This is a genomic window from Exiguobacterium sp. s7 (genome assembly GCF_018618195.1).
In the GTDB taxonomy this organism is placed as follows: Bacteria; Bacillota; Bacilli; order Exiguobacteriales; family Exiguobacteriaceae; genus Exiguobacterium; species Exiguobacterium mexicanum_A.
The window spans coordinates 171261-222772 of record NZ_JACSLO010000005.1 but is presented as its reverse complement, the minus strand read 5'-3'; the positions used below and the strand labels follow the sequence as shown (position 1 = coordinate 222772).

The window sequence follows — 51512 nt, the reverse complement described above, 5'->3', positions numbered from 1 at the left end:
TCACGGCGGACCTGCCGAGCGCCGTCAAGAACCAGGCCATCCAGGACGCGAAGAGCATGTTCAAGAGGGCGAAGAAGAAGGACTTCCAGGTCGTCCCGGTCCTCAAGAAGCCATACTGCACCTGGAACAACCAGAACTACTCGTTCGACTTCGAGTCGGTCTCCCTCCCGATCATCATCGACGGGAAGGTGAAGAAGACGGCCATCCGCGCCGACATGGTCGACCCGGACAACCGGAACGCGACCCTCCTCGCCAACAAGCTCGGGACGCTCCGCATCACGAAGAAGTCGACCAAGTGGATCGCCCAGATCGCCGTCACGATTCGCACGACAGAAAAAACAGAAACGAAGGTGCTCGGGGTGGACCTCGGTCTGAAAGTCCCTGCCGTCGCATCGACCGATTGCGAAAAGGCGCGGTTCTTCGGGAACGGGCGCGAGAACAAGTACATGAAACGCAAGTTCCGGACGAAGCGGAAAGAGCTCGGTCAAAAGAAGAAACTGAATGCGATCAAGAAACTGGACAACAAAGAACAGCGCTGGATGCGAGACAAGGATCACAAGGTGAGCCGTGGGATCGTCGACTTCGCGAAAGAGAACCATATCTCTGTCATCCGCCTCGAAAGACTGGCGAACATCCGACAGACGGCAAGCACAAGCCGTAAAAACGCCAAGAACCTGCACACCTGGTCGTTCTATCGCTTAGCCACATTCATCGAATACAAGGCGAAGTTAGAAGGAATCAAGGTCGAATATGTCAACCCTGCATACACATCTCAGACATGTCCTTCTTGCGGAAGCCGAAATAAAGCGAAAGATCGAACCTATTCGTGTTCATGCGGATTCAACAAGCATAGAGATTTAGTCGGTGCGATGAACATCCGATACGCACCTGTGGTTGATGGTGACAGTCAACCAGCCTGAGAACCTATAGGGTCTGTCTCAGGAGGGGTGATGGCAAACCCTTATCTGAAGGCTCGGACAAAACAGAAATGGCCTGCGTCCGCACGGGCACTTCAGAATCCCACCCATCCTGAAGAGATGGGCTTGCGGCTTTAGCCGTGGGAGTGTCAAATGAGAATCGAGTCGGAACTGACCGAACGAGGGGACGTGCTCACGTTCGTTGATGATGCCGTTCGAATTCAACACGCGACATATTCGCTCGGCAACGGACTCTTCTTCAACAAGAACGGGCAGACGATGTTCAATCCGTGGAAGCTGATTCATGAGGATGAACTGTTTGAGTCATGGGGAAATTACGGATACCATACTTATCGAAAACAGCAATAAGGTCAGGGACAACTGTCCCTGACCTTATTTTAGCGATGGGCTTCTGTCCAAATGATGGCAGGATAGGCCCGATTGGCGAGTTCCGGGAACGGCCGCGGCGTGTCGGCGCCGAGCCAGATAGCCGTGATTGTCTCATCGGTCAAGCCGACGTACCACATGTCCTTATGCGAGTTCGTCGTACCGGTCTTGCCGCCGACATAAGGACGTTTGATTTGACCGGCATACCGTCCGGTCCCGTACGTCGTAACGGAAGACAACGCCTCGCGCATCGTCGCGACGGTCGATTTCGACCAGACGGCTTGTTGCGTCACACTTGGCGTGAGCGTTGGGACTCCCGACTCGAAACGAATCTGTTTGATGGTTTGACCTGACACATAAACCCCTTGATTTAAGAACGGCGTATAGGCGGCGGCGAGTTCTTTCGGTGACACACCTTGGGTCAATCCGCCGAGCGCACTGGCCAGGCTGTTATCCGTTTTAGCGTCCCATTGGCTGAACATTAGGTCGGCCGTGGCGAACGCCGTTTCCTGGTCAATCGCGGTGAAGGCAGCGAGCGCCGGCGTGTTGTAAGAATACGCGACCGTATCACGGAACGATACATCGCCGAGGACGCGATTGCCGCTGTTCGTCGGACAATATGTTCCGTAACAGACCGGCCGGCCGTCAAGGATCGTATCGAGTTTCGCACCGGTCTCTTCGATGAAAGGCGCGAAGACGAGGACCGGCTTGATGGCCGACCCGGGTTGACGGAACGCTTGCGTGGCCCGGTTGAATTCACCGCTCTGAGTCATTTCTGAATCAACGAGGGCGACGATTCGGCCTTTCGGCGTCAATTCAGCATAGCCACCGTTTAAACCGTTCGGCAGTTTCGTCATCACTTGTTTTGCTTGTTGTTGTCGGGCGACAGACAGATACGTGTCGATCGTCGCTTGATTCGTCGCCAAGTAGTCTCTGGCCGCGTCTTCATCGAGGTCATAGCGTGAGCGGACGAGTCGGATCGCTTCTTTCATGACCGTATCCATATAATCGGGATAGCGGACAACGTGCTGTCGATAGGTCGCCTTCAGCTTCACACCGTGGTGCGTCTCGTAAGCTTGCTTCGATAGCACGCCGGCATCCCGCAGTTGAGTGAGGATGCGGTCCTTACGCTCATAAAATCCGGATGAAGGTTGGAGCGGATCATAGAGGGAAGGATTGTTTGGTACGGTCAACAGGAAAGCGATTTGATTCCAATTTAAATCTTCGAGCGGACGAGCAAAGTACGTATCGGCAGCTGCTTGGATGCCATAAACGTTATATCCAAAGAAGATGACGTTACTGTAGGCGGTCATAATTTCTTTCTTACTATATTGTTTTTCCAAGGCTCGAGCGAGTAAAAGTTCTTTCACTTTACGTTCATATGTCCGCTCGTGCGTCAAATACACGTTACGAGCCAACTGCTGCGTGATCGTACTTCCGCCCTGTAACGACGATTCATTGGCGTTGTGAATGAACGCCCGGGCGATCCCGCCGAGGTCGTAACCTGGGTGGGCGTTGAACTTACGATCTTCGATGACCATGATCGCCTCACGGATATGGGCCGGCAAGCGGGCGACGGAGACGTCATCACGTCGGCCGCTCAAATAGAGCTGTTCTGTCCCGCCTTTATACGTCAATGTGACGGCATGCTTCGAAGCGAGCGGGGCCGCATCGACCGTCTTTTCGCCCCACGTCAAAATCTGCTTCGTCTGTTCAATCTCCTCTTTCAACGCCCCGCTGATTGTCAGACCGGCGGCTAGCAAACCGGCAAAAAATAGTGTCCCAATCCACGCTCGCATCGTCTCACCTCTCTCTTTATTCATTATATCGTCAATCTTTCGATAAAATTCAAAATGTAAACGTTATCATATAATAATTTGAGCAGGAATACATTAGGAAGTAGAGAAAGAGGGTAATAGATGTTTATATTATGAATTTAGGAGGCTGTACTATGAAGCAAGAAATGGTTGCGATGCTCCTCGCAGGAGGAGAAGGGAAACGACTCGGGCCTCTCACACGGAAGACAGCGAAGCCTGCTGTCAACTTTGGAGGGAAGTACCGGATCATCGATTTTCCATTATCGAACTGTACCAATTCGGGAATCACGACGGTGGGCGTGTTAACACAATATGAACCGCTTGAGTTGAACCGTTACCTAGGCATCGGGTCGGCCTGGGACTTGGACCGCCGCAATGGAGGCTTGGCCATCTTACCGCCTTACCAAGCGCAGTCGGGAAAAAACTGGTACGAAGGTACGGCCAATGCGATTTATCGGAACTTGAGCTATATCGACGACTACGATCCGGAGTACGTGTTGATCCTATCGGGGGACCACATTTACAAGATGGATTATGAGAAGATGCTCGATTTCCATAAAGAGAAGCAAGCAGACGTCACGATTTCAGTTATGGAAGTCCCTTGGGACGAAGCACCGCGTTTCGGGATCTTGAACACGAGCGATGATCTTCGCATCAATGAGTTCGAAGAGAAGCCGGAGAAACCGAAGAGCAACTTGGCTTCGATGGGGATTTATATCTTCAACTGGAAAGTGCTACGGGAGCACTTGATTCAAGATGCAGAAGACGAGACATCAAGCTTCGACTTCGGTAAAAACATCATTCCGAACACGCTCCTCGACGGTTTAGACGTGTTCGCGTATAAATTTAAAGGTTACTGGAAAGACGTCGGGACGATTCAATCGCTTTGGGAAGCCAACATGGACTTACTCGAAGAAGATCCACCGTTCGATCTATATGATCCGGACTTTAAAATCTACTCGGTCAACCCGAACCAGACGCCACAGTTCATCGGCAAAGATGCCTGTGTCGAACAGTCGGTCATCAATGAAGGTTGCCGGATTGAGGGCGAAGTTCAACATTCAGTTTTGTTCTATGATGTGCGCGTCGGTGAAGGCTCGCTCGTCAAAGACTCGGTTATCATGCCTGGAGCACGAATCGGAAAAGATGTAACGATTCATAGAGCCATCGTCGCGAGCTGTGCCGTCATTGAGGACGGTGCGACGGTCGGTGAGCCGGGTGGTGAGATCGTTGTCATTGAACCACATGAAAATATCGAGAGCGGCACAGTCTTCAAACAACGTGCTTAATTTAAAAAAAGACCGACGCAAGGAGGCGTTACTGTTGACGAATGATTTGTTAGGGGTCATCAACTTAGGGACCGAAGAGGGCTTGTTTCCAGAATTTACGGGGCATCGCAATTTAGCTGCTGTCCCGTTCTCTGGGCGTTATCGCCTGATTGATTTTACATTGACGAATATGATTACCCAAGGCATCAACCAAGTGGGTATTTTCACGCTCGATAAGTATCGCTCGCTCATGGATCACTTGGGTTCAGGGAAAGAATGGGATTTGGACCGTTCGCAAGGCGGGCTACACATCTTCCCGCCGGCGCTCAAGCCCGACGGGGAAGCGTACCTCGGCGACTTGGCCAACTTCTCGATGCACCGCGAACACTTCGTACGCAGCAAACAGCCGTACGTCGTGATCACCGGATCGAACGTGTTGACGACGATCGACTTCCAAGACATGCTCGAGCATCATAAATCAATGGGTGCGGACATTACACTCGCTTATACCGGACACGAACAAAAATGTGGCTATTGCCGCCCGATTCGTCTCGGCGAAAACGACCGTGTCGTCGGCATCGGTGAGCGCGGATACACCCCGGACGATGAGTATACGTATACCGAGACGATCATCATGTCGAAAAACTTGTTCCTTCGTCTCGTCGACGAAGCGACGTCAAGAGGCGAGTATGATTTGCTCGACGGTGTCATCCGTCCACAGCTTCATCGTCTGCACGTACACGGCTATCACTATACTGGGAAAATGCAGGTGATTCATTCTGTCCTTTCATACTATAATGAAAGTATGCGCTTACTTCGTCAGGAAGGGATTATCTATGACTTCCCGCATATCTATACGAAGATCAAACATGAGCCGCCGACCCGTTATTTGAAAGGGTCGAAAGTGAATGAAGCGCTCGTTGCAAACGGCTGTAAAATCAGCGGAGAAGTTCAAAACAGTATTCTCTTCCGCGGTGTCGTCGTCAGTGAGCACGCCCGTGTCAAAAACTCAATCATTTTATCCAAGTCGATCATCGAAGAAGGCGCTGTCGTCGAGAACGCCATTTTAGATAAAGAAGTGGTCGTCAAACGAGGACAAGTCATTCGAGGTACGGTCGACGAACCGATCGTCATCGGAAAACGGACAACGGTTTAAAGGGGGATATTATGAAAATATGGTATGTCGCTTCAGAAGCGGCACCGTTCATGAAAACGGGGGGGCTTGCCGATGTCATCGGCTCGCTCCCTCAAGCGGTGTCTGGCCTCGGTGAAGATGTGAGTGTCGTTATGCCGAAGTATGGCTCGATTGCTCAGGAATATGTGGACGAGATGGAGTATCTATTCGACTTGATCGTACCGGTCGGATGGCGCAAGCAGTTTGGTGCCGTCCTGAAACTTGTGCGCGATGGGGTCACGTTCTACTTTATCGATAACGAGTACTATTTCAAACGGGAAGGCGTGCTCTACGGCCATTACGATGATGCCGAGCGGTTCGCATTCTTCTCTCGGGCCGTCCTTGAGATGATCGGGAAACTCGAAGCAGAGGAGATCCCGGACGTGCTCCATTGTCACGACTGGCAAACGGGCGTCGTCCCGGCCTTTTTACGGATTCATTATCAACACCTCGAGGCGTATCAACGCATCCGTACGGTGTTCACCATCCATAACCTGCAATATCAAGGCATCTTCCCGGAAGCGGTCCTCGGCGAGCTGTTACAGTTCGGTCCGGAACACTTCACAGCAGAAGGGATTCAACATAACGGTCTCGTCAACTACATGAAGGCCGGAATCGTTCATTCCGATCAAATCACGACGGTCAGTCCGTCGTATCGCGACGAGATTATGGAACCGTACTACGGGGAAGGACTCGACGCGGCGCTTCGGTACCGGTCAGTTGACGTCCGGGGCATTTTGAACGGCCTTGATTTGGCGACGAACGACCCGAGCACGGACAAGCGCATCGCGCAAACGTATGACCTCGATACGGTGAAGGAAGGGAAGCTCGTCAACAAGCGCGTCCTGCAAGAGCGGTTTGGTCTCGAAGTACGTGACGACATCATGTTGATTGGCTTTGTCAGTCGACTCGTCGAGCAAAAAGGGCTCGATTTGATCGAAGCCGTGAGTGAAGAGCTCGGAAACTTGGACTGTCAGTTCGTCTTCCTCGGATCGGGTCAACCCGAATACGAGGGCATCGTTCACGAGATGACGGCGACGCATCCAGGCAAGGTCGGGTCGTATATCGGCTTCGACATTGAACTCGCACACTTGATTTACGCGGGATCGGATGCATTCCTCATGCCGTCGCGCTTTGAGCCGTGCGGTCTGAGCCAACTTATCTCGATGCGCTATGGGACGCTCCCGATCGTCCGCGAGACGGGTGGGTTACGCGACACGGTCAAGCCGTATAATGAGTACACACAAGAGGGGACGGGATTTGGTTTCTTGAATTACAACGCCCACGAGATGCTCGCGACGATTGAGAAATCGATTCGTGTCTTCTACGACGACAACAATTGGAACGCCCTCGTCCATCAAGCGATGACTGCGGACTTCAGCTGGAAACAATCCGCGAAGCAATACCGTGAGTTGTATCACCTATTCGCATGACCGGAAGGAGTTTTACACACATATGTTTACAGATAAACAGAGCTTCGTCACTTCATTTCAAGAGAGATTCGTCGCATTAAACGGGAAGTCGTTTGATGAAGGGACCGAGCAGGAAGTGTATCAAACGTTGGCAACGATGGTGCGCGAACAGGCGATCCCGAAATGGATCAACACCCGCGACAAGCACGAAGAAAAACAGAGTAAACAAGTCATTTATTTCTCACTTGAATTTTTACTCGGCCGTTTTCTGTATAACAACCTGCTCAGCATGGACGTCTTAGAAGTCGTGCAAGAGGGGTTAGACGAACTTGGTTTCAACTTCACCGACATCACGGAATATGAACCGGAACCGGGTCTCGGGAATGGGGGGCTCGGTCGTTTAGCGGCATGTTTCCTCGATTCACTCGCCGCGCTCAGCCTGCCTGGGCACGGGAACGGGATTCGTTACCGTTACGGCTTGTTCAAACAAAAGATCGTCGACGGCTATCAAGTCGAGTTGCCGGACAACTGGCTCCGTGATGGCAACATGTGGGAGACACGCCGGGCTGACCGGGCTGTCGACGTCAATTTCGGCGGTTGGATCGAGATGCGACAAATCGGGGACCGGCTTCGCGTCGTCCACCATCCGGATGAAGTCGTCCGAGCCGTGCCTTACGACATGCCGATCATCGGCTACAAAAACGATGTCGTCAATACGCTCCGTCTTTGGAACGCCGAGTCACCGTTTGATGACGAGGAGTACATGGAACGGACGAAAGGTTCGTACAAAGACTTGCTCAAATACAAGCAGTCGATTGCGACCATCTCTGAGTTCCTCTACCCGGACGACACGACATATGAAGGAAAAGTGTTGCGCTTGAAGCAACAGTACTTCTTCGTTTCGGCGGGCGTTCAGTCAATGATCGCGTCTTACTTACGTCATAATAAATCGTTGAAGCACTTAGGCGACCATTACGCCGTTCACATCAATGACACGCATCCGGTCGTGGCCATCCCCGAACTCATGCGGATTTTAATGGACGACCACGGTTACGGATGGGATGAGGCGTGGCGTGTGACGAAGAGCGTCATGTCATTCACGAACCACACGCTTCTCGCCGAGGCACTCGAGAAGTGGCCGGTCGAGATGTATGAACGGCTATTGCCGCGCATCTATCAAATCATCACGGAAATCAATCGTCGCTTCTGTAAAGATGTGCTCGTCAACTATCCACATCTCGAGCCGCACATGGGCGAGATTGCGATCGTGTCGAACCAACACATCAACATGGCGAACCTTGCCGTCGTCGGCTCGCACTCGACGAACGGGGTCGCCCGCATCCATACCGATATTTTGAAGCAACGTGAGATGCGTCATTTGTATGAGATGTTCCCGCTTCGCTTCAACAACAAGACGAACGGGATCACGCATCGTCGCTGGCTGCTCAAGTCAAATCCGCGACTCTCGAACTTGATCACCGATGCGATCGGTTCGTCATGGATCGAACACCCGAACGATCTTGAGAAGTTGATGGGTGTGTCAAAAGACGCGAGCTTCCAAGAGCAAGTCATGAACGTGAAGCAACAGAACAAACTTGACCTCGCCGGCTACATTCAAGCAGAGACGGGCATCGCCGTCGATCCGGAGTCGATTTTTGACGTTCAAGTCAAGCGGCTCCACGCTTATAAACGTCAATTGATGGACGCGATGCATATCCACGCGCTCTATCAGAAGATTCAAGCGGACCCGACGTTCACGATGGTGCCACGGACATTCATCTTCGGTGCGAAGGCGGCGCCAGGTTACTATTACGCGAAAGAAGTCATTCGCTATATCAACGCGCTCGCAGCCATGATTAACAACGATAAGCGGGCGAGCCGCTTCATCAAGATCGTCTTCCTCGAGAACTACCGCGTCTCGATGGCGGAGCGAATCTTCCCAGGTTCGGATTTGAGTGAACAGATTTCGACGGCGAGCTACGAGGCGTCAGGTACCGGCAACATGAAGTTCATGATGAACGGTGCGCTTACGATCGGGACGCTCGACGGGGCCAATATCGAGATTCGCGATGCGGTCGGGGACGATCACATCTTCATCTTCGGATTGACACCGCAAGAAGTCATGAACTACAAGAAGTTCGGCGGTTATCATGCGGCCGACATCTACCATGCGAACACGGAAGTGCGTAACGTCGTCGATGCCCTCGTCAACGGAACGTTCGACAAGGTCGGAGAATACCAATTCCAAGCCATCTTCGACTCGCTTCTCGTCTATAATGATGATTTCCTCGTGTTGAAAGATTTTGCGTCTTACATGCAGGCGCAACGACGCGTCGACGAGGTGTTCTCGGACAAAGCACGCTGGGCCGAGAGTTCAATCGTCAATACGGCCAAATCGGGAATCTTCTCGAGTGACCGGACGATCACGGAATACGCGAACGCCGTCTGGAACATCAAACCGACGAGCGTGAAATAAAAAAAGCGATCCACCCGTTACGGGTGGACCGTGTTTTCTGGATAACTGATCCAATCAGAGTAAGACCCTGGGTACAGCCGGACGTCATCTTTACCGAGGGCGTGTAACGCCAAAATGTTCACGCAGGCGGTGACTCCGCTCCCGCAATAGAAGATGGGGTTGGGGACGTCGAGGACGTTGGCGTACAGCTCTCTCAAATCATGAAAATCTTGAAGCGTGCCGAGGTCGGTGACGGCTTCGGTATACGGACAAAGGACGGCGTTCGGGATATGGCCCGGTTTGCGATCAATCGGTTCATGGCTGCCGTCGTACCGGTCGGCCGTCCGTGAATCATAGAGCCCGCCCGTGACCGTGGCGGCACGGACGTCTTCGATCGTCGCAATCATCTCGTCTTGGAACGCTGGGACGTAATCTGAGGCGGGGTAGGACGGAACGTCCGTCGTCGTCTCGCCGCAGTAAGTGATTCCGGACTGAATCCCGCCCTCGAGCACGATGACACGCTCATGGCCGGCCCATTTGAATAACCACCAAGCACGGGCGGCATAAGGGAATCCGTCATCGTAAATGATGATCAAGTCATCTTTTTGAATCCCGATTCGGCGAAGCGTCTCGGTCCATGCTTCTTTTGACGGCAGTGGATGGCGCCCACCGTGTTCGGACACGGGACCAGATAAATCTTCCATCAAATCGAGGAAGACGGCGTTCGGGAGATGCCCCTGTCGATACACATATTTTCCGTATGAGGCGTCGTTTAATGAATAACGACAATCAATAAAGCGAATCGAGTCCGTATGGACGATGTGTTTCAATTCTTGGGCACGCATAGTTGGAAACATAGTATCACCTCGAAGTTTCGTTACTCCCATCGTATACAAGATGGAACAAATTGGCGAGTACTTCGATTGAATTTTTGAATGTCGAAAGGGGAACTGACCATGACATGGCAACAGACATATGACCGATGGAAACAACACGAGGCGCTCGAACCGCACTTGCGCGCCGAGCTTGAGGAAATGGAGCAAGACGAGACGTCGCTCGAGGACGCCTTTTATAAGACGCTCGAATTCGGGACGGGCGGTATGCGCGGGGAAATCGGACCAGGTGCGAACCGGATGAACATGTATACGATTCGTAAGGCATCGCAAGGATTCGCGGACTTTATCGCTGCCTCGGGCGAAGAAGCGAAACGTCACGGCGTTGTCATCGCCCACGACTCACGTCACTTCTCGCCGGAGTTCGCGCTCGAAGCGGCGCGTACGCTCGCCTCGAACGGGATTAAGACATACTTGTTCCCAAGCCTGCGGGCCACACCAGAGTTGTCGTTCGCCGTCAGACATTTAAACGCATTTGGAGGCATCGTCATCACGGCGAGCCACAACCCGCCAGAATATAACGGTTTTAAAGTATACGGTGCCGACGGCGGACAGTTGCCGCCGGCTGAGGCCGATGAGCTCGTCTCATACGTCAACGCGATCGAAGACGAATTAAAGATCGAAGTCCAAGACGAAGCCCCACTCCGCGCCGATGGCACGCTCGTCACCGTCGATGTGTCGGTCGATGCCGCTTATATGGAGGCCCTTCAATCGATTCGCATTCATACAGATGTGCAAGGAGACCCGCTTAAAATCGTCTACTCGCCACTCCACGGGACGGGACGCCGTCCGGTCATGGAAGGGTTGAAGGCGTATGGGTTTGAACATGTCACCATCGTCGAGGAGCAGGCCGAGCCAGACGGGTCGTTCCCGACGGTCAGTTATCCGAACCCGGAAGAACGGGCCGCGTTTGAGCTCGCGATGCAGTACGGCGACCGCGTCGGCGCCGACTTGCTCATGGCGACGGATCCGGACGCCGACCGTGTCGGTTTCACGGTCCGTGACCGCAACGGCGAATGGTTCGTCTTGACGGGGAACCAGACCGGGGCGCTCCTCATGGATTACATTCTGTCTCAAAAAGTCGAGACGGGGACGCTTCCGACGAACGGTTTCGTCGCGAAGACGATTGTCACGTCTGAACTTGGGGCGGCCATCGCCAAGGCGTATGGGGTTCACCTCGAGAATACGCTCACCGGCTTCAAGTTCATCGGTGAGAAGATCAAACAATATGAAGAATCTGGTGAATATACGTTCTTGTTCGGCTACGAAGAGAGCTACGGGTATTTGATTGGCGACTTCTGCCGTGACAAGGATGCCGTCCAGGCGTGCTTGCTCGGCGCTGAGATGGCAGCCTTCCATAAACAACAAGGACGCACGTTATACGATGCGCTCCAAGCTGTGTATGAGAAGTATGGCTTCTATGAAGAGTCGCTCCAATCGATGACATTGAAAGGGAAAGCCGGTCTCGAACAGATCGGCCGGATGATGGAGGCGTTCCGCGCCAATCCGCCGCAGGAAGTCGGAGGGTACGAAGTCGTCCGCTTTGAAGACTATAAGCAACAAGTCGCGACGAACTTGCGTCAAGGAGAGACGGAAGCAATCGAGTTGCCGTCGTCGAACGTACTCAAGTTCATCTTCGAGGATGGCTCATGGTTCTGCCTGCGTCCGTCTGGAACGGAGCCAAAAATCAAGTTCTACTTCAGCGTCCACGCCGATAGCGCCGAGAAGACGACGGTCAAACGAGAGGCGATTGAACGAGATGTCATGAAACAAGCGAAAGCAATCGATTAAGCGAGGACCACTGCCCTGACGAGGGCAGTGGTTTTTGTTTGACATTGAATGCCCCCGTCAGTATGATGAGGTTATTGTTCAAAACCATGTAATCATATAAGGATTATCAGGAAGGCGGAATTCATATGAAAAAATCGTTAACAGCAGTACTCGCTATCGGCGCATCGTTCGGGGTGCTCGCAGCATGCGGCACAGAGACAGACAGCGGTTCAGAAGAAGCCGTCATCACAGTCGGAACAGAAGCGACATACCCGCCATTCACGTATAAAGATAAAGGTGAAATCACAGGGTATGACATCGATGTGTTGAACGAAGCGGCCGAGCGTGCCGGTTACACGGTCGAATACGAGCCGATGGACTTCAAAGGACTCGTTCCAGCACTCGACGCGGAACGCATCGACATGATCGCCAACCAGATGAGCATCACGCCAGAACGTGAAGAGAAATATGCGTTCTCAGACCCATACGCCGTCTCAGGCGCACAAGTCATCGTCGCATCAGACAATGAGGACATCCAAGGCATCGACGACCTCGACGGCAAAGTCGTCGGCTCGACACAAGGATCGGTCTACGCCAAGCTCGCTGAAGAAGCTGGAGCTGAAGTCAAGTTCTACAAAGGCGCGAACCAAGTGTTACAAGATCTTCAAGTCGGACGTCTTGACGCAGCGCTCAACGACCGTCTCTTCATCTTGACGGAGCTTGAGAAGACGGGTTACGACGTGAAAGCGGTCGGTGACGTCTTCAACAAGAGCGAAGCGGGCTACATGACACGCCAAGACTCGGACGTGCTCGATAAGTTGAACGACGCGCTCGCTGAGATGCAAGAAGACGGTACGATGGCTGAAATCGGTGAGCAGTACTTCGGTGAGGATATCAGTCAATGAGTGAACTGATCACGACCGTCATCGAGAACCGTTCGGCCTATGTAGAAGCCGTACAATTGACGTTGATCGCCAGTATCCTGTCGATTCTCCTCGCCTTGGTGCTCGGTCTGATCATCGCATTACTTCATAGCAGTCCAATCAAAATTGTCCGTTTGTTCACGCGTACGTATATCTCGTTCTTCCGCGGGACACCGCTCTTGTTGCAACTTCTCATCTTGTACGTCGGTTTGACCGGATTCGTTCAGTTGAGCGGGATGCAGGCGCTCATCTTCGGGTTAGGCCTTCACTTCGCGGCCTATATCTCGGAAGCGTTCCGGGCGGCGATCAATTCGGTCGACCAAGGACAAGTCGAGGCGAGTGTCGCCCTCGGCATCCCGCGTGCGAAGCGCTTCAAGGATATCATCTTCCCCCAGGCGCTATCGCGTGCGATCCCACCGGTGTCCAACTCGGTCATCGATATTATCAAATCGACGTCGCTCGGTTCGGTCATCGCCGTCCAAGAGTTGACGTACGTGTCGGACCAAATTGCCGCGACGACGTATCTCGTCATGCCGCTCCTCTTGTTCTCGGCATCGATCTATTGGATCTTGTCGACGCTCATCCAGGCAGGGCAGCATCGTCTCGAACGTCGATATGCGATTCGTTGACACAAAGAAATCCCTTTGATTCTAAAATCGAAGGGATTTCAGCTTCCTAACCAGCATTAATTAAATCGCTCGTCCTTCCGGCGCCCACGCTTTCCGCAGGCAATCCCGGAGCCGCATCGCGACGCGCGTCGCTGCTGGGTCTCCGTTGGATTGCTTTCCTGCAGGAGTCGGGGCGCCATCGGACGAGCAACACAAACGGTCACCATCTGGTTGCCGTTTGTGTTTTTTCGAGTCTTTGAGCTCTTCGCGCACAAAAAAAAGACGAATCAAATCGCAATATACGATTTGATTCGTCAATAGCCTGAAAAATCCCTTCGATTGCAACCAATCGAAGGGATTTTTGTATTAACGGATGACTTGTTCTGTTTCCGTGTCGAAGAAGTGAGCTTTCGTCATATCGAGTGCGAGTGTGACGTCGTCACCCATGTGGATGTTCGAACGTCCATCGATGCGAGCCGTGAACTGGTGGCCGCCAAGTTCAGCGTACAAGTATGACTCAGCGCCCATGAGCTCGGCGACGTCGATATGCGTGCGGAACGTGTGCGTCGTTGGTGAGTCGATGTAGATCGGTTCATCATGGATCGATTCTGGACGGATTCCGAGAACGAGCTCTTTACCGACGTAACCGCGGTCACGAAGACCTTTCATTTTGCCTTCAGGGACGTTGATTTCTTCACCACCGACGAGGAACTTCCCATCAGCCAATTTACCGCGGAAGAAGTTCATTGAAGGTGATCCGATGAAGCCGGCTACGAAGATGTTGTCCGGGTTTTCATATACTTCTTTCGGCGAACCGACTTGTTGGATGATTCCGTCTTTCATGATAACGATGCGAGTCGCGAGTGTCATCGCTTCCGTTTGGTCATGGGTAACGTAAATCGTCGTCGTGTCGAGACGGTTGTGCAATTGGATGATTTCTTTACGCATCTGAACGCGAAGCTTGGCATCCAAGTTTGAGAGCGGCTCATCCATCAAGAACACTTTGGCATCACGGACGATGGCACGGCCGATGGCGACACGTTGACGCTGACCACCAGAGAGTGCTTTCGGCTTACGTTGAAGGTATTCTTCAAGTCCGAGGATACGGGCCGCATCTTGGACGCGACGATCGATTTCATCTTTCGGGAACTTGCGAAGTTTCAAACCGAACGCCATGTTGTCATACACACTCATGTGCGGGTAAAGGGCATAGTTTTGGAAGACCATCGCGATGTCGCGGTCTTTCGGTGCGACGTCGTTCATGCGCTTGCCATCGATGATGAAGTCCCCGCTCGAGATTTCTTCGAGTCCGGCGATCATACGGAGTGTCGTCGATTTACCGCAACCTGAAGGTCCGACGAAGACGATGAACTCGCGGTCCTTGATGTGCAAGTTAAAATCGCTGACTGCCTTTGAGTCGCCACCTTCGTATATTTTATCAATGTGGTTCAATTGAATTTCTGCCATGTCGTTAGCCTCCTGGGAATCTGTTCTTGTATAATAGCGCTTACAAGATTGATTATACGGTGAAACCGCTTGCATTGGATATGTACACGTTGCACAAAAACGATTACTCAGATTTGTGCAACGTGACAATGAGTTGAAGCAAACTCGCATCATAGAATTGGCGGGCATCGTATCCCGTCAGTTCATACAGCCGATCGAGCCGATAATTGAGCGTATTTCGATGCATGAACAGTGCTTTAGCCGTATGGGATACGTTTAAAGAGTGGGCGAATAATGCCTCTAACAGCTCGATGTTCGTCTTGTCGAGCGTCGTATATACGGCCTCGATCAATTGGAGACGTTCGGCAAAAGTCTCATGGTCTTCTAGCAAGTAATGGTATAATAGTTGACTAGCAGGGTAAGCTTTAGTAGAGAGTCTCGCGAACGGGCGCAGCGTTTGATGTTGTTGATACAGTGTCCCTAACACACCGAGCGGTCGCTCGCTATAGATGACATGGGCCTCAACGTAGCAATCGCTCGCCACGGCTCGTAACACGTCCTCGAACTCGGACAAATCGACGAGTTGATTCATCTCGATGATTTCCACGTGATGTCGCGTCATGACGACGATTTCCGCTTCAGGCATGAAATCGTGCAATATCTCTAAAAATTGCTCGAGCGATTCCGGCTCTTGATAATGGAGCGACAGCGACAACAACCGAAATGGCTGGGCGATCCGATACGAATCTGTGAGCAAGCGGTCTTGCCATTTCTCTTGACGCGGATCACGCGTCGTCACAAACGGTGTCGCCGACCATTCAAGCAGCTGTCGTTCACGCTCGCTCAATTCCATTTTGGGTAGTCCAAACACGGTCCCATCGTGTGCTTGGTACCAGATGTAGTCTCCGGATGCATCTTCCGACCGATGGACAACGGTCGGGAAAATCGATTTAATACGATCATACGTAGTCAATACAATCACCTCTTCAAACAATGTATCATATTTCAGAACGGAGGCAGGCAGTTTGGACAGTCTACTAAAAATATTCATCATGATCGCCATCGGGGCGACAATCGGGGGAGTCACGAACTTTCTCGCTATCAAAATGTTGTTTCGGCCCCATCATCCTAAATACATCGGGAAGATGAGAGTTCCGTTCACCCCGGGGTTGATCCCGAAACGTCGCGACGAATTGGCAACGAGCCTCGGGAAGACGGTCGTCAAGCACTTGTTGACGCCTGAAGGGATGCGTAAGCGCCTGCTCGATGAACAAGTCGGTAATCATATTACCCACTTCGTGCAAGGTGAGGTTCGGACGATGCTTCGTTCAGACAAGACGATCCGTTCGCTCATCGAACCGCTCTATCCCGATGCGGAGACACGTGTGTTGGGAGAAGCGGATACGAAGCTCCGGCAAGAGCTCCGACTCGTCCTTGCGGATGTGAAGTCGCGTCAACTATATGAGCTTCTCGGTGAAGACGGGATGGACCGTGTCCGCGGCATCATCCCCGAAATCGTGGACGCCCTGCTCGTCAAGTCAGAAGAATACTTTTATTCGGCTGAAGGCGAGGCGCAACTTCGGCACATGGTCGACTCGTTCGTCCAACGTCGGCTCGGTTTCATCGCCGGGTTCGTTCAAAACTTGAATTTCGTCGAAATGATTCGTCCGGAGATTATCAATATCTTGCGAGGTGGCTCGACTCGGTCTGGCATGGCGACGATGATCACGCGCGAATTCGAGCGGTTCAGTGAACGCTCGGTCGATACACTGCTCGACGACCGATTAGAGGAACGGTTGATTGACGGTGTGACGACGGAAGTCGTCTCGCGTCTCCCGGTTGGGGAACTGCTCGATCGGACCGTCCACTCCTATACGCGGGACGTCGAAGACCGTGTCGTCGAAGAACTCGTGCCGAACGGCGTGAGGCTCGTCATCACGCGCTTCACGGATCAAATGGAGACGGTCATGGATCGCCTGAAAATCGATCAAATCGTTCAAGAGCAAGTGAGCTCGCTCGATACCTCGTACCTCGAAGAGATCGTCCTTTCGATCTCAAAACGAGAGTTCCGGGCAATAACATGGCTTGGCGCCTTATTAGGTGGTATGATTGGATTGATTCAAGGGTTGATTGCCATCGTTTGATCGGCACGCCCTAATAGTTTTTAGGAGGACGTCACATGTCACAATCAAACTTGTACGATCATGCTTACCAATTGGAAAAAGCACTTCGCGATTCTGAGGAGTTCACAAATCTCTCTTCACTATACGACCGTGTCAATGCGGATGCAGAAGCGAACCAGTTATTCGCTGACTTCCGTGATATCCAAATGACGCTTCAACAGAAGCAAATGCAAGGCGAAGAAATCTCTGAACAAGAGATGATGGATGCGCAGACAAAAATGATGGGCGTTCAACAAAACGAATTGATCATGGAGCTCATGCAAGAAGAGCAACGCATGCATCAACTGGTCACAGAAGTGACGAAAATTATCATGAAGCCACTTGAAGAGCTCTACGCTCCGATGGTGAATGATAACGAAGTTCAATAACAGTGAAGCGGATGGCAATCGAGCCATCCGCTTTTTTGTTGCCTAGATTGTCACCCAATTCATGATAGCGCTTACATGAAGCGTGGTATACTCTATTTGTAGGTCATTTCACAAGAAAGGGTGGACGTCATGGTCACCTTGGTGATTTTAGCCGTCATGATCATCGGTTTTATCGGAGGTTGGCTCCGGGCCGACTTGGTCGCGCTGATTGGTCTCCTCTTGCTCGTTTTGACAAATCAACTGACACCGGTCGAAGCGATGGCCGGTTTTTCGAATTCGGTCGTGCTCATGATCGCCGGACTGTTCATTGTCGGTGCCGGGTTGTTTCACACCGGCCTCGCCGAACGGTTAGGGGCCGCTCTCATCCCGTACGCGAAAGGGAGTGAAGTACGTCTCTTTCTCGTCCTCATGGTCACCGTGACGTTTTTGTCGAGCCTAATGTCGAACACGGGAACGGTCGCTTTGTTGATTCCGGTCGTGCTCGCCATGTCAAGGCAGATGGGGACGAGCCCGGCGAAATTGCTCATGCCGCTCGCCTTTTTCTCAAGCATCGGTGGGACGATGACACTTATCGGAACGCCACCGAACCTAGTCGCCGCGGAGACGCTCCGAGGCGCGGGGGGAGCGCTTGGATTTTTTGCGCTCTTGCCGATTGGTCTCGTCGTGGCTGTGGTCGGACTGTTATATTTCTATGTCATTGGGAACCGTCTGCTCGGGGCGGGGGATGTTCGTTCGTCGGCGGCCCATCCGTTGATGATACCGCAAGTAGCCGTCTACGCGCTGTCCATCACGAAAGGACACCGCCTCGTCGGTCAGACGCTTAGTGACGTCAAGTGGTCACGAGACGGCCTGGTCGTCGTCGGCGAACACCGAAAAGGAGTGGTCCATCGGTTTATCACGGCCCGAGCCGACACAGTGCTTACGGAAGGGCGTGTCCTCGTCAGTGGCGATGAGACGGATGTCCACCGCATCGCCCGACAAGAAGGATTGGTCGTCGAGCCGGTTAACGTCAAAGATGTGTACGGCAAAGAGTCGGGCGTCGCCGTTTTCACGATTCCGACCGACAGCCCGCTCGTCGGCCGCTGTTTGTCCGAAAGCCGGTTGCGCAATGAGTATCGATTGAACGTGCTTCAAGTCGTACGCCCGAACGAGGAAATCGCCATCACCCGATTGAAAGATGTGCCGCTCGAACGAGGCGACATGCTTGTCGCCCAAGGGGAGTGGGCCGACTTAGAGCGGGTCGGAAACGAGACGCACCTCTTGCTTGCCAATGAGCACGTGACCGACGTGGCTAATCGGGCCGTATCCGAACGTCATCAACTAGCAGCGGGATTGATCATGCTCGGAATGGTCACGCTCCTCGTGTTCGAGTGGGTCGACCCGACGGTAGCGGTATGGCTCGCGGCGCTTGCCATGGTGCTCACCGGAGCCGTCCGCCAAATGGACGTCGCGTATCAATCGATTCAATGGTCCTCGCTTCTTTTGATCGCAGCGATGATCCCGGTCGGCCAAGCGCTCGACAATGCTGGGATCATGGCGTGGCTCGTCACATGGATCAGTGAGTCGTTCGGGCAGGCTGGTCCGGTCTGGGTGCTCGTTGCGCTCTTCGTCGCGACGATGGTGCTGAGTCAAATCATCTCGAACACGGCGACGGCCGTCTTATTCGCTCCGCTCGCACTGTCGCTCGCCTCGGCACTCCAAGTCAGTCCCGTCCCGCTCGTCGTCGCCGTCGCCATCGCGGCCTCGCTCGCGTTCATGACACCATTCGGGTCGCCGACGAACGCGATGGTGTTCGGCATCGGCGGCTATCGCTTCTTCGATTTTGTCAAAGTCGGCTTGCCGCTTCAGGTCGTGACGGCGGTCATCGCCATCTTCACGATTTTGTTCATCTTCCCGTTTTGAAGGAAATGTTGTTTGCTCTGCCGAATGTGTAAAAAAATGCTAAACGGTGAGGTGAGAGATGATGTGGAAACGAGTTGGGATGATTTTGGCTGTGTTCTTGCTTGCGGCCTGCTCGAATGAGAGCGAACAGCCGGCACCGACGCTCGGGGCGGACGCCAAAGTGGGCAAGGCGTACTTAGAGGAGCAAGGCTATGACGTCGTCTCTTATAAAGGGAATAGAATGTCGAGCTTTGAAAAGGCAGATCTGCTTGAGTTGCCAACGCAAAGTACGTGGCAAGTCCAGATGACGCCGCCGGATGACTATATTGGACGTGACATTCGACATGAGAACTTCATCGTCCGCAACCATCCGCTCGATGAAGTCGCAGAACTCGGCCAGACGAACGTCTCGGTCATGATGGTGGACGGCGAGGTCATCGGCGGGACGTCGTATCCGGATTCGGCCGAGCCGCTTACCGGAGCGAGCTATTCACTCGATGGGAAGACGGCGGAAGAGCTGCATCCCGATTACATGGAGTGGCGCAGCGAGTGGGAAGCCAAATATAGCGAATGAACAAGCGCCTCGGGATTCCCGAGGCGCTTCTGTTATGAGGCCGTGCCTTTCAGTTTTCCTGGCAGTTTACAGCGCTCGAAGTAGATGAGTTGGCCGCGACGTGCGATGCGGGCCCCTTTATGGAGATGCCCGGCTTCCTCGAGCATCGCGAGGCCTTTCGTTTTCGCCTCGTCATCGCTTGCCGCGGTAAATGAATCGTTCAAGACGACCGTGCCGTCGTTCTCGAACGCTGTGATCGTATACTGTTCCATCCGTTCGCCCCCTTTGCTTCCATTGTACTGAATGGTCATTCATTCTTCAAGCGAAGGTTTCGTCAGCTCCTCGAACGTGAGCTGACGGGCCGTTTCGGTACGCGGAATCAACTCTGAGACCGTCATCCCGATCAAGCGGACCGGTTCGGTGATCGCCATCTCGTCAAACAGACGGCGGGCGAGCCGTTTAATCTCATCATGGTCGTGCGTCGGGTGGTTCAGTTTGATTTGATGGCTCCGGGCTTGGAACTCGCTCGTCTTAATTTTGATCGTCACCGTCTGACAGCTGAGCTCGCGGCGGTCGAGCTGATGGAGTACGTCTTCGATTTCCGGGACGACACGTTCATACACTTCTTCCGGGTCATCGAGGTCAAACGCGAACGTCGTCTCGGAGCCGATCGATTTTCGTTCCCGCGTCGGCACGACGGGGCGGCTGTCCCGGCCGTGGGCAAGCTCATATAACTGATTTCCCCGGTCGTGGCCGAAGATGGCCTTCAACTGCTCGGGGCGGGTGCCCTGCAAATCGGCGATCGTATGGTAGTCGTGCTTGAACAACGTCTGGGCGGTCACTTTGCCGACCCCGTGCATCGTCGTGATCGGGAGCGGGGCGAGGAACGTCTCGACGTCAGCCGCCTCGACGACCGTCAGTCCGTTCGGTTTGTTGAATCCTGAGGCGATCTTGGCGACGAACTTCGACGGGGCGACCCCGGCCGAAGCGGTCAGTCCGGTCCGCCGTTTGATTTCCCCGAGGATGTAGCGCGCGATATAAGGGCCCGACGTGCTCATGAGCGTGTTTTCTGTCACGTCCAAGTACGCCTCGTCGAGCGAGAGCGGTTCGACGAGCGGCGTAATCGATTTGAAAATGGCCATCACCTGTTGGCTGACGTGCCGATAGACGTGAAAGCGCGGTTTGACAAACGTCGCCTGAGGACAGAGCGCGAACGCCCGCCGTGACGACATGGCGCTGTGCACGCCGTATTTTCGCGCCTCATACGAACAAGTGGCGACTACCCCACGGCTGTGAGGGGCGCCACCGACGATGACCGGTTTATCGCGTAAGTCAGGGCGGTCGCGTTGTTCGACCGAGGCGTAAAACGCGTCCATATCGACATGGATGATCAATCGTTCCATGAACATCACCTTTCTGTATCATCTGCTCCTTTCAGTATACCGAACTTTTGTTCGTTTTTTGCTAGTTTTGCTTATTTCGTTTGCTGCGCTGTTTATCTAACTTTTCTTGGCTACGGATTTGATTCGGGAATTGCAGGAGCGACCCAATCCAATTTTTTTGCTTCAACCAGAAATAAATCAAAACCGTGAAGCCGATGATCATAAGCCAGGCGAACAAATAGCCGAGCGGCCACTCGAGCTCGGGCATTTGTTTGAAGTTCATGCCCCAGACCGCACCGAACGCGACGACGGGCGTCGTCAAGGCCGTGAAAACGGTGAGCGCCTTCATGATCTCGTTGCCACGGAAGTTTGACAACGTCGCGGCCAAATCGGTCATCGCGATGACGTCTTCTTGGTAATGTTCGATCAACGTCAGGAGCCGATTGACGCGATATTTGGCGAGACGATACGCTTTCAATTCGTTTAAGTCCATGTCGAGAAACGCCTCGCGCCCGGCCATGAGCAGTTCGCGGTACGGGACGACGGTATCGGACCATCGTTCGATCTCGCTGCGGAGCCCGAAAATCTCATTCATGAACTGGGGCGGCACTTGCCCGCTCATCTCGCGCTGGGCGACCATCAACCGTTCTTCATATTCATCGATGCCATGAAAGTAATAGTCCATCTTTTCAGCGAGCAAATCATAGAACGCCTCGATCGGGGTATCGTATTGCTTGGCCGCCACTGACTGGCAATAGACGTCGTCAAAGCCGATTGTCCATAAGAAATCCCGGGTCACGAAGTAGTGCCCGATCTTTTGCGGTTCACGCTCGAGCTGTTCATAGTCGAGCGTGAGCGAGCCATACATATAGTCTTGCTCGACAATGATTTTTGTGACTTTCGCCGTCGTCAACTGCTCTAGCCAATACGTGTACGCTTCTTCATAATGATTGTCGACCTGTACGATTTCTTCGGGTCGTGTATACCATTTCCAACTCATCTTCCATTCCCCCAATTTCCTTCTCCCTCAAGTATTCCCGCTTTCCTAAGAAAGTTGGCATCTCACGTGAACTTTCGTTAAGATGAAGGTACTGACAAGAAGAGAGGTGCTTTTTTTGACGACTACTAAAATCGGTCAGCTCAAAGTGGGCGACACGTTAAACCAATATGTCATGATCAAACAATCCTATCGAGGACTCGCCGGAAATGGCAAACCATATTTGACGCTCATTCTTTGCGATGAGAGCGGAGAGATTGAGACGAAAGTATGGGATAGCGCCGACACGGATAAATATGCGACGAAGAAAATCGTCCACGCTTCCGGAGAAGTGATGGATTACCGCGGGCGGACCCAACTGAAGCTCAAACAAATCTCCATCATCGAAGGGGAGACGGACATCGCGCCATACGTCCGTTCGGCACCTGTACCGAAGTCGGAACTCGAGACGGGGATCCGCGGCTATATCGATGCGATCGGACACGCGGGCATGCGTGAGCTCGTGACTGCGCTCGTCGACCGGAACGAAGAGGCTTACTTCACGTATCCGGCTGCGGTGCGACACCACCATGCGGTCTATTCGGGCCTTGCGTTCCATGTCTTGTCGATGCTGAAACTCGCTGAAACGATGTGTGACCTGTACCCGCAATTGAATCGTGATTTGCTCGTCTCAGGTGTCGTGCTCCACGACTTGGCGAAAGTAATCGAGTTGTCGGATGCGATCACGCCGGAGTATACGCTTGAAGGCAAACTGCTCGGCCACTTGTCGCTCATGGCGTCTGAAATCGAGGTCGTGGCCCGAGAACTCGGGACCGAACGCGAAGTCGTGACGTTGCTCCAACATCTCGTCCTCAGTCATCACGGGAAACCGGAGTGGGGATCGGCGAACGCGCCACAGCTCCCGGAAGCTGAGATGTTGTTCTTCATCGACAACATCGATGCCCGGATGAACATGTTCGAGAAGGCGTTCGAGGGGATCGAACCCGGAGCGTTCACTGAGCGGGTCATGGCACTCGATAACCGTGCGTTTTATAAACCGAAGCTATGAAGGCATACAAAAAAGACGTCCCGCGGGACGTCTTTTGCTTATTGCTCGGTCGATTCTTCGGCCGGTGCTTCTTCTGTACCTTCTTCTGACGCTTTAATGGCGTCTTTCACAGCGTCGAACTGTGTTGAAGCTTTCGCATCTTTCACGTCGACGTTATATTTCTCGATCAACTCGGCGTAGATCTTGTTCGCGTCGACAGAGGCTGCTTTTTCAGTTGCCAATTCTTCACGGATGCGATCTTTCTCGTCTTCGAGTTTAAGATCTTTTTCTTTACGATCCATGACTTTGATGACGTGGAAACCGAATTGTGATTGGACCGGCTCAGATACTTTGCCGACCACGTCTTCTTGGAACGCGTATTCTTCAAACTCTGGGACCATGGCGCCGGCTGAGAAGTAACCGAGGTCGCCACCTTTTTCACCAGAACCTGTGTCTGTCGATTTCTCTTTCGCGACGTCTGCGAAGTCAGCGCCATCGTTCAATTCTTTGATGATCGCTTGGGCTTCTTCTTCTGTCTCAACGAGGATGTGGCTCGCTTTGACTTCGACGTTCTCTTTCGCGAATTGTGCCTCGATGTCTTCGTCCGTCACTTCGACGAGTTCTGACTTCGCTGCATCGACGAGCATTTGTCCGCGGAGCGCTTCTTTGAACTCGTCCGTGTCAGTCATGCCAGCTTGTTGAATCGCTTGCTCGAACTCTTCTTTCGAGTTGAACTGCTCTTCAGTCTTGCTGAACTCTTCGTCAACTTTGTCTTGTTCGACTTTGTCGCCGTATTCTTTTTCAAGCAACTCGTTCATCGTTTCTTGGAAAGCTAGTTGTGGGACCATACGGTCGTAGCTCATGTCCGCGATCTCGCCGCGTGTCACTTCGCCGCCTTCAAAGGAAACAACTGCTGAGTTGTCCGAAGACCCGCCGTTTGTCGCCGCATATGTGCCGCCGACACCGATGAGAAGTGCAATCGCTGATGCGCCGACGAGGGCGCCTGTTGAAAACTTCTTGTTTTGTTTGTTCGGTTCGTTCGTCATTCCGTTTGACATATATTCCACCCCTAAAAATCTATAAGTTTCTAAATCCGACTATACCACATTTTGTTAATGATAACAGCTGTTCTCTTGCCTGTGTAGTATCATAGCACAGAAACGTGTCGTATAATGATGAAATAGAATGTGAAATGATGGGGTGGAGAACGTGTCGTTAGAAGAGAAAATCAATCAATTATCGTTTCAAATGGAACTGTTGCTCGGGGCGGTCGATTGGTCGGAGCGGCCCTTTGAACATGAGGTGCTCAAGGCGAATCTGACACGGCAAGAAGTCGTCGCGTTTTTCGCGCTGCTTGATGATATCCGAGAACGACAAAACGAGCAAGCGCGCTACGGTCTGTCGTCCGTAGAGCCTTTGCTCGTTCATTTCGTCGGCATGCTTCATCCTCATTTAGAGGCCGAGACGATTCTCGAGGCGTGCGTGCGCCAAGGAATGGCGCTAGACGTCACGGAACCGCTGTATCGGCAGGTCAAGCTTCTTTACTGATCTCGTCGTCCTCAGGGCGACGTCCGGCTTCTTCTGTGATCATCTTCGATGTTTCAGCGAAGATGTCCATGAAGTTGTCGCCATACAAGCGGCGAACGATCGCTGTGATGTCCGTCAAGTCCGGGAATTTCCCGTACAATTCTTGGAGCGGGAGGGAGGCGCGGAAGACGCCGTTCTCTTCCGGATCGAACGCATGAATCGTCTCGAGCAAGAGCGCTTCACCTTCAGGCGTCAATTGGACGTACGTATTTCGTTTGTCCGTCTCCTTTTTCGAGAACGTGAGCAAACCGCGGTCTTCGAGTTTCTTCGAGAAGTTGAACGCCGTCGATACGTGCATGACCCCATATTTGGCGATTTCTGAGATCGAGGCGCCGCCGAGGGCGTGAGCGATCCATAAAATATGGTGTTCGTTAATGTTCAAATCGAACGGCTTGATCCAATTCTGCCAGTCTTTCTCGACCGTCTTCCACAATGCCTTACTAAGTTGAATGATTTTATGACTATAGAGCATGGCCTCAGGGCCAGTGAATTCTTTTTCATGTTCCATGTCGATCCATCCTTTCCGGATACAATGTGACTAAAACGACGGGCGATGACAACAGACCGGTCAGTTGGTCTTTTCCGCTTTCGCTTCGGTCATGTCTGACTGTACGTTCGAAAGCTCGTCTAGGTTTCCTTGGATCCGCTCGATTGAAGGCTGAATGTCTTGTTGATAACGTTCGACTTCGGCTTTCACTTGATCCGTCAATTCTTTCCCTTGCAATTTACCGGCCGCGGCCACTTGCGACGCGTCCTTGGCAACTTTTTGGAATTGTTCTTTCAACGTAGTGATTGTGGACGCCCGGTGTTGATTGGCCGCGGCGTCATTTGCCGTTCCACGGGCGATTTTCTTCACGGTCGCAACCCCTAAAAACGCTACGACGAAGCCAAATGCAACCCACTCTCGACGATTGTGACTCGACAATATATTCCCCTCCTCAAGCACACTGATGCTACAATACATTCTTTTCATATTATTTTACCAAAAAAGAGTGATTAAAAACCTATATCTTAAATAAAATTTTTCAGAACATTCAATTTTGACCGAAAAATCATTTTATTTTAAACTATGGGTAAAGGAAGGTGACCTCCAGTGAACATGCAAAAGCGTTGGGTTGATGACATGCTAGACCTGTATAACGCGGCCAAGCGACTGGGAGATGACCCTTGGGCACAGACAATAATGGAAGCACTCGAGGCGGGATATGAAGCGTCGGAACAGAATGAACAGACGCGTAAACAAACTTTGCTTGAAAAGCGACTCGTTGAAATAGACGCCCGTCTAAATTTGTTAAGAAAAGAATTCGAACAAGCGGAATCTGTCAAATCGCGGCAACAGTTGTACGAGCAAGCGATTAAATTACAAGTCGAACGGGCCCAAATCGAGGAAGAGCGGAAACGTCATCTCGATTCGATCAATTCGTCATAAGGGCACATAAGACAATGGACCGGTCGCTCCAGGAGCGGCGGTCCATTTTTTCATAGCTTCGCTTTGATGCCGGCAGCAATGGCTTGCATGTCTTCAGTGGAGTAATCGTCTTGGTGCGTCTCCCATTTTGCGTCAAATCCATCTGTCTCGCCATAGCGTGGCAACAGATGCATATGGAAATGGTAAACCGTTTGTCCGGCGATTGCTTCGGCGTTCGATAGGATGTTCATGCCGATCGCACCCGTCTCGCGCTGGATGGCGTTTGCGATAGCAGGCACGGCTTGGAAGACATCCCGGGCGACATCGGCTGGCAATTCATAAATGTTTCGGGCGTGATGTTTTGGGATGACGAGCGTGTGGCCTTTCGTGACCTGCGAGATATCGAGGAACGCGACGACGGCGTCGTCCTCGTATACCTTATAAGAAGGAATCTCGTTTTGGACGATTTTACAAAAAATACAGTTGGCTTCAGTGTGCATGTGGGTTCCTCCATTCGTAAATGACTATTCCACTTCATCATAACATGGAAATTCAGGCGGAAGAATGATTGTCCGGGAGGATGAATCGTCTTAGACTAGAAACAACAGCAATCAAGAGAGGAAGTAAACGGATGGCGTATGTACGATCGAAAAAAACGGTACGGCGGAGGCGAATCTATTATGTCCTCCTTGCGACAATCGTGCTCGGGCTGATCGCCGGGGCCGTCTATCGCTGGGGATATCAACCGGCGGCAGCCAATGACAAGATTCATGTCCGGTTCAAAGAGGCGCTGTTGAACGAGGACGTCAGCTTCTTCCAGGAGAACGTCGAGTATGAATCAGAACCGCTGACGCGAGCCGAGGCGCTCCGCTTCATGGGCTGGTTGAATGAAGAGAAGACGATTCGGGGCGAGGCCATCTCGGAAGTAGCGCAGGACCGCGCCGACCGGGAGCAAGCTATGGAGACGGATGGGTTGTTCCGGCTCGTCGATACGGGGGCAGGACGGTTTGGTTTCTCGGACTATCGGATTGAATTGTTGCCGAAGACGCTCGTTGTGACATCGGACGTACCGTTGACGAACGTGTGGGTGGACGGTGCACAAGTCGGTCGAATTGATGAGGGGGGCGGTGAGGTGGAGCTCGAGCGTATGCCGGGTCGTTATGACGTGAAAGCCGTCGCTGTCATCGATGGGTCGACGGTGACCGAGACTGAGGTCGTGACGCTGACAGAAGACGATGACTTGGCGTTTGCCTTGTTGCCGGAACAAGCTGAGACCGTCGCCGGGCAGTTCGATCTTGATCGAGCCGAGTTGATTGAAATCGAAGTCGAAGCTCAGACAGGTCACTCGATTGAGACGATCGAAGGGCTGATGAACAAACGTGAACAGACCGTCCTCGACGAGATTGGTGAACCGATGGAGCGAGGGGACGTCTGGCGCTATGACGGGATGGAGCTGCGGTTTGTTGACGGGCGCGTCGAACGCATCGACATCGATTTACAGAAGCGGCCGGATGACCTCATTGCGCTTTTAGGTGAACCGAACGAGCGAGTCGAAACGGACCTCGGTGTCGAATGGCGCTACGACCGGACGCTGCTCGAGTCGATTTTCACGTTTTTGCGCTTGGAGAGCGAGAAACGATTCATCGAGCGGGATGAGGCCCTCTATCTCATCCTCACATGACAAAAAACGGGACCCTCGGCGAGGGTCCCGTTTTTCTAGCACTGGATTAGCGCTTTTTGTTCATTGACTTCATAACGAACGATACGATCAAGATCAAGATAATCGCACCGAGAAGTGCTGGGATAATCGCGATGCCGCCAACTGCAGGACCGAAGTCTCCGAAGATGAGGCCACCGAGCCAAGCACCGATGATACCGGCAATGATGTTCCCGATGACGCCACCTGGTACATCCTTACCTAAAATAAGACCTGCTAACCAACCGATAATACCCCCGACGATTAAAGTGATAATCCAACCCATAAAAACATTCTCCTTTCTGTTTTGTCCATTGTTCTTCCTAACAATTTTATGGAACAATGGAAGTAATGAATAAGTTTTAAAATGCCTTACAGTTCAGATTATTCCCATGTGACAGCTTTTAAAACATATATCACGAAAAAAAGTTGAAAATGAGGGGTGGAGTTTTCATGTTGCACGTCGACCAGTTGAACGGCGGTTATATAGGTAAACAAGTGTTACACGATGTTTCGTTTGAAGTGAAAAAAGGTGAGCTCGTCGGGCTCATAGGGCTAAACGGCGCCGGAAAATCGACGACGATCAAACATATTTTAGGATTGCTTGATCCGATTTCGGGATCGGTCGAAGTCGATAGTGAGACACTCGCTTCTTCGGAAAATAACTATCGTAAAAAAATAAGTTATATACCCGAGACCCCTATTTTATACGACACATTGACGTTGCGTGAACATTTGACGCTAATCGGGAAAGCGTATGACATCGACGAGGCCGACCTGAAAATCCGGACCGAAAGATTGTCCCGAGATATGCGGATGGAGAAGCAATTGGACTGGTTTCCGTCCGTTTTTTCAAAAGGAATGCGGCAAAAAGCGATGATCCTCTGTGCACTCGTGACAAAGACGCCGCTCCTCATCGTCGATGAGCCGTTCGTCGGACTCGATCCACTCGCGATTCGTCAACTATTGAGATTGTTTGATGAGTATAAGGAAGATTGCGCCATCTTGATGTCGACCCACATCTTGGAGACGGCGGAACGTCACTGCGACCGCTTCGTTTTCTTGCACCAGGGGTCGGTCATCGCGACCGGTACGGCGGCGCAGTTGCGCGAGACATATGGTCTTCGTCCGGATGCCACGCTCGATGACATTTATGTTGAGGCGATTGAGGCCGAGGAGCGGAAGCAATGAACGTGTTCAAACAACGATTTGGCGTCTGGGTGGAGGACGTCGTGAAATACAGCCGGTACGTGGCGAACGGCGGTTTGTTGTTCACACTTTATTTCACGCTCATTTACGGAGCGTTCGTTTACAACCAGTTCTTGACGGACTTGGACCCGGCATTCCCGAGTGAATGGATTGTGGCGCTCCTCTGGTTGCTTCTGCCGCTCGGGCATCGCCCCCGCACATTAATTCAAGAAGCGGACCAAGTCTTCTTATTGCCGCGACTCGGTGAGATGCAAACGTTCATGAACGGCGTTCGACTATTCAACGTCGTCTTCGCTGCCGTCCGTGCCGTCCTCATCATGCTCGTCGTGTTGCCGTTGCTCGTCCGGACGCAAGCGCTCACCTCGGTCGAAGTCGGGACCATCATCGCGACGAGTGTCCTGATCTCGGTGGCGGGACGGCTCGCCAAGTTGGAGGGGGTCAAATATGTCGTCTTGCCGAGCGCGCTCGCGAGCGGCTTTCTCATCCTGTTTGGTGTGCCGATGTTGACACCGGTGCCGGCGTTCGTCCCATTCATCTTGCTCCACGTGCGACGAAATCGACGCATCCCGCTGTTCGATTGGCTCTTGCTTGAAGAGAAGAGCAAATCCCAGTTCAACCGGGTCGTCAGTTGGTTCGTCGATGTCCCGGCGATGCGGGAAGATGTGCGGGAACGATCGCTCATCGTCAGCCTGCTCGAGCGCTCGGTCTTGAAACGGGCCGATGCGGCACGGTACGTCTATGGCCTCCGGGTCATGCGCTCGAACGATTCGCTCGATCTCGTGTTGCGTCTTTCCGCCGTCGCGCTCGTCGTCATGTGGCTCTCGGGCGGGTGGTACGTTGGGTTGGTCGTCCCGCTTTTCGTCGGGTTGACTGCCTTGCAACTCGTCCCGTTGTTTAAACGACTCGACACGGTGTCGATGGCGTCGTGGTTGCCGATCACACGTGCCGAGCGGCTCGTCGCCTATAAATGGTGGGCGACACGGATGTTGTTCGCGCAAATGCTCGCCCTCGGCGCGGCTTCGTTCATGTTCGGGGCGACGTGGGACGCGCTCGTCGGTCTCGCGCTCGCTTATATGGTCGTCCGGTACTATTTGAGCCGACTGACATGAAACAGGGACACCCGCTTTGGGTGTCCCTGACTGTTGTCGTTATTTCTTCGGTGACATGACCGATACACTCGACCCGAGAATTTTCGGGAGGCGTGCCGGAGTTTCAGGTTCTGTCTCGACTTCACCGTATGCGGATACACCGTGCTCGGCGATGTCGAGGCCGATATCTTCTTGTTCTTCCGTGACACGAAGACCGATCGTGACGTCGAGCAATTTCAAGAAGGCGTAGCTACCGCCACCAGCGATGACCATTGCAATCAAGACGCCGAGTGCTTGAACACCGAGTTGACCCATGCCGCCGCCGTAGAAGAGGCCGGCCGAACCGATGCCCGTGATTTCGACCAAACGAGGCGAGGCGAATAATCCGAGCGCGAGCGTCCCGATGATTCCGGCGACCCCGTGTACCGAGAAAGCACAGAGCGGGTCATCGACATATTTTGCCATGAGGATGCTCGTGCCGTATGTGGCGATCGAAGCGACGGCACCGATGACGACGGCGGCCCATGGTTCGACGAAGGCACAGGCAGCAGTGATCGCGACGAGCGCCCCGAGCACACCGTTGACGATTGTCGGGATGTCCGCTGTCTTCTTATGCATCATGACGATAGCGAGGGCGCCGAGGGCACCGGCAGCCGTGGCGAGCATCGTCGTAAGAGCGACGTAACCGAAGAAGCCGTCCGCGACCGACATCGTCGACCCGGCATTGAATCCGAACCAGCAGAGCCAGAGCACGAGTCCACCGACGACCGTCAAGACGTGGTTGTGACCGGCGAGTGATTCGGTTTTACGACGTGGTTTCAAGATGATGGTGGCCATGAGGGCGGCCATTCCGCCTTGAAGGTGGACGACGGCCGAACCGGCGAAGTCTTGCATCCCCATCGATCCGAGGAGTCCACCGGCCCATACGGAGCGGGCAACGATCGGATAGAGGATGGCGACGAAGAAGATACCGAACAAGACGTACGCGGAAAGTTTGGCCCGCTCCGCAAAACCGCCCCAGGCGATGGCGAGTGCGACAGCGACGAACGACAACTGGAACAAGAATTTGATGTCGATCGAGACGTTGGCCCAATCAAGGCTCGTGAACGATCCGTTCATGAAGAATCCTTCCGTCCCGAACCAGCGGGTCCCGTCCCCGAAGGAGAGGCCGAAGCCGACGGCCCAAAAGGCGAGTGCCGCCACAGAGAGGCTGATGATTTGTTTGACTGCGACGTGCCCGGCGTTTTTAGCCCGGAGCGTCCCCGTCTCGAGCAAGCCAAAACCAAGTTGCATCGTTAAGACGAGCAGTGCAGCAATGAGTACGAACAGCGTGTCCATATAATATAAGATGTCTTCCATGTTGCGATTCCTCCTTTTTGCGATTGATGATTCAAAAGTTGTTTTCAGTGTAAGACGAAAAATTCGACTTGGATTGCAATTTGTCAGATTATCTGACATAGTTTTTTATGAAGGAGGAGGACGAGCGATGGACTATAAGTCGAAGAAAGTAATTGGGATGGGCGTCATCACTGAGCTGACAGGACTTTCGGAGCGACAAGTCCGTTATTATGAAGCGAAAGGGCTCGTCTTTCCGGATCGGACAAAAGGTGGGTCACGTAAATATTCCTTCCATGACGTCGAGCGATTGGTCGATGTAGCGTCGAAACTTGAGGATGGCTGGCGAATTCAAGACATCAAAGAGCGCGAGAAGCGTCTGTCGTCGAAACAGCGTGACGATTTGATTCGAGGTCAGCTCAATTCAGCCTTCCGCACGTATCCGCCAAAGAAATGACACAAAGAAAACACAATGAAAATGCTTCACATTAGCATTATTCTAATTAATTTCTGTATAATGTTTTTGAGTTCACATACCTATAGAAGAAGAGTGTAGGAGAATTATAGAGGGGAATGACGCGACGTATGAACGATACTATTTTGAAGGCGTTTAAAGGAGAGGCGACAGACTATGTGCCCGTCTGGTACATGCGCCAAGCCGGACGCTACCAACCAGAATATCGTGAGATCAAAAAAACGAGGACATTATTCGAAATCACGCATGATGCCGAATTGTGTGCCTACGTGACAGAGCTCCCGGTAAAACAACTAGGAGTCGACGCGGCCATTCTGTATAAAGATATTATGACGCCACTCCCGTCGATGGGCGTGGATGTAGAAATCAAGAGCGGCATCGGTCCGGTCATTGATAACCCGTACCGGACGATGGAAGATGTGGAACGCTTAAAACCGCTCAACACGGACGACATCTCGTACGTGTTCGAGACGATCCGTTTGCTTCGGGAACGTTTGGAAGTTCCGCTCATCGGATTCTCAGGCGCACCGTTCACGCTTGCGAGCTACATGATTGAAGGTGGTCCTTCGAAGAGCTACCACCGAACGAAAGCACTCATGTACGCCGAGCCGGACGTGTGGAACGCGCTCATGGAGAAACTGGGCGACATGGTCATCACATATGCGACGGCACAAGCAGAAGCCGGGATCCAGGCGTTCCAATTGTTCGACTCATGGGTCGGGACGCTCAGCCGTAAGGATTATGTCCGTTATATCAAACCGACGACAGAACGAATCTTCACCGAGTTGCGCAAGCTCGACATCCCGCTCATCATGCACGGTGTTGGAGCGAGCCATCTCGTCGAAGAGTGGCAAGACCAGCCGCTCGACGTCGTCGGACTCGACTGGCGCCTATCGATTCAAGAGGCGCGCGACCGCGGCATCACGAAAGCGGTCCAAGGCAACCTTGATCCATCATTCTTGCTGGCCCCGTGGCCGGTCATCGAAGCGAAAGTGAAAGAAATCCTCGACGAGGGGATGAAACAACCTGGATACGTCTTCAACTTGGGACATGGGGTGTTCCCGGAAGTCGATCCGTCCGTTCTCGTCAAATTGACAGCATTTATCCATGACTACTCACGTGAAAAAATGGGAGGCAAATCATTATGAAAACCGTCGGATTACTCGTAATGGCTTATGGGACACCATACAAACCTGAAGATATCGAGCGTTACTACACACACATCCGCTATGGCCGTAAACCATCACCGGAAGCACTCCAAGACTTGACGGAGCGCTATGAGGCCATCGGTGGCGTGTCACCGCTCGCGAAAATTACGATCGACCAAGCGGAGACACTCCGTGACATCTTGAACGAGCGTCACGCCGGTGAGATCGACTTCAAACTCTACATCGGGCTCAAGCATATCGAACCGTTCGTAGAAGATGCGGTCGCGCAAATGGCGAACGACGGCATCAAAGAAGCGGTGTCGGTCGTATTGGCCCCGCATTACTCGTCATATAGCGTCAAGTCGTACAACGGGCGGGCGCATGAAGAAGCCGCGAAATACGGCATCGAGATCCGTTCGGTTGAATCGTGGTACGATGAGCCGAAATTCATCAACTGGTGGGCGGAAGCGATCAAAGCGACGTTTGCGAACTTGCCGGTACCGGCCGAGAAAGCATGCTTGATCGTCTCGGCACACAGTCTCCCAGAGAAGATTTTGGCAGGCGGCGACCCGTATCCGGATCAATTGAAAGAGACGGCGGATAAAATCGCCCAAGCGGCGGGCGTACCGAACTATGAGGTCGGTTGGCAGTCAGAGGGCAACACGCCTGACCCGTGGATCGGACCGGACGTCCAAGATTTGACGGCTGAACTTTATGAAAAGCATGGTTATGAGGCGTTCGTCTATACGCCGGTCGGATTCGTCGCGGATCATCTCGAGGTGCTCTTCGATAACGACGTGGAATGTAAAGTCGTTTGTGACCGCCTAGGCGTCCACTATGCACGTCCAAACATGCCAAACGCGGAGCGTAGCTTCATTGAAGCCATCGCCGATCGAATGGAAAGCGTGATTGTACATCATGCGTAATGTAACGATTGTCGGTGGTGGGATCACAGGTCTCACCGCCGCTTTTTATGCCGAGCGTTATTTGCCGGAAGACGTCACCATCAAGCTCGTCGAAGCGAGCGGACGTTTAGGTGGAAAAATCGATACGTTCGAGACCGGCGAATTTGCGGTCGAACGAGGGCCGGATTCGTATGTGTTCCGGAAAACGGCGATGACCGACTTGATTCATGAGGTCGGGCTCGGCGATGAGATCGTCCGGAACGGCGTCGGCCAAGCGTACGTGCTCCATCATGACGGATTACATCCGATTCCGAAGCAGACGGTCATGGGCATTCCGCTCGACGTCGATGCGTTCAAGGATACGACACTCTTGTCCGAGGAAGAACACGCCACGCTTCGGAAGATGCTGTTGTCGCCCCCGGACGTCGAAGCGCCGAAGACGGACGTCTCGCTCGGGCTTTATTTACGCGAGCGCGTCGGGGACCCGATCGTCGACCGGTTGATCGAGCCGCTTCTTTCCGGGATTTATGCGGGAGATATCGATCAGATGAGTGCGTTGTCGACGTTCCCGCAATTTATCGAAGGCGAGAAGAAATACGGCAACTTGTATGAGGGAATGCGTCACCTTCGTCCCGAGCAGCGGGTCGCTGAAGTCGGGGCGAAGAAAGTCGGACAGTTCGCTTCACTCAAACGAGGGTTGAAGTCGCTCACCGACCGTCTAGCCGAACGGCTAGAGCGCACTGAAATCGTCTTGAACTGTTCGGTCGAACAAGTCGAGGAGATTGAGGGCGGCTATCGACTATTGACGAACCGTGGGGATATCGAGTCCGATCACCTCATCTTGACGGTCCCGCCCCGGCTCATCCGCCAGTTCTTGCCGAAAGTCGACAGCGATTTTCTCGCGGACATGAAGCCGCACGCGACGGCGACGTGCTCGCTCGTGTTTAAACAAGACGATATCGAGCTGCCGTTCGTCGGGACAGGTTTCGTCACGAGCCAAGAGGCGGACGTGACGATCACCGCGTGCACGTTCATCGACCAAAAATGGCCGCACGCCGTGCCGGAAGGGTATCACGTCCTGCGCGTCTTTCTCGGACGACCGGGCGCCGATGACATCGTCGATGCGTCTGATGACGAGATTGTGACGACCGCACTTCGGGACCTTGGCGGCTTGATGACAATCAAGGCCGCTCCGCTCGAGACGGTCGTCAGCCGGCTCCGGGACGGGCTGCCGCCATACGCCGTCTTCCATTCCGACCGGGTCCGCGCGCTACGCGCCGAGATGGGCCGCGTCTATCCGGGCATCCTGCTCGCGGGCATCGCCTACGACGGGATCGGCATGCCGGACTGCATCAAGAGCGTCCATGAACAGATCAAAGCGCTCGCGGAAGAACGTTAAAGATTCATGAAGGGAGGTGTCGGATTATTCCGATGGCCTCTCTTTTTGTTATAGTTATAAGCGAAACAGAAAAAGAGGAGTGGATGTTGATGACAACGTACAAATTGTTCGTATCCGATATGGATGGCACGATCCTGCACAACCACACGAAAATCGCGCCCGAGACGGCAGAAATCGTTCGCGCGGCAGAAGAACAAGGGATTCGCTTTGCGATTGCGACGGGACGCAATTACTTCAACGCGAAAGAAATCCTCGATGAGGTCGGCCTCACGTGCCCGATCGTCTCATCAAACGGCGGACGAGTGTTGACAGAAACCGGCGACGTGCTACATGAAATCGATTTGACGACGGAAGAAGCGCTCGAGGTCGTATCGGTGTTGCATCAAGACCATAAATATTCGGACGTCTTCTATGAAATGTATTCGGAGGCGGGACTCGTCGCGAGCCGACTCGACTTGATCGATGCGACGATGGAAAACTTGAAACAGAACGGGGACGAGCGGTCGCTCGAGATGTATGAGTTCTTCCGCAAACGTTATTATGTCAACGAAGATGTCCGTCTCGTCGAGGATATCGAAGACTTCATTAAGAACGAGGCCGGACGCGTCTATAAATTCATCGCTTTCTCGAGCCACTTTGAGAAAATGTCATCGCTGTGGACGGAAATCGATGAGCGCGTCGAAGGCGTTTACGTTACGTCTTCAGGCAACGATAACATCGAGGTCATGGCGAACGGGGCCGACAAAGGGCACGGCATCAAAAAACTGGCCGAGCATTTCGGTGTCGATTTGTCAGAAGTCGTCGTCATCGGCGACAACTTGAACGACATTCCGATGTTTGAGGTCGCCGGCAAAGCCATCGCGATGGGCAATAGTCATGAAGACTTGATCGCCATCAGCCATCACGTCACCGAGCGTCACGACGAATATGGTGTCGCGAACGCATTGAAACGCGTCATGACAGGGGAATGGAAGTAAACGAGTTGTAGCGCCGGGCCGACGTCTCGTATAATACAACTAACGAACATCCTTAGGAGGAACTTACTGTGAAATTTATTTTCAACCCGGACATCCGGGACCCAAAACTCAACTTGGCGGTCGAGGAGTACATCCTCAAACATTTGAACGTCGAGCATGAGGACTATTTCTTGTTCTACATTAACGGCCCGTCAATCATCATCGGCAAGAACCAGAACACGTCAGAAGAAGTCAATTTGAAGTATATCGAAGAGAACGGCATTGACGTCGTCCGTCGTTTGTCAGGCGGCGGTGCCGTCTATCATGACGAGGGCAACTTGAACTTCAGCTTCATCACAAAAGATGACGGCAACTCGTTCAACAACTATAAGAAGTTCACGCAACCGATTGTCGATGCCTTGAAGCAACTCGGCGTCGATGCGGAGTTGACGGGACGTAATGATATCCAGGTCGGCGAACGGAAAATCAGCGGGAACGCCCAGTTCACGACGCGCGGCCGCATGTTCAGCCACGGGACGCTCATGTTCAACTCGAACATCGAGGAAGTCGTCAACTCGCTCAACGTTTCGGAAGAGAAGATGCGTTCAAAAGGCATCAAGTCGGTCCGAAGCCGTGTCGCCAACATCACCGAGTTCTTGGAAGAAGAGATGGCGATGGAGCACTTCGTCGAGGCGTTGCTCCATTCGATTTACGACGGACAGGAGCCGGAACGCTACGTGTTGCGTGACGAGGACTGGGAAATCGTTCAGGATATCTCGAAAGAGCGCTATGCGAACTGGGACTGGAACTTCGGGAAATCGCCGAAGTTCGATGTCGAGTCGAAACGTCGCTTCCCGATTGGGACGATTGACGTGCGCTTGAACGTCAACAAAGGCACGATCACGGAAGCGAAAATCTACGGGGACTTCTTCGGTGTCGGCGATATTCATGACGTCGAACAAGCCCTCGTCGGGACGCGATTCGAACGCGGCGCGATTCGGGAACAATTGTCACAGCTTGACGTCAAACATTACTTTGGCAACGTCGAGCTCGAAGAACTCGTCGATCTCATTAGCTGAAGCGGGTTTGAGGGAAGAAGGGGCTCTGAACAGGGTCCCTTCTTTTTGGCGTTTTCGTGACATCTTGTGTGGACCGTTGCGCGTCGTTTCGACGAGGCGTATCATAATCAATGCAAGCGCTTTCGTAAATTGGGTTCAACCAATAGGAGGAAACAATATGTACCGATTTATCACAGAGTGGATGGACGCGAATTGGATGTGGGTGACGGAGCAACCGACGTTTGACCTCGCTGTCCGCGCGATCGGTCTTGAGTTAGAAGGAAGAGGGATTGTCGATGAGTCATTCGCGCGCGTCGTCATCGAACAAGAGCGGACGATCCCGTCTGGCGTGACAGATGTCGCCGTACCGGTCGCTGTCGTCGATGTACCGCTCCACGTTTCGAAACAAGATGGAATCACGTTGTTACATCTTAATCACCCGTTTGCGATGCAGACGATTGCTGCTGAAACCATTCGGGCCGAGGCGATCTTTTTCATCACGGCAACGACCGAAGCGAAGAAGTCGGCGCTCCACAAATTGATGGACGATTTGCTCATGGATGACGAGACATTGCAGGCGCTCGTCCACGTACAGAGCCGGACCGGTTTGTATCATTTGAAGACGATGGACTTGAAAGCGTTTTCTTATTGAGCCGTTTCATGTACAATGAAGATAACTGAAAAAGAGCGCGGATGCCGTGCTCTTTTTTACGGCTCAAAAGTGAATAGTCATTCATTTTCAAAGGGGGATTACCATGGCAAACTTAGTCACGGCACTACAGGGCGTTGTGGCCGCGCATCCGAATAAGGCGGCCTACGTGTTTGGGGAAGACACGGTCAGCTACGGACAGTTTTTCGGCCAGGTCGAGGCGATGGCGGCGACACTTGAGCAAAAAGGGATCGGACAAGGCGACCACGTCGCACTCGTCCTCGGCAATAGCCCGGCATTCTTGATTTCCTATTTTGCGGTGCTCGCACGAGGTGGGGTCGTCATTCCGATCAACCCTACATACACGCCAGATGAGATGGCCTATATTTTAGTCGATGGGGATGTGAAGGCAATCGTCGCCTTGTCACCGCTCGTCGCGCAAGCAGAAGCCGCGCTCACGAAGTTACCGCAACTCCGCCTCGTCATCTCGGTCCCGTACGCGGACGTACCGGCGTTGAAACGGGACGGCGACATCGAGTTCTTGCCGTTCGAGGAGGCGTTCGCGACGACGAAAGGGGAACTCGTCACGGTCGATGAGGAAGACGTCGCCGTCATCCTCTATACGAGCGGGACGACCGGGAAACCGAAGGGAGCGTTGTTGACGCATCTCAACTTGTTCTCGAACGCCCATTCGATCGGCGAATATTTGGAGATCACGCCGGAAGATAAAGCGCTCGCGGCGCTGCCGATGTTCCACGTCTTCTGTCTGACCGTCATCGTCAACGCCCCGCTCCTTCGCGGGGCGACGATTGTCATCTTGCCGAAGTTCTCGCCGCAGGACGTGTTCGACCTCATCCCGAGACACCGCGTCAGCATTTTCGCCGGGGTGCCGACGATGTACAACTTCTTGTTACAGACGGCGATGAAAGTCCCGGCGTACGCCTCGGCACTCAAGCACGTCCGCGTCTTCGTCTCCGGTGGGGCGAGCCTGCCGGTACAGTTGCTCGAATCGTTCGAGCAAAAGTTCGAGTGTAAGATCCTTGAAGGGTATGGCCTCTCGGAAGCGTCACCGGTCACCTGTTTCAACCCGCTCCATGGGGAGCGGAAGGCAGGTTCGATTGGTCCGTCGATCGTCCACGTCGAGAACAAAGTCGTCGACGAGCTCGGGGAAGAGGTCGGGGTCGACGAGGTCGGTGAACTGATCGTCCGTGGGCCGAACGTGATGAAAGGGTATTACAAGCTCCCAGAAGAGACATCGATGACACTTCGCGACGGGTGGCTCTATACAGGCGACTTGGCGAAACGTGACAAGGACGGTTACTTTTATATCGTCGATCGGAAGAAGGATATGGTCATCGTCGGGGGCTATAACGTCTATCCGCGCGAAGTTGAAGAAGTGTTGTATCAGCATCCGGGGATCGTCGAGGCGGCCGTCATCGGGGTGCCAGACGCAGAACAAGGGGAAGCGGTCAAAGCGTTCATCGTCACTCGTGACGAGCAGGTGACGCTCGACGAGATTCGGTCGTTCGCGGCGACGAAACTGGCGAAGTATAAACAGCCGACACAGATTGAAATCATTGATGAACTGCCTCGGAACACGACCGGGAAAATTTTACGGACCGTCTTGAAGAGCGAGGCGTTCCAACGCAATTGATTAGGGGGAAGAGCGACAAATCAGTCGCTCTTTTTTTGATTAAATGATTTGACACCATTACGGGGTAGGGGTATATTGAAGGTGAGGTGATAACCATGGAAGAATTCATGCATGACGAACCGATCGTTCCGCGCGAAGACGCGGAGCGTGAAGCGCTCAGCAAACGGCTACGCCGGATTGAAGGACAAGTACGAGGGATTCAAAAGATGGTCGAGAGCGACCGTTATTGTGTCGATATTTTGACTCAGACGTCAGCCATTCAAGCTGCGCTCAAACAAGTTGAGATGCAACTGCTCGAACGTCACATGCGCAAATGTCTAGTCCATGCCAGCGAAACGGAAGACATGGACCCATACATTGACGAATTGATGACAATCGTCAGCCGCATCAAAAAGTAAGGAGGTGGACCGATGAAAACCGTCGAACTGTCGATTCAAGGGATGACATGCGCCGCATGTTCGGCCCGAATCGAAAAAGTGTTGAATAAAATGGACGGCGTCGAAGCGACCGTTAATTTGCCGCTTGAAACGGCGACGATTCGCGTCGAGGAAGGTATCACTGAAGAAGAGTTGATCGCCCGAATCGAGAAGATCGGCTACGGCGCAGAACGGAAAGCGGAATTGACCCCGAAACACGACCTCCGCCCGCTCGAACGAAAAGTGCTCATCTCGGCGCTATTGTCAGCACCGCTTCTGCTCGTCATGATTACGCACATCCCGGGTGTGACGTTCCATGCCGATTGGCTCATGAATCCGTGGTGGCAATTCGCGCTCGCCACACCGGTCCAGTTCTGGATCGGGGCCCAGTTTTATAAAGGGGCGTATAAGAGCTTGAAGAGCGGCGCGGCCAACATGGACGTGCTCGTGGCGACAGGGACATCGGCGGCTTACTTTTATTCCGTCTTCGAGATGCTCGTGCATCCGATGCATCCGTCGCTCTATTTTGAGACGAGTGCCGTTTTGATTACGCTCGTATTGCTCGGGAAATGGTTAGAGGCCCGAGCGAAAGAAAAAACGACGGACGCGCTCAAGTCACTTTTATCGTTACAGGCGAAAGAAGCGATTTTACTTGTTGACGGTGTGGAACGGCCAGTCGCGATCGACTTGGTCAAAGCCGGTGACGTCATCGTCGTCCGCCCTGGCGAAAAAGTGCCGGTCGATGGAAAAATCGTCGAAGGTGAGACGGTCATCGATGAGTCGATGTTGACCGGGGAATCAATCCCATCTGAGAAAAGTGTCGGCGCCGATGTTGTCGGCGGAACGATTAACCGCTCGCACCGGGTCTTGATGGTCGCCGAACGTGTTGGCAGCGAGACGATGCTCGCTCAAATTGTTCGTGTTGTTGAACAGGCGCAGACGGACAAAGCCCCGATTCAACGGCAAGCGGACCGGATTTCCGGTGTGTTCGTTCCAATCGTCGTCGCCATCAGCGCCTTGACGTTCGCCGTCTGGACGCTTGGCTTCAATGATTTGGACATGGCGATCCGGGCCTCGATCGCCGTTCTCGTTATCGCTTGTCCGTGTGCGCTCGGTCTCGCGACACCGACATCGATCATGGTCGGGACGGGCCGTGCCGCCGAACGTGGTGTCTTGTTCAAAGGTGGCGGTCAGCTCGAATCATTGAATGGGGTCGATATCGTCGTCTTCGATAAGACGGGGACGCTCACGAAAGGTACGCCGGAAGTCGTGGCGACGTTCGGAGAGACGTCGTTCTTGAAACAAGCCGTCATGGCCGAACGTCAGTCGACGCACCCGCTCGCCGAGGCAATCGGTCGGGGCGAAGGGGACGGTCAGGTCGAACGCGTTGAAGAGTTGGCCGGTCGAGGATTGAAAGCGGTCGTAGATGGGAAACCTCTTCTTATCGGCTCGGTCCGTATGATGCAAGAAGCCGGATTTGCATTACCGGAGTGGGACATGCAGGCGATGACGCCGGTCTATGTGGCCGACGAGTCTGGGGTCGTTGCGGCGTTTGGTCTGCAAGATCGGTTGAAAGACCAAAGCCGTGCCGTCGTCCAACAACTTGCCAAGACGAGACAAGTCTACGTCTTGACCGGTGATCGGAAAGAAGTCGCATTCGACGTCGCCCGTCAACTCGGGATTCCGGAAACGAACGTCATCGCCGAGGTATTGCCCGTCGAGAAGGCGGATCATGTTGAGGCGCTGAAACGCCAGGGCCGTGTGGCCATGGTCGGGGACGGGATGAATGACGCGCCGGCACTTGCTGTCGCTGACGTCGGCATCGCCTTCGGAAGCGGGACGGATATCGCTCTTGAGGCGGCCGATGTCACCGTGATGGGGCAAGATATCGATGGGGTGAACCGTGCCATCGAGATGAGTGCGTTGACGATGCGTAACATTCGTCAAAATTTGTTCTGGGCGCTTGCCTATAACAGTCTCGGTATCCCGGTCGCAGCGGCCGGTTTGCTTGCCCCATGGATTGCCGGGGCGGCCATGGCGTTCAGTTCGGTCTCGGTCGTCTTGAACGCGTTACGATTGAAAACACAAGGAGGAACATCCAAATGAATGAAACGACATTAAAAGTAGAAGGTATGACATGTAATCACTGCAAGGCGGCGGTCGAAGGCGCCTTGACAGAACTTGAAGGCGTCGAGTCAGCGATCGTCTCGTTACAGGACCATCGGGTCGATGTCATCCACAACGATAAAATTTCAGTGAAAACGATGATCGAAGCCATCGAAGAACAGGGTTACGACGTCAACGCATAATCGAGAGCTCCCGCCTAGCATGGCGGGAGTTTTTTTGTCATGTTCATGCTAAGAAAAGTATGCTATATTATAGGTGATAATGAGAATCGCTATCAGTAGGAAGGTGGAACATGATGGAACTCATGATGATCAGCGGTGTACTGGCCCTCCTTAGTGGCGGCACGGTATTCCTCGCACAACAGATGCGCACTCGGCCGACGCGGTAAGGAAGGGGGAACCCTTCTTTTTTTGTGGGCTTGTTTGCGTGTCGTGAACACATTGAGCGCGGAGGAAACGGCTACATTCCCATCATTCATCCACAATTGTTTGATATGATAAATAAAAAACGTTGCAGAGGTGACTGGAATGTACACAATCTATTTAGTCGATGATGAAATCAATTTAAATAAGATGCTCGTCACGTATTTAGAGCAAGAAGGGTATCAGGTCCGTTCGTTCACCGACGGGACCTCGGCCCAGGCCGCAATCAAAGACGAACCAGACTTATGGGTGCTCGATATCATGCTCCCGGACCTCGATGGGTTCCAATTACTGAAACAAATCAAAGCGAAAAACGCGTTCACGCCGACGATTTTCATTTCGGCGCGAGATGAGGATATCGATAAAATTATCGGACTCGAGATGGGATCGGACGATTACATCGCGAAACCGTTCTTGCCACGGGAACTGGTCATCCGCGTCAAAAAATTGATCGACCGTGTCTACGGTTCGAAATCGAATGAGCATATCGAATATGGGGAATATACGATTTATCCTGAGAAACGTCTCATCAAGCATGAACAAGATGAGATCGATTTGACATCAAAAGAATTCGACTTGCTGCTGCTCTTCCTCGAACATCCGGGCTCTGCCTTATCACGCGAACAGATTTTAGAAGGGGTATGGGGCCATGACTATTTCGGCTCGGACCGCGTCGTCGATGACTTGGTACGCCGTCTCCGGAAGAAACTGCATCGCCTTGAGCTCGAAACACTCTATGGCGTCGGTTACCGACTCGTTAAGCCATGAAGCTCGATCGTCTCCAGCCGAAACGGCTCATGTGGAAGATTTGGGTATTGATCCTTCTGATCATCGTGACGCTCGCCTTGATGATTTTGTTGACGATTCGTTCCTCGATCACGCAGTTTATCGATGAACAAGTGTACGAGACGTTGCAAGATGTGGATTATTACCTGGGGAATACGAATGAGTTAGAAAACATTCCGCAAAATCCGATTGAGTATGACCGTCGCCAACAAGAATCCCGATCGGTCAACCAGCTCATCTTTTTGCCGAATGGACGCATCATTTATGGTTCGGCCCCGCTTGAATTGACGAACCGGATGTATCAAGAGGCGCTCACGCAGACGAGCGAGGTCGCCAAATACCAGACGACGATTGATGGAGAGGACGTCTACTATATCATCCGGCAGAACGAGTATGATGGGGCTCTAATTTACCAAGCTTCCTATGCCTGGGACGCTTACCGGCGTGAACTTGTCTCGACGCTCTACTGGCGCATCTCGATTTTAATCGGCGTCATCAGCCTGTTGTCGTTAATCCCGGCTTTATGGATGTCGCGAGAGTTGACGAAACCGATCGTCGAGATGGAGCGGGCGGTCGAGAAAATCTCGAACCGACAATGGGAGACGGTGCTCCCGCTCGCTCGTCAAGATGAGCTCGGGCAGTTGGCCCGCTCGATTGACGCGATGCGGCAAGAGTTGCAAGAGCAAGACGTGGCCCAACAGGCGCTGCTCCAAAACATCTCGCACGACTTGAAGACACCAATCATGGTCATCCGCGGCTACGCCCAATCCATCGGGGACGGGATTTATCCGACCGGGGATTTGAAAGGGTCGGCCGAAGTCATCGATGAAGAGGCGTCCCGACTCGAGAAGAAAGTCGTCGATTTGTTATATGTCACGAAGCTCGAATACTTTAAAGGCCAGGAGATGCGGCTTGAACCGATCAATCTCGACAAGTTGATGGAACTGCTCGTCAGCCGATTCAAACTGCGCGGCAACTTGGACTGGTCGGTGACAGGACATGCCGGCGAGATGCTCGGGGACGGAGAACAAATCCGTGTCGCCTTCGAGAACGTGCTCGATAATGCCTTGCGCTATGCCGAGTCGACGATTCGAATCGAACTGACACGCTCCGAGGCGGGTGTCGACATCACCATTGAGAATGATGGTCCCCCGGTCGACGCGAACCTCGACTTGTTCCATCAGTTTTCGCGAGGGAAACAAGGGAAGTTCGGTCTCGGCCTGTTCATCGTTCAACGAATCGTGACACTCCACGAGGGGACGGTCGACTTGGGAAATACAAAAGACGGAGTACGTGTACATTTTCAATTTCCCCAATCGAAATCGTTACAGAATAAGAAATTAGATCACTGAAATTAAAAAACCAGCCGATAATCGGTTGGTTTTTTTAGTGGGAAATATATGAACGTGATTTGTTTAAGTCTTCATTTCTTGGTATGAATGACATGTAAGTCACTATATCCATGATGGAGGCAAATCAGATGACTCAGTTGACGAATGAAACAAGAGCTTTGATTCCAGTTTTCAATGAGTATGGGGAGGCGGAGACGCTCGTCTATCAATCCGACGGTGTATCGCGAATGAAGGGATCGCCCCTGTATTTACTCGAATCGGCCTGTCTGTATTACGGTTCAAGCATTCAAGGACGGATCGAGGCGGCCCGTAACGTACTCGGCCCGCACCGGAAGACACCTGTCATCATGGATTGGCATGCAGATGCGATCTTTTTCCCGACGATTGCAAAAGAGAGTCCGGACTGTGCCTGGATCAATTTTTCTCAAGTCCTCGATGCTAAGAAGAGTGGTAAAGGAAGTCGGATTATCTTTCATTCGGGTGAATCGGTCGAGGTCCCGGTCTCAAATCATACCGTCTATAAGCAAAAGCAACGGTCCATCGAGTTATCGTATTCGTTTCAAAAACGCTTTCACTGAAGCACATTCAACTGTGTTTAAAGATTGAAATGAATGGTGAACCCCTCTATGATAAAGAAGAATAGTTCATATGTGTATTTGCACATTATCTGAAAGTGAGGGGTCAACATGTTTTTTCAAAAAATGATTGAACGAGGAAAACTGGTCATCGTGTTTTTGCTCGTCGCAGTCGTCGTCGGAGTGCTCACGTTCTTCCAACTTCCGAAGCGTGAAATTCCAGAGACGAGTGTCAATATCATCTTGATTCAAACGCCATATCCGGGCGCGACCGCAGAGACGGTCGAGCGGAACGTTACGAATATTTTGGAGACTGAATTGAGAGGACTCGATGGTATCGAGAATGTGTCATCATTATCCGCATCCGAGTTCTCGAATATCACCGTCGAGTATGAAGACGGCTTCGATCGAAGTGAGCTACAGTCGAATGTACGCCAAGCGATCTCAGACGCTGCGCCTCGCTTGCCAGAAAATGCGCTGGCTCCGACCGTCAATGACTCGATCGGGCAGTTGCCGGTCGCTTCTTACTTGTTGACGGCAGATGATCGCCAGACACTCCAGACAGTGCGTGAAGATATCGAGCGGTTGGAGGAACGTCTGTTGCGGACAGACGGAGTTACCGGTGTGACGATCAAAGGACTACCGGAAACGGAATTCGTCGTCTCGCTCGACTCGGCGGAACTCGGGGAGCGTCAACTTGCTTTTCCGGACGTCTTGACGGCAATCAATGAAGAATATAAGACGACCCCGCTCGGTCGCCAGTCGACTGAAGATGGGATTTACCAATTGGCAATCGATAGTTTGACGAACGTCAATGACATGGGCCAAGTCGTCGTCGGCTCAGTGGATGGGACGCCTGTCCTCCTTGAAGACGTCGGCACGGTCGAAGAGACGGAGAAAGCGGTCACGGACCTCGTTTCACTCGACGGACAACCTGCCGTTTCCTTGACGGTCACGATTGAATCGGGTCAAGATATTCCGACTCTTCAAGAACGCGTCGACGAAGTCGTTGCGGATGAAGTCGGGAACGTGAATGGTGTTGAACTTGTTCCATATTACGAGCAGGCCAAAGCGGTCGATGATATTTTCTCATCCCTCACTCGTGAATTCATCATTGCCATGATTGCGGTCATCGTCGTCACGACGATTGGGCTCACGTTCTCAGGCTCGCTGATTGTCAGCTTAGCGATTCCATTGTCGTTCTTGCTCGCGTTGATTCCACTTCGTTTCACCGGAGTCGACTTGAACCAAATCTCAATCATCGGGGCTATCATTGCGCTCGGGATTCTCGTCGATGACGCCATCGTCGTCAATGACAACATCCTGCGCCGTTACCGAAAAGGAGACACGGCGATGGGCGGTGCCGTACGCGGGACGAAAGAAGTGTGGGGCTCGATCGTCACATCGACGCTCGCCGTCGTCTTCGCCTTCTTGCCATTGACACTCCTCTCGGGAGCGAACGGGAACTTTATCCGTGCCTTGCCGACCGTCTTGGCCTTGTCGGTGCTCGCTTCGATGCTCATCAGTTTGACGCTCGTGCCGATCGCCCAGTACTGGTTGAATCGGAAGCAAGTAAAAGTATCGAAACGCGAGCCGGGTTGGTTAGGTGGGCCACTGAACCGGCTCAGTAATTTCTATGCAGATACGTTATTACCCAAAGTCGCGAAACGTCCATGGACGTTCGGTCTCGTCGGTTTCGTCATCACGACCGCATTGTACGGCTTGATCTTGTTGACGCCGTTCGAATTCTTCCCGGCTGCGAACCGGCCAGAAGTCGTGACGAGTGTCACCTTGCCGGTCCAAACCGACCTTGAGGAGACGGAACAGAGACTTCGAGCGATTGAGGAAGAGTTCCAAAGTATTGATGGTGTCGTCGAGACATCTGTCTTTGCGGGTGGCGGCCTACCGAGCCTCTTCACGGAAGGGCTCGATCAGACCGGTGAAAACACGGGTCAAATCGTCGTTCGTGTCGACAACGAGACGATTGATGCGATTCAATTGATCGACGAATATACGACACAAATCCGGGAAAACAACCCGGATGCTGAAATCTTCTTGGATACGCAGCAACAAGGGCCGCCGACTTCGGCACCAGTCGAGTTTACGATGCGCGGTGAAACGATCGAGCAACTCGTCACGGCCCGGGATACCGTGAAAGCGGACCTTGAAGCCATCGACGGTGCACTCGTGCTCGACAACATTAAAGAGCCGTTCCAGACGCTCACGTATGAACTTGATCGTGACGCGATGGCGGCCGCTGGTGTGACCGCGAAATCAATCAGTGACCAGATTCGCCTCGTCACGGACGGCATCCCGATCGGCACGTTTGATGACGGAGTCGAACAACGCGATGTGAAAATCGTCGTCGATGCGGAAGCGAACCGTGAGGCGCTCGCCTTAGACGATATCCTCGTCCCAGTTCAGACGGAGGCAGGTCCTCCGGTCGCACCGCTCAGTACGTTCGTCACTGAGACGACGACAGAACAGATTCAACAGATTCCGCGTGAGAACGGGGAACGGATCGTGACGCTCCAAATTTATGCGAGCGAAGGCATGGACGAAGAGGCGTTCAAACAAGACGTCGACCGCGTGCTTGCTGACGCCGAGGCGTCATTGACCGATGAAGGAATCGCGTTCGACCAATCCGGCGCGAGCGACACACAAAACGAGTTCTTCCTTGAACTTGCTACGTTGTTCGTCGTCGTCTTGTTCTTGATCTTCTTGATCATCGCGTTCCAGTTCAATTCACTGTCACTTCCGCTCCTCGTCTTGTTCACGATTTACTTGGCGATTGCCGGTGCTGTGGTCGGACTGTTCGTCACCCAGACACCATTTAGTTTCATGGCCTCGATGGGGATCGTCTCACTAGCCGGGATCGTCGTTCGGAACGCAGTCGTCTTGTTCGAGTTCATCGAGCAAGGAATTCGCGACGGCATGGCCGTCACGACCGCCGTCTATGAGGCGGGACGCGCCCGGATTCGTCCGATTCTGTTGACGGCGTTGACCGCTGTCGTGGCACTCTTGCCGGTCGCACTTGGAGAAGACCCACTGTTCCGACCGCTTGCTATCGGAATCGTGTCAGGAATTCTCTTCTCGACCGTATTGACGCTCGTGCTCGTTCCAGCTTACTACTTGATTTTGGCGAAACGTCGCCATCGAGATAAGCCGTTCACGGAGTAATGTGGCAAACAGAGGGTGGTCCGAACCGGGCCATCCTCTGTTTTGTGAACGAACGTTCACGACAACTCATGTTTCCCCCAGATGTTGTATGGGTATAATAAGAAAAGGTACTTCAGTATATTGGAGGGAATAGACATGAATGATTCGTACACATGGATCAATCGGCGCAAGATGCGCCCTGCTTATAGCGCGACAGGGGGTCGCTCGTGGACGAGTGAACGGATAGTCCGACCCGATGCGGCTCGTGGGCGCACCGTGCGTGGCGTCAAACGTGTCCGTCGCCCGTACACCGATGAACACGGTGTTCGTCGTTATACGACGGGACGTGTCGTCATTACCGATGCGGCTCGTCAGGCGCGTGCGCACGGTCACGGCGAGTCGGCGGTTCAACTCGAGCTGTCGGTGCCGACACCGTATGAACGGGTGAAAGAGATGATTCCGACGAAAAAAGTGCTCGTACCGGTCATGGCCGGGATTGCTGTCGCCGGAGGACTTGCGGGTGCGATTTACGCGCTTCGTAAGAAAAAACAAAACAAAAACAAGCACAAATAAAAAAATCGCCCGCGGGCGATTTTTTTATTTGAGGCGATCCGCGAGAATCCGTTCGAGCTGTTGCTCGCCGAGTTCACGCATCTCTGCTTCGTTCTCTTGGTCATACGACTCGTCTGTGAAACGGCCGACGAATTCGACTTTCCCGTTCCCGAGTTCACGGAACACGAGGTTTTTGCGATCGTTATAGAAGACGACGCGGTACTCTCGTCCATTCTCATGTGGATAGTTGAACACGCCTTTAATATGGTCCATGTTCTTTTCTTCGGGTTGGTCTTCTTCCTCTTCATCCTCTGCGAGGGCGTCGGCGAGGACTGCCGTCGGTTCAACTTCTTCCGTTTCTTCTTCAGAGGAAACGGCCTCTTTTTTTTCTTCTTCTGTCATGAAAAACGACCTCCTTTACTTACTTTCTTATCATACCCGCTTTTCGAAAGGCTGACTACTCAAAATGGTGGGAGCAGACGCGGACGACGTTCGAGGATGACATGATCAAACGATGGAACAGTTGTTGCTTGACCGATTCGGGGGCATCGACTGTTTTGAGCGCTTGCTCCATGCAGCCGAGCCAGTGGCCGGCGTGCGTTTCCGAGATCGGGTGGTCGCGATGGATCATCGCCAAGTTGCCGCCACCGCGACGTTCCGTATACAGTTTCGGTCCCCCGAGCAGTTGTGTTAAAAACTCAAACTGATGCGCTTTGACCCGGTCTTTGTCGTCCGGGAACAACGGCAATAAGATCGGATCGGCGTAGACGAGGTCGTAAAAAGCGTCCACGAGTTGCTGAACGCCACGTTCGCCTCCAAATTGTTCATATGCACTCATCTTCTTTCCCCCTCATACGTTCAGTCTAATCGATTTTTGCGGAAAAGGGGACTGAAGCGGGCTGGTCTATTTTCTTCCTGGGCTGTTGAAGGATTTCCCTCTACAAACGAGGTCGAATGGGTCATAATAAAGAAAAAAGGGAAGGGGTGTTCGCCTAAATGACGGTCACTTTTCATGTCGGGCGTTCCGGGAGCGGAAAAAGCGAATGGATGACGAAACATGTCATCGAAGAGCTGAAGCGTGACCCGAGCGGACCGACCATCTATATGCTCGTCCCAGACCAAATGTCGTTTGAGATGGAACGGAAGATGGCGATGACGGACGGCTTGAACGGGTCGACCCGGATTCAAGTCTTATCAATGCGTCGACTCGCCTTTTTGATGATGCGCGACCGGGGCGTCGCGACCGAACAGTTTTTAGATCAGACAGGGACGCACTTGCTGTTGCGCCGCGTCGTCGAGATGAACGAGGAACGATTGACGTTGTTCCGCCGGACGATGAACCAGTTCGGCTTTTACGAGGAACTGAACCAGTTGATCACGCTCCTCAAGCGCGGCCTCGTCGATCCCGAGCAGTTGCTCCGCTTAAGCGAGCAAGACCAACATCGGTCACTCAAACTCCAAGATTTGTCGATTCTTTACGAGGGTTTCTTGACGATGACGGAAGGGAAATCGCTCCACGCGGAAGACTATTTCAACGTGTTGCTACAACTGTTGCCGGACATCGATTTGACCGGGACGCAGTTTTATGTCGATGGGTTCAATGAATTTTCGGAACAGGAGCTAGCCGTGCTCGTCGCTTTAGCGGAGAAGGCGCCGCTCGACGTGCTGTTGACGATTGACCCGGATTCGCTCTATCGGCCTCATCCGTCGTTCGGACCGACGCAACGGACACTCATGCGTTTCAAAGAGCTGTTGGCTGAGCGCGGTCTCTCGTCAAACGACCACCCTCATACAGGATCTCCGCGCTTCCAACATCCGAGCCTGGCCTATCTCGAGGCGACGTTCGGGCAAGTGACGGCAGCCCCATACACGCGTCCTGATTCGAATGTGGTGTTGAGCGCGGCCGTCGACCGGTCGGTAGAAGTCGAGGCGGCCGTCCGTGAGGTCGTTCGGCTCGTCCGCGAGGAAGGATTCCGCTATCGCGATATCGCTTTCGTGTCACGCTCGCTTGAGGAGTACGGCGACTTGGCGACACAAGCGCTCCAAAAAATGCGGTTGCCGTTCTTCCTCGATGAGCGTCAACCGATGCTCGATC

Annotated in this window: 52 protein-coding genes (1 of these 52 only partly in view); 36 read left to right on the top strand and 16 right to left on the bottom strand. The window is 53.0% G+C overall.

The window, feature by feature from the left end:
• Both KNP79_RS08835 and KNP79_RS08830 read left to right on the top strand, forming a co-directional pair.
• Positions 1-920: RNA-guided endonuclease InsQ/TnpB family protein (locus KNP79_RS08835; RefSeq protein ID WP_215192026.1), on the top strand; the 920-nt coding region annotated here is incomplete at its 5' end.
• 150 nt (positions 921-1070) lie between these two features.
• Positions 1071-1286, top strand: a complete 216-nt coding sequence (locus KNP79_RS08830) for a hypothetical protein (RefSeq protein ID WP_214752357.1) — start codon at positions 1071-1073, stop codon at positions 1284-1286.
• 29 nt (positions 1287-1315) lie between these two features.
• Here the strand turns inward: KNP79_RS08830 and KNP79_RS08825 are convergent, their stop codons facing one another.
• Positions 1316-3127, bottom strand: coding sequence for a transglycosylase domain-containing protein (locus KNP79_RS08825; RefSeq protein ID WP_215192024.1), 1812 nt, complete (start codon positions 3125-3127; stop codon positions 1316-1318).
• Between the two features lie 128 nt (positions 3128-3255).
• Here KNP79_RS08825 and KNP79_RS08820 point away from each other — a divergent pair, with 128 nt between their 5' ends.
• From KNP79_RS08820 to KNP79_RS08805, 4 genes are read left to right on the top strand one after another with little or no spacing between them, the layout of a single operon-like run.
• Positions 3256-4410 carry a glucose-1-phosphate adenylyltransferase gene (locus tag KNP79_RS08820; protein ID WP_214752361.1) on the top strand — a complete coding sequence of 385 codons (1155 nt, stop codon included), beginning with the start codon at positions 3256-3258 and terminating at the stop codon, positions 4408-4410.
• A 34-nt stretch (positions 4411-4444) separates the two neighbouring features.
• Entirely contained in the window at positions 4445-5545 is a 1101-nt protein-coding gene (gene glgD, locus KNP79_RS08815) for a glucose-1-phosphate adenylyltransferase subunit GlgD (protein ID WP_214752363.1), read from the top strand.
• 11 nt (positions 5546-5556) lie between these two features.
• Positions 5557-6996 (top strand): glycogen synthase GlgA, encoded by a 1440-nt coding sequence (glgA, locus tag KNP79_RS08810; RefSeq protein ID WP_214752365.1) that lies wholly within the window; start codon positions 5557-5559, stop codon positions 6994-6996.
• 22 nt (positions 6997-7018) lie between these two features.
• Positions 7019-9451 carry a glycogen/starch/alpha-glucan phosphorylase gene (locus KNP79_RS08805; protein ID WP_034776498.1) on the top strand — a complete coding sequence of 811 codons (2433 nt, stop codon included), beginning with the start codon at positions 7019-7021 and terminating at the stop codon, positions 9449-9451.
• A 17-nt stretch (positions 9452-9468) separates the two neighbouring features.
• On the opposite strand, the gene KNP79_RS08800 is transcribed toward KNP79_RS08805, so the two are convergent.
• Positions 9469-10287 (bottom strand): sulfurtransferase, encoded by an 819-nt coding sequence (locus KNP79_RS08800; protein WP_052090077.1) that lies wholly within the window; start codon positions 10285-10287, stop codon positions 9469-9471.
• Between the two features lie 99 nt (positions 10288-10386).
• On the opposite strand from KNP79_RS08800, the gene KNP79_RS08795 reads away from it, so the two are divergent.
• From KNP79_RS08795 to KNP79_RS08785, 3 genes are all read left to right on the top strand, one after another.
• Positions 10387-12114, top strand: coding sequence for a phospho-sugar mutase (locus tag KNP79_RS08795; protein ID WP_215192022.1), 1728 nt, complete (start codon positions 10387-10389; stop codon positions 12112-12114).
• 125 nt (positions 12115-12239) lie between these two features.
• Entirely contained in the window at positions 12240-12998 is a 759-nt protein-coding gene (locus KNP79_RS08790; protein ID WP_034776504.1) for a transporter substrate-binding domain-containing protein, read from the top strand.
• Entirely contained in the window at positions 12995-13645 is a 651-nt protein-coding gene (locus tag KNP79_RS08785; RefSeq protein WP_214712585.1) for an amino acid ABC transporter permease, read from the top strand. Before KNP79_RS08790 ends, KNP79_RS08785 begins: the two co-directional genes overlap by 4 nt.
• A gap of 60 nt (positions 13646-13705) precedes the next feature.
• On the opposite strand, the gene KNP79_RS08780 is transcribed toward KNP79_RS08785, so the two are convergent.
• From KNP79_RS08780 to KNP79_RS08770, 3 genes are all read right to left on the bottom strand, one after another.
• Positions 13706-13942, bottom strand: a complete 237-nt coding sequence (locus tag KNP79_RS08780) for a hypothetical protein (protein ID WP_215192034.1) — start codon at positions 13940-13942, stop codon at positions 13706-13708.
• A 48-nt stretch (positions 13943-13990) separates the two neighbouring features.
• Positions 13991-15091, bottom strand: coding sequence for an ABC transporter ATP-binding protein (locus KNP79_RS08775; RefSeq protein ID WP_034776508.1), 1101 nt, complete (start codon positions 15089-15091; stop codon positions 13991-13993).
• A gap of 103 nt (positions 15092-15194) precedes the next feature.
• A complete protein-coding gene (locus KNP79_RS08770; protein ID WP_353048135.1) occupies positions 15195-16052 on the bottom strand; it encodes a PucR family transcriptional regulator in 858 nt (285 codons plus the stop codon).
• Between the two features lie 70 nt (positions 16053-16122).
• On the opposite strand from KNP79_RS08770, the gene KNP79_RS08765 reads away from it, so the two are divergent.
• From KNP79_RS08765 to KNP79_RS08750, 4 genes are all read left to right on the top strand, one after another.
• Positions 16123-17214, top strand: a complete 1092-nt coding sequence (locus tag KNP79_RS08765) for a DUF445 domain-containing protein (RefSeq protein WP_052090200.1) — start codon at positions 16123-16125, stop codon at positions 17212-17214.
• Positions 17215-17249: 35 nt separating this feature from the next.
• Positions 17250-17621, top strand: coding sequence for a YlbF/YmcA family competence regulator (locus KNP79_RS08760; protein WP_034776512.1), 372 nt, complete (start codon positions 17250-17252; stop codon positions 17619-17621).
• A 129-nt stretch (positions 17622-17750) separates the two neighbouring features.
• On the top strand, positions 17751-19523 hold the full coding sequence (locus KNP79_RS08755; protein WP_034776514.1) for an SLC13 family permease: 1773 nt from the start codon (positions 17751-17753) through the stop codon (positions 19521-19523).
• A 58-nt stretch (positions 19524-19581) separates the two neighbouring features.
• Positions 19582-20076: a hypothetical protein gene (locus tag KNP79_RS08750; protein ID WP_214752371.1), complete on the top strand. Its 495-nt coding sequence runs from the start codon at positions 19582-19584 to the stop codon at positions 20074-20076.
• A 32-nt stretch (positions 20077-20108) separates the two neighbouring features.
• Here the strand turns inward: KNP79_RS08750 and KNP79_RS08745 are convergent, their stop codons facing one another.
• The 3 genes from KNP79_RS08745 to KNP79_RS08735 all read right to left on the bottom strand — a co-directional run bounded on the left by KNP79_RS08745 (position 20109) and on the right by KNP79_RS08735 (position 22437).
• Positions 20109-20327 (bottom strand): YhzD family protein, encoded by a 219-nt coding sequence (locus KNP79_RS08745; RefSeq protein ID WP_034776515.1) that lies wholly within the window; start codon positions 20325-20327, stop codon positions 20109-20111.
• Between the two features lie 39 nt (positions 20328-20366).
• Positions 20367-21458, bottom strand: a complete 1092-nt coding sequence (gene dinB, locus KNP79_RS08740) for a DNA polymerase IV (protein ID WP_235420122.1) — start codon at positions 21456-21458, stop codon at positions 20367-20369.
• A gap of 61 nt (positions 21459-21519) precedes the next feature.
• Complete coding sequence (locus KNP79_RS08735) at positions 21520-22437, bottom strand: magnesium transporter CorA family protein (protein WP_052090080.1); 918 nt, start codon at positions 22435-22437, stop codon at positions 21520-21522.
• Positions 22438-22609: 172 nt separating this feature from the next.
• Here KNP79_RS08735 and KNP79_RS08730 point away from each other — a divergent pair, with 172 nt between their 5' ends.
• Positions 22610-23482 carry an HD domain-containing protein gene (locus KNP79_RS08730; protein ID WP_233004917.1) on the top strand — a complete coding sequence of 291 codons (873 nt, stop codon included), beginning with the start codon at positions 22610-22612 and terminating at the stop codon, positions 23480-23482.
• A 38-nt stretch (positions 23483-23520) separates the two neighbouring features.
• Here KNP79_RS08730 and KNP79_RS08725 read toward each other — a convergent pair whose 3' ends face one another.
• Positions 23521-24519 carry a peptidylprolyl isomerase gene (locus KNP79_RS08725; RefSeq protein ID WP_034776518.1) on the bottom strand — a complete coding sequence of 333 codons (999 nt, stop codon included), beginning with the start codon at positions 24517-24519 and terminating at the stop codon, positions 23521-23523.
• 151 nt (positions 24520-24670) lie between these two features.
• Here KNP79_RS08725 and KNP79_RS08720 point away from each other — a divergent pair, with 151 nt between their 5' ends.
• Positions 24671-25009 (top strand): DUF1878 family protein, encoded by a 339-nt coding sequence (locus KNP79_RS08720; protein WP_235420124.1) that lies wholly within the window; start codon positions 24671-24673, stop codon positions 25007-25009.
• Here the strand turns inward: KNP79_RS08720 and KNP79_RS08715 are convergent.
• Entirely contained in the window at positions 24993-25556 is a 564-nt protein-coding gene (locus KNP79_RS08715; RefSeq protein ID WP_021066715.1) for an HTH-type transcriptional regulator Hpr, read from the bottom strand. The genes KNP79_RS08720 and KNP79_RS08715 overlap by 17 nt on opposite strands.
• Before the next feature lie 60 nt (positions 25557-25616).
• Entirely contained in the window at positions 25617-25973 is a 357-nt protein-coding gene (locus tag KNP79_RS08710; protein ID WP_235420126.1) for a hypothetical protein, read from the bottom strand.
• Between the two features lie 174 nt (positions 25974-26147).
• Here KNP79_RS08710 and KNP79_RS08705 point away from each other — a divergent pair, with 174 nt between their 5' ends.
• The gene (locus tag KNP79_RS08705) at positions 26148-26477 is read left to right on the top strand and encodes a hypothetical protein (RefSeq protein ID WP_232938993.1); all 330 of its coding nucleotides are present in this window, start codon (positions 26148-26150) and stop codon (positions 26475-26477) included.
• Positions 26478-26527: 50 nt separating this feature from the next.
• Here the strand turns inward: KNP79_RS08705 and KNP79_RS08700 are convergent, their stop codons facing one another.
• Complete coding sequence (locus KNP79_RS08700) at positions 26528-26956, bottom strand: HIT family protein (RefSeq protein WP_214712566.1); 429 nt, start codon at positions 26954-26956, stop codon at positions 26528-26530.
• Between the two features lie 131 nt (positions 26957-27087).
• On the opposite strand from KNP79_RS08700, the gene KNP79_RS08695 reads away from it, so the two are divergent.
• A complete protein-coding gene (locus KNP79_RS08695) occupies positions 27088-28137 on the top strand; it encodes a hypothetical protein (protein WP_215192020.1) in 1050 nt (349 codons plus the stop codon).
• 46 nt (positions 28138-28183) lie between these two features.
• On the opposite strand, the gene KNP79_RS08690 is transcribed toward KNP79_RS08695, so the two are convergent.
• The gene (locus tag KNP79_RS08690) at positions 28184-28438 is read right to left on the bottom strand and encodes a GlsB/YeaQ/YmgE family stress response membrane protein (RefSeq protein WP_034776523.1); all 255 of its coding nucleotides are present in this window, start codon (positions 28436-28438) and stop codon (positions 28184-28186) included.
• A 167-nt stretch (positions 28439-28605) separates the two neighbouring features.
• Between KNP79_RS08690 and KNP79_RS08685 the strand changes: the two genes are divergently transcribed.
• Both KNP79_RS08685 and KNP79_RS08680 read left to right on the top strand, forming a co-directional pair.
• On the top strand, positions 28606-29343 hold the full coding sequence (locus tag KNP79_RS08685; RefSeq protein WP_034776525.1) for an ABC transporter ATP-binding protein: 738 nt from the start codon (positions 28606-28608) through the stop codon (positions 29341-29343).
• Positions 29340-30470 (top strand): ABC transporter permease, encoded by a 1131-nt coding sequence (locus KNP79_RS08680; RefSeq protein ID WP_215192018.1) that lies wholly within the window; start codon positions 29340-29342, stop codon positions 30468-30470. Before KNP79_RS08685 ends, KNP79_RS08680 begins: the two co-directional genes overlap by 4 nt.
• A gap of 39 nt (positions 30471-30509) precedes the next feature.
• Here KNP79_RS08680 and KNP79_RS08675 read toward each other — a convergent pair whose 3' ends face one another.
• On the bottom strand, positions 30510-31808 hold the full coding sequence (locus KNP79_RS08675; RefSeq protein WP_215192017.1) for an ammonium transporter: 1299 nt from the start codon (positions 31806-31808) through the stop codon (positions 30510-30512).
• A 127-nt stretch (positions 31809-31935) separates the two neighbouring features.
• Here KNP79_RS08675 and KNP79_RS08670 point away from each other — a divergent pair, with 127 nt between their 5' ends.
• The 16 genes from KNP79_RS08670 to KNP79_RS08595 all read left to right on the top strand — a co-directional run bounded on the left by KNP79_RS08670 (position 31936) and on the right by KNP79_RS08595 (position 49438).
• Complete coding sequence (locus KNP79_RS08670) at positions 31936-32241, top strand: MerR family transcriptional regulator (RefSeq protein WP_214763643.1); 306 nt, start codon at positions 31936-31938, stop codon at positions 32239-32241.
• Between the two features lie 116 nt (positions 32242-32357).
• Complete coding sequence (hemE, locus tag KNP79_RS08665) at positions 32358-33407, top strand: uroporphyrinogen decarboxylase (protein ID WP_214709926.1); 1050 nt, start codon at positions 32358-32360, stop codon at positions 33405-33407.
• Positions 33404-34333 carry a ferrochelatase gene (gene hemH / locus KNP79_RS08660; protein ID WP_034776539.1) on the top strand — a complete coding sequence of 310 codons (930 nt, stop codon included), beginning with the start codon at positions 33404-33406 and terminating at the stop codon, positions 34331-34333. The genes hemE and hemH overlap by 4 nt, the downstream gene beginning before the upstream one ends.
• Positions 34326-35711, top strand: coding sequence for a protoporphyrinogen oxidase (gene hemG, locus KNP79_RS08655; RefSeq protein WP_215192014.1), 1386 nt, complete (start codon positions 34326-34328; stop codon positions 35709-35711). The genes hemH and hemG overlap by 8 nt, the downstream gene beginning before the upstream one ends.
• Positions 35712-35800: 89 nt before the next feature.
• Positions 35801-36688, top strand: a complete 888-nt coding sequence (locus KNP79_RS08650) for a Cof-type HAD-IIB family hydrolase (protein WP_232939005.1) — start codon at positions 35801-35803, stop codon at positions 36686-36688.
• 68 nt (positions 36689-36756) lie between these two features.
• Positions 36757-37746 (top strand): lipoate--protein ligase, encoded by a 990-nt coding sequence (gene lplA / locus KNP79_RS08645; RefSeq protein ID WP_215192012.1) that lies wholly within the window; start codon positions 36757-36759, stop codon positions 37744-37746.
• Positions 37747-37903: 157 nt separating this feature from the next.
• Positions 37904-38377, top strand: a complete 474-nt coding sequence (locus KNP79_RS08640) for a PTS sugar transporter subunit IIA (protein ID WP_034776548.1) — start codon at positions 37904-37906, stop codon at positions 38375-38377.
• A gap of 103 nt (positions 38378-38480) precedes the next feature.
• Entirely contained in the window at positions 38481-40028 is a 1548-nt protein-coding gene (locus KNP79_RS08635) for a fatty acid--CoA ligase family protein (protein ID WP_215192010.1), read from the top strand.
• A 95-nt stretch (positions 40029-40123) separates the two neighbouring features.
• Positions 40124-40426 (top strand): metal-sensitive transcriptional regulator, encoded by a 303-nt coding sequence (locus tag KNP79_RS08630; protein WP_034776552.1) that lies wholly within the window; start codon positions 40124-40126, stop codon positions 40424-40426.
• Positions 40427-40438: 12 nt separating this feature from the next.
• Positions 40439-42550, top strand: coding sequence for a heavy metal translocating P-type ATPase (locus KNP79_RS08625; protein WP_034776553.1), 2112 nt, complete (start codon positions 40439-40441; stop codon positions 42548-42550).
• A complete protein-coding gene (gene copZ, locus KNP79_RS08620) occupies positions 42547-42753 on the top strand; it encodes a copper chaperone CopZ (protein ID WP_029595964.1) in 207 nt (68 codons plus the stop codon). Before KNP79_RS08625 ends, copZ begins: the two co-directional genes overlap by 4 nt.
• A gap of 345 nt (positions 42754-43098) precedes the next feature.
• Complete coding sequence (locus tag KNP79_RS08615; protein ID WP_034776554.1) at positions 43099-43761, top strand: response regulator transcription factor; 663 nt, start codon at positions 43099-43101, stop codon at positions 43759-43761.
• Complete coding sequence (locus KNP79_RS08610) at positions 43758-45131, top strand: sensor histidine kinase (RefSeq protein WP_034776555.1); 1374 nt, start codon at positions 43758-43760, stop codon at positions 45129-45131. Before KNP79_RS08615 ends, KNP79_RS08610 begins: the two co-directional genes overlap by 4 nt.
• A gap of 128 nt (positions 45132-45259) precedes the next feature.
• The gene (locus KNP79_RS08605; protein ID WP_034776556.1) at positions 45260-45709 is read left to right on the top strand and encodes a competence protein ComK; all 450 of its coding nucleotides are present in this window, start codon (positions 45260-45262) and stop codon (positions 45707-45709) included.
• A gap of 108 nt (positions 45710-45817) precedes the next feature.
• On the top strand, positions 45818-48886 hold the full coding sequence (locus KNP79_RS08600) for an efflux RND transporter permease subunit (RefSeq protein ID WP_215192008.1): 3069 nt from the start codon (positions 45818-45820) through the stop codon (positions 48884-48886).
• 135 nt (positions 48887-49021) lie between these two features.
• Entirely contained in the window at positions 49022-49438 is a 417-nt protein-coding gene (locus tag KNP79_RS08595) for a hypothetical protein (protein ID WP_034776560.1), read from the top strand.
• A gap of 24 nt (positions 49439-49462) precedes the next feature.
• Here the strand turns inward: KNP79_RS08595 and KNP79_RS08590 are convergent, their stop codons facing one another.
• Positions 49463-49819: a hypothetical protein gene (locus KNP79_RS08590; protein ID WP_034776562.1), complete on the bottom strand. Its 357-nt coding sequence runs from the start codon at positions 49817-49819 to the stop codon at positions 49463-49465.
• Between the two features lie 55 nt (positions 49820-49874).
• Positions 49875-50255, bottom strand: a complete 381-nt coding sequence (locus tag KNP79_RS08585) for a truncated hemoglobin (RefSeq protein WP_138859867.1) — start codon at positions 50253-50255, stop codon at positions 49875-49877.
• Between the two features lie 158 nt (positions 50256-50413).
• Here KNP79_RS08585 and addB point away from each other — a divergent pair, with 158 nt between their 5' ends.
• A protein-coding gene (gene addB, locus KNP79_RS08580; protein WP_214797181.1) for a helicase-exonuclease AddAB subunit AddB crosses the window boundary here: on the top strand, positions 50414-51512 show its beginning. It continues 2342 nt past the right edge of the window; only the first 1099 of its 3441 coding nucleotides appear in the window; its start codon is at positions 50414-50416; its stop codon lies off the right edge, out of view.

Excerpts from the sequence above, each read along its gene's own strand:
- KNP79_RS08775 (WP_034776508.1), bottom strand. The coding sequence starts at position 15,091 with ATGGCAGAAATTCAATTGAACCACATTGATAAAATATACGAAGGTGGC.
- hemE (WP_214709926.1), top strand. The coding sequence starts at position 32,358 with ATGACGCGACGTATGAACGATACTATTTTGAAGGCGTTTAAAGGAGAG.
- KNP79_RS08610 (WP_034776555.1), top strand. The coding sequence starts at position 43,758 with ATGAAGCTCGATCGTCTCCAGCCGAAACGGCTCATGTGGAAGATTTGG.
- KNP79_RS08615 (WP_034776554.1), top strand. The coding sequence starts at position 43,099 with ATGTACACAATCTATTTAGTCGATGATGAAATCAATTTAAATAAGATG.
- KNP79_RS08730 (WP_233004917.1), top strand. The coding sequence starts at position 22,610 with ATGATCAAACAATCCTATCGAGGACTCGCCGGAAATGGCAAACCATAT.
- KNP79_RS08625 (WP_034776553.1), top strand. The coding sequence starts at position 40,439 with ATGAAAACCGTCGAACTGTCGATTCAAGGGATGACATGCGCCGCATGT.
- KNP79_RS08600 (WP_215192008.1), top strand. The coding sequence starts at position 45,818 with ATGTTTTTTCAAAAAATGATTGAACGAGGAAAACTGGTCATCGTGTTT.
- KNP79_RS08680 (WP_215192018.1), top strand. The coding sequence starts at position 29,340 with ATGAACGTGTTCAAACAACGATTTGGCGTCTGGGTGGAGGACGTCGTG.
- KNP79_RS08630 (WP_034776552.1), top strand. The coding sequence starts at position 40,124 with ATGGAAGAATTCATGCATGACGAACCGATCGTTCCGCGCGAAGACGCG.
- KNP79_RS08765 (WP_052090200.1), top strand. The coding sequence starts at position 16,123 with ATGATCGCCATCGGGGCGACAATCGGGGGAGTCACGAACTTTCTCGCT.
- KNP79_RS08830 (WP_214752357.1), top strand. The coding sequence starts at position 1,071 with ATGAGAATCGAGTCGGAACTGACCGAACGAGGGGACGTGCTCACGTTC.
- KNP79_RS08685 (WP_034776525.1), top strand. The coding sequence starts at position 28,606 with ATGTTGCACGTCGACCAGTTGAACGGCGGTTATATAGGTAAACAAGTG.
- KNP79_RS08820 (WP_214752361.1), top strand. The coding sequence starts at position 3,256 with ATGAAGCAAGAAATGGTTGCGATGCTCCTCGCAGGAGGAGAAGGGAAA.
- KNP79_RS08785 (WP_214712585.1), top strand. The coding sequence starts at position 12,995 with ATGAGTGAACTGATCACGACCGTCATCGAGAACCGTTCGGCCTATGTA.
- KNP79_RS08675 (WP_215192017.1), bottom strand. The coding sequence starts at position 31,808 with ATGGAAGACATCTTATATTATATGGACACGCTGTTCGTACTCATTGCT.
- KNP79_RS08650 (WP_232939005.1), top strand. The coding sequence starts at position 35,801 with ATGACAACGTACAAATTGTTCGTATCCGATATGGATGGCACGATCCTG.
- KNP79_RS08700 (WP_214712566.1), bottom strand. The coding sequence starts at position 26,956 with ATGCACACTGAAGCCAACTGTATTTTTTGTAAAATCGTCCAAAACGAG.
- KNP79_RS08755 (WP_034776514.1), top strand. The coding sequence starts at position 17,751 with ATGGTCACCTTGGTGATTTTAGCCGTCATGATCATCGGTTTTATCGGA.
- KNP79_RS08605 (WP_034776556.1), top strand. The coding sequence starts at position 45,260 with ATGACTCAGTTGACGAATGAAACAAGAGCTTTGATTCCAGTTTTCAAT.
- KNP79_RS08585 (WP_138859867.1), bottom strand. The coding sequence starts at position 50,255 with ATGAGTGCATATGAACAATTTGGAGGCGAACGTGGCGTTCAGCAACTC.
- hemG (WP_215192014.1), top strand. The coding sequence starts at position 34,326 with ATGCGTAATGTAACGATTGTCGGTGGTGGGATCACAGGTCTCACCGCC.
- KNP79_RS08795 (WP_215192022.1), top strand. The coding sequence starts at position 10,387 with ATGACATGGCAACAGACATATGACCGATGGAAACAACACGAGGCGCTC.
- KNP79_RS08640 (WP_034776548.1), top strand. The coding sequence starts at position 37,904 with ATGTACCGATTTATCACAGAGTGGATGGACGCGAATTGGATGTGGGTG.
- KNP79_RS08635 (WP_215192010.1), top strand. The coding sequence starts at position 38,481 with ATGGCAAACTTAGTCACGGCACTACAGGGCGTTGTGGCCGCGCATCCG.
- KNP79_RS08825 (WP_215192024.1), bottom strand. The coding sequence starts at position 3,127 with ATGAATAAAGAGAGAGGTGAGACGATGCGAGCGTGGATTGGGACACTA.
- KNP79_RS08690 (WP_034776523.1), bottom strand. The coding sequence starts at position 28,438 with ATGGGTTGGATTATCACTTTAATCGTCGGGGGTATTATCGGTTGGTTA.
- KNP79_RS08590 (WP_034776562.1), bottom strand. The coding sequence starts at position 49,819 with ATGACAGAAGAAGAAAAAAAAGAGGCCGTTTCCTCTGAAGAAGAAACG.
- KNP79_RS08760 (WP_034776512.1), top strand. The coding sequence starts at position 17,250 with ATGTCACAATCAAACTTGTACGATCATGCTTACCAATTGGAAAAAGCA.
- KNP79_RS08800 (WP_052090077.1), bottom strand. The coding sequence starts at position 10,287 with ATGTTTCCAACTATGCGTGCCCAAGAATTGAAACACATCGTCCATACG.
- KNP79_RS08725 (WP_034776518.1), bottom strand. The coding sequence starts at position 24,519 with ATGTCAAACGGAATGACGAACGAACCGAACAAACAAAACAAGAAGTTT.
- KNP79_RS08735 (WP_052090080.1), bottom strand. The coding sequence starts at position 22,437 with ATGAGTTGGAAATGGTATACACGACCCGAAGAAATCGTACAGGTCGAC.
- KNP79_RS08670 (WP_214763643.1), top strand. The coding sequence starts at position 31,936 with ATGGACTATAAGTCGAAGAAAGTAATTGGGATGGGCGTCATCACTGAG.
- glgA (WP_214752365.1), top strand. The coding sequence starts at position 5,557 with ATGAAAATATGGTATGTCGCTTCAGAAGCGGCACCGTTCATGAAAACG.
- KNP79_RS08790 (WP_034776504.1), top strand. The coding sequence starts at position 12,240 with ATGAAAAAATCGTTAACAGCAGTACTCGCTATCGGCGCATCGTTCGGG.
- dinB (WP_235420122.1), bottom strand. The coding sequence starts at position 21,458 with ATGGAACGATTGATCATCCATGTCGATATGGACGCGTTTTACGCCTCG.
- KNP79_RS08750 (WP_214752371.1), top strand. The coding sequence starts at position 19,582 with ATGATGTGGAAACGAGTTGGGATGATTTTGGCTGTGTTCTTGCTTGCG.
- KNP79_RS08745 (WP_034776515.1), bottom strand. The coding sequence starts at position 20,327 with ATGGAACAGTATACGATCACAGCGTTCGAGAACGACGGCACGGTCGTC.
- KNP79_RS08705 (WP_232938993.1), top strand. The coding sequence starts at position 26,148 with ATGCAAAAGCGTTGGGTTGATGACATGCTAGACCTGTATAACGCGGCC.
- KNP79_RS08715 (WP_021066715.1), bottom strand. The coding sequence starts at position 25,556 with ATGGAACATGAAAAAGAATTCACTGGCCCTGAGGCCATGCTCTATAGT.
- KNP79_RS08805 (WP_034776498.1), top strand. The coding sequence starts at position 7,019 with ATGTTTACAGATAAACAGAGCTTCGTCACTTCATTTCAAGAGAGATTC.
- copZ (WP_029595964.1), top strand. The coding sequence starts at position 42,547 with ATGAATGAAACGACATTAAAAGTAGAAGGTATGACATGTAATCACTGC.
- KNP79_RS08695 (WP_215192020.1), top strand. The coding sequence starts at position 27,088 with ATGGCGTATGTACGATCGAAAAAAACGGTACGGCGGAGGCGAATCTAT.
- KNP79_RS08595 (WP_034776560.1), top strand. The coding sequence starts at position 49,022 with ATGAATGATTCGTACACATGGATCAATCGGCGCAAGATGCGCCCTGCT.
- hemH (WP_034776539.1), top strand. The coding sequence starts at position 33,404 with ATGAAAACCGTCGGATTACTCGTAATGGCTTATGGGACACCATACAAA.